Source organism: Sphingomonas sp. GW821-FHT04B01 (assembly GCF_059420425.1).
This window is the reverse complement of sequence record NZ_JBWKTR010000011.1, coordinates 1-55,725: the sequence shown is the minus strand read 5'-3', so window position 1 is coordinate 55,725 and position 55,725 is coordinate 1. Positions and strand designations below refer to the sequence as shown.

Here is a 55,725-nt window from a genome sequence, read left to right as displayed (position 1 = left end):
TAAGCCCATGCGTAGCCGAGCAGCTGATGCGCGCACCAGCGTGTCACATCCCCTCCAGATTGCGACTGTCGCAGCAGGCCCAGGTCTTGGCAGCGTCGGCATCACCTTCTGTCCCGGCAAACAGCAGCCGCACAGCGCGACCGGCGCATGGGCGCGCGATCTTGGCCTCGACGTTGCGGCAGTAGCCGATTGGGGCGCGGCAAGTGTCATCACGCTGGTGGAAGATGACGAACTTGGCGCCCTGGGCGTTGCTGGCTTGGGGCCGGCAGTGAGGGCTGCCGCAATGGCCTGGCACCACCTTCCTATCCGCGATGTGTCCGTGCCGGGCGCCGCGTTCGAAGAGGCATGGAGGCTCAGCGGACCTGGCGTTCGCGATCAGCTGCGCGCAGGGTTCAAGGTGCTGGTGCATTGCAAGGGGGGCCTCGGCCGCGCTGGTATGATCGCCGCTCGCCTGCTCATCGATCTTGGCTGGTCGCCCGAAACGGCGCTCGCGGCTGTTCGCGTGGTACGGCCGGGTGCGGTCGAGACCAAGGCACAGGAGGCTTATGTGCTGGCGCTGACGCCGCTGTCAAAAGAGCGGCAAGATCGCTCGGCTGCCGGCATCCGCGACCGCAGCCTTGGCGCGTTGCTAGGGCTTGCGGTTGGCGATGCGCTCGGGACAACGCTGGAGTTTACCCGGCGTGACAGCGGTACCGTGCTGACCGACATGATTGGCGGCGGCCCCTTCAAACTTCGCCCAGGCGAATGGACCGACGACACTGCCATGGCACTAGCGCTTGCCGACAGCCTCGACGAACGGCCTTGCTTCGACGCCCGCGACCTGATGACCCGCTTTGTCCGCTGGTGGCGGCTGGGTGAGTATAGCTGCACGGGCCGCTGTTTCGACATCGGTGTGACGACACGGCAGGCGCTTGGCCGCTTTGAACGCGATCTCGAACCGTATGCCGGCAGCGATGATCCGATGAGCGCGGGCAATGGATCGTTGATGCGACTGGCCCCGGTTGCAATTCGTCATTGGCAAGATCGTCAGGTCCTTGCCGACATCGCGGCCCGGCAAAGCCGCACCACCCATGCGGCACATGAAGCGGTCGCCGGCTGCGTCGCCTATGCCGAGCTACTGGCCGACGCCATATCCGGCATGGCACGACGCGATGTTCTTGCGGCGCAGCGCAGCAGCGATGCGCCCGCCATTGCCGCCATCGTGGCCGGCAGTTGGCGCGGCAAGTCGCGCTGCGACGTCCGCTCTTCAGGCTATGTCGCACATTCGCTCGAGGCGGCGCTGTGGTGCGTAGGGCGCACCACCAGTTTTGCCGAGGCGGTGTTGCTCGCTGCCAACCTTGGCGACGATGCCGACACCACCGCCGCGATCACCGGACAGCTTGCCGGGGCACTATACGGTGCCAGCACCATCCCTCAGTCATGGCTGCAACGCCTGGCTTGGCGCGACCGGATCCGCCAAGCTGCTGACCGCCTTATCGCAGTGAGCGAAAGAGCATGAGCAAGACAGCGCCGTTACCACCGCCGTCGACTAACGGCTCATCGAGCAATGCCGCTCGCTGGCAGGCGGTGTTCGGCTGCCCACCGCCTCAGCGGCTGCCGAGCCTGGTGGAGCAGGCAATCGCCTGGCGGGAGCAGGTCTTGCGGCATGGCGATGTTTCTCCTGCCGTTGCGCATGACCTTCAGCTTGCTGCCGAGCACGCCCTGGCGCGACGCGGCGGTAACCCGGTGTCAGGTGATTCGTCGCAGGGCGCTGACGGGGACTTGGCCCGTACGACGACTGCCGATGGTGATCACGCCATAGCGCCCACGACTCGCGCTGCGCCTTCCTCACTCAAGCCGCCCGCACCAACATCTAATGGTCGCACTGCCGCCCTTCCCCCAGCAGCAAGCCAGCTGCTGCCAGGTAGCCAACTCATCAAGGCACATGGCGGCCGCAACCATGTTGTCTTGGTCGAGGAGGCCGGCTTTCGCTATCAAGGCGAGCTGTTCAGCTCGCTGTCGGCCATCGCCAAGCATATCACCGGCACGCACTGGAATGGCTTGCTCTTCTTCGGCTTGAGGAAGCGTCGCACCTATCCGCCAAAGCCCCGCCGCCATGGTTGAGCCGAAGGCGATCCGCTGCGCGATCTATACGCGCAAGTCGAGCGAGGAAGGCCTCGAGCAATCGTTTAATTCGCTGCATGCGCAGCGGGAGGCGTGCGAGGCCTATATCGCAAGCCAGAAGCATGAAGGCTGGCAGCTTGTCTCAACAGCATATGATGACGGCGGCTTTTCCGGAGGCAGCATGGAGCGACCAGGGCTCAAGGCACTGCTTGCCGACGTCGAAGCCGGGCTCATTGACACCGTCGTCGTCTACAAGGTCGACCGGCTGACCCGGGCGCTGTCAGACTTTGCCCGCATGGTCGATCGCTTCGATGCACGAAAAGTCTCATTCGTCAGCGTGACCCAGGCCTTCAATACCACCACCAGCATGGGCCGCCTGACCCTCAACGTGCTGTTGAGCTTCGCACAGTTCGAACGCGAGGTGACAGGTAAGCGCATCCGCGACAAGATTGCCGCTTCAAAGGCAAAGGGCATGTGGATGGGTGGTGCCGTGCCGCTTGGCTATGATGTTGTCGACCGCCTGCTCATCATCAACGCCCCCGAAGCAGAGCAGGTGCGTGCTCTCTTTCGACTGTACCTCAAACACCGCAACGTCGACGCCGTCGTCGAGGCTGCCGACAAGGCCGGCATCCGCTCCAAATGCCGCACCTCCGCCCATGGCAGAACCACGGGGGGCACCAAGCTCGGTCGTGGTTCGCTCTACAGCATCCTTGCCAACCCCATCTATGCCGGCGAAATCGGCCACAAGGGCAAGCGCTTCCCCGGGCAGCATCAGCGGATCGTTGCCGCCAACCTTTTCGACGCTGTCCAGCAGCTACTCGACACCAACCGTCGCAAAGCACGAGGAACACCCTCGGCGGGGTCCGGCCTGATCCTGTCAGGGCTCGTCCACGATGCTGCTGGCCAGCGAATGACCGCGACCCATACCGGCAAGGCCAACCGGCGCTATTGCTACTATGCCTCCGCCATGACCCGGGTCCCGTCGACTGACCTCGACAGCCTTGTCCTTGGTGAGCTGCGCGATACGCTTGCCTCCCCTGCCCGGCTTGCCACTGCGCTGCCCAGCCTGGACCGTGTGTCGCCAAAGCTTTTCGCTAAGGGCGCAACGCTGGCTGCGACGCTAGATCGCAACGACCGTGAGTCGACCGATCCACTGGTGCGCGAGCTTGTCGCCCGGATCGATGTCACCGAAGCTGGCGTTACAACCACCTTACATTTGGCGGCGCTGGGTATCCCGGAGGCGAATGGCTGCATCATTACGCCCGCGACCCTGGGCCGCGCCAAGGCACGACTGAGCCTGGTCGTTCCAGGCCATAGCAACCCGAAGCCCGATAACAGCCTCATCGCCCTTGTCGCGCAAGCCCGCGGCTGGCTGGCCGAGCTGACCAGCGGACGGCAGACGTCCATCCAAGGTGTCGCGCAGGCCTCTGGGGTGACATCGGCTTATATCAGGCAGCATATCGGTGCTGGTGTCCTTGCGCCTGATCTTGTCACCCGGATCGTCGAAGGCCGCCAACCGCCCTGGCTGACGCTTAACCGTCTCACCGAGATGCTGCCGCTCTCGGCCGATTGGTCCACGCAGCGAGTCTTGTTCGCCGCACAAAACTGACGCTTTTGCGTCGTTTTTGCTTGCGTCTCGACAGACGTCAGACGATCACCGTGCCGCTCCCGAAATACGCGGGAGCGGGGCTTCGAAACCTCTTCAAGGAGTCAGCCGGTCACTTTCGAGGGGCCGGGTGGCATGCGCGCATGTCCAGCCGGCTTGCCGGTAAAGGCGCATGCGCCTGTTGGACTCCTGCAGGTTTCGAACATCCGGCTTCGGCCGTCGCCCCGAGAGGAACATAGGGGCGACCATCGGCGAAGCTGTACGAGGCGCCCCGCAACAGGGGAGTGCCACCATGAATTTACTGAAACTTTTGATACCCGCATGTGGGTTGGCCATGGCAGGTTGCACATCAACGAACGCGATTCTCGCCAAGGATGCCGACGAGGTGTTTCATAGTGCCTCGCCCCCGCAAGAGGTCGCCGCCTGCTTTGAACATGCCAACCACATGCGTGTGATAGAGCGTGCAGACGGCGCACGAGTTGCTCAGTTTCGCAATGGCTATGGCGGGGTTGTGAAATCCTTCTCCATTTATCCCGAAGGCAATGGCAGTCTGATCGAATCGCGCCATAGCGCCCTTGGCGTGCCCGGAATGAAGTGGCGCCGCTGCGTAGGGCTGACCGCACGATGAGCGGCTTTGAACCCGAACCCGGCAGCGAGGCATGGGACCAATATGTAGCAGACCTGGGCCTTGATCAGCCGGGAAGCAAAGCCTGGCATCTCAAGCGCCGTCAAGACCGAGCCACCCGACCATGGTATGCCAAAAAGCGCACCATCATTCCTGCTGGACTGTTCGGCCTGATCTTTCTGATTGGCATGATACCCGCCGCGCCGCCTGCAACAACGGATACGTCGGCCAGCGACGTCTCGCTCAGTTCGGCAGGCCTGGAAACGGCAGATCGCGCGATGAGCTTTGAGGAATGTAATCGTGAGATCCGCACCATTGCCGATCAATTTGGTACCCCGATCAACATCGTCGACAGCGCCGGCATGCGGATTGTGCGGTTTAACGCGACCGATGGTTCAGTCCTGGTGACGTGCTCAGCGCCAGAGGAGAAAATGACCATCGTCAAATCACCGCACCACGGATAGACGGCATTCGCCGTGAGGGCGGAGCCCACGCGTCCTCCTCACGGCATCGACTTCATCATTCCCGCGGCTTGGCGCCCTTGCACCGCGCGATACATGTCTGAATCTAAGACTGTCTGCGGAATGCGAGATACCGTCTTGCTTCGGTGGGTAATGCTCGATGGTACCGCGCCAACGCCTCATGCTGGCGAGCCACCTGGTCTTGCAGCACTGCCAATTGATCATCGATCAGCACCCGCACCACTGGTTCCTCCTCGACCGATCCACGGAACGTGAAGCGGATGACGCTGGCATCCGTGTCGAGGTGCCCCGAGCACGGTGGCAGCGGCTTCCCTATTTCCGAATAGGCAAACAGCAGTCGCTCATCGCCAAGGTACCGCACCTCGACAATGGTCTGGGGCGCCCGCGATACTGCCGCTTCTTCGACAAACTCCTCCACTTCAGCGAGCACCAGTGGACGCAACCCCGCCGATAGCGTGATAGCTCCGGGAAGCAAGTCGCAGTTACTCGACCATAAAGCGTTCGTATCTCTATTAACAACCTCCGCCGCTTTTGCTATAAAGTGCTCATTGAGGAACAATATCAGACGCTTTTGGAATAACTGATTTTTTGTATGCAGAGCTTCTTGGGGCGCATCCCCCATCCCCTTACTCTTCGATTGACTGGCAACATGAGCAGTTATCACTCTTTCAAAACGACTATCCGCATGAAGCGCGTCGTCGCCAAGTCGCTCCCGACACTCGGCAAGCTGCGCCTGCAAACGTTGATATGTAGCGTTGTGCATCCCTCTGGGGCGTCCGCGACCAACCTCGGCCTCTAACCGAGCAACCTTCTCAGTAAGCCTTGCATTGTAGCGGATAAGGCTGGTGCGATTGACGAGACCATGACAACTCCGGCACCGCCATCGCTCCGCTTTTGCGATCAAGTGCTTCACGGGCCGATCGCAGCCCGAGCAGATCGCATAAGGCTCCTGGCGGTGCATCCCAGCACGCTTCCAGATAAAGTGGATTGCCTCTTCCCCGCTGAAAGGTTCCTCGACGTTCGGCTCGGAAATCTGGAACGCGACGCGCAGGACATCATCGAATCTCGACCTGACCTCCGCCCCACCAATGACGCGACCTGCTTCGTCCCGCCAAATGATCGTGCCGGCGCCGGAGTCATATGCCCGGTGCAACGCCGCGATCGGAATGCGGCAGAAACCCTCGCTGTAGCGCACGCTGCTAGCTCCCGAGGGCATCGCATATGGCAGCCCTTTTTTATGCTCCGTCAATTTAAGACGCCGAGCCGTACAAATCACCTGTGAAATGCGTAAAACGGGCGCCGAGACGCCGATACAGGGCAATCGGCAGACACCCGCTGATAGCGCGTCTATAGACGCACAACAGCAAGCCTAAGACCCTGCTAAATCAACAAAAATTTAAGGTATGAACGTCCCGGCTAGGACGACTTGGCGGAGACGGAGGGATTCGAACCCTCGGTACGGTTTCCCGTACGACGCTTTAGCAAAGCGTTGGTTTCAGCCACTCACCCACGTCTCCGGATGCGGCAGAGTGGGCGCTATAGCGGCGGTGGGCGGGCGGATCAACCGCGCTTGGTCGTGCGATCCGACGGAATTTCGCGGCATCCCGCCATTCGTTCATTGCCCGGCAAGCGCGACGATGGTTAACCTCGCGCGCATCGGGTTGTCCGAGGGGGTTGGCATGCGTGTGTTCGGGTTTTCCATGGCGGCGGCGAGCCTGCTGGCGGCGAGTGCGCCGGCGCAGATGACGACGATCGATCCCAATCGTGCGATCGACGGCGACCTCGCCACTTCCGCCCCTGCGCGTACGCCCGCCCAATCGGCGCCGCGACGCGCCGATCCGCCGGCCGCGCGGGACGACACCCCGCAGCCGGGCTTCGCCCCGTCCGCCCCGCCGGCCGCCGCGGTGCCGGAGGAGGCAAGGGTCGAAGCGGTCAATCGCGCCGCCGACACCTATCAGCGCGACGACCTGCTCGCCGCGGGCGAAGGCGTGTTCGGCAAGGGCGCGGCGGGGCTCGCCGGTCTGCTGGAGAAGGTGCTGAAGGAACAGGGCCAGCCCAACGCCTATATCGCCGGGCGCGAGGCGGCGGGCGCGTTCGTGGTAGGCTTACGCTACGGCTCGGGGATCATGAGCCACAAGGTCGAGGGCCAGCAGCCGGTCTATTGGACCGGCCCGTCGATCGGCTTCGACGCCGGCGGCGATGCCAACAAGGTGTTCGTGCTGGTCTACAATCTCTATGACACCGCGGATCTGTTCCACCGCTTTCCCGCGGCCGAGGGGCGGCTGTATTTCGTCGGTGGTTTCGCCGCGACCTATCTGCGCCGCGGCAATATCGTATTGATCCCGATCCGGCTCGGCGTCGGTTATCGCGCCGGTGTCAACGTCGGCTATATGAAGATCACGCGCAAGGCACGCTGGATGCCCTTCTGATCGGGCGGCGGCCGGCGGCTCAGACGTCCAGCCGCCAGCCGATCGTCTCGCCGGCCATGAACGGCACGACCGCGGTCTCCCCGGTGCCGATCCGATCGGGGACGGTGACGGGCGCGCGGACCAGCGTCACCGTACCGCTGTTGAGCGGCAGGCCATAGAAGCGCGCACCATGTTCGGCGGCGAAGCCTTCGAACCGGTCGAGCGCGCCCTCTTCGTCGAAGACGCGCAGATAGGCCTCCAGCGCATAAGGCGCGTTGAAGATGCCGGCGCAGCCGCATCCCGATTCCTTCGCGCCGACGACATGCGGCGCGCTGTCGGTGCCGAGGAAGAAGCGCGGGCTGCCCGAGACCGCCGCACGCCGCACCGCCAGCCGGTGCGATTCGCGCTTGGCGACGGGGAGGCAATAAGCGTGCGGGCGCAGGCCGCCGTCGAAGATCGCGTTGCGGTTGATCAGCAGATGCTGCGGCGTGATCGTCGCCGCGATCGGATGCGCCGCCTCGGCGACGAACGCCGCCGCCTCGGCAGTGGTGATATGTTCGAGCACGATCTTGAGCGCGGGATAGTCGCGGGTCAGCGGTGTCAGCACGCGCTCGACGAACACCGCCTCGCGATCGAAGATATCGATGCTGCGATCGGTGACCTCGCCGTGGATCAACAGCGGCATGCCGATCCGCTGCAGCGTCTCGAGCACGGTCGTCAGCCGGCGGATGTCGGTGACGCCGTGGGCGGAATTGGTCGTCGCATGCGCAGGGTATAATTTGCACGCCGCGAACAGGCCGGCGGCATAGCCCTCCGCGATCATCCCGGCATCGGCGCCGTCCGTGAGATAGCAGGTCATCAGTGGCGTGAAGTCCGCCCCCTCGCCCAGCGCCGCCATGATCCGCTCGCGATACGCCGCCGCCGCCGCCAGATCGGTCACCGGCGGGGTCAGATTGGGCATGACGATCGCGCGCGCGAACTGGCGCGCGGTGTGCTGCGCGACCGCGGTCAGCATCGCGCCGTCGCGCAGATGGACGTGCCAGTCGTCGGGGCGGCGGATGGTCAGGCGATCGGTCATGCCCCTCCCTATCGGCGACGGGCCGACGCCGCCAGCTTGATGACGCCCGATCGGACACTAGGTAAGACGGATGAACACCACCCTTTCCGATCGCGCGCTCGTCCGCCTCAGCGGGGACGACGTCCGCGGCTTTCTCCAGGGGCTGGTCACCAACGACGTGATCGGCGCGCTGCCGGTCTGGACCGCGCTCCTCACCCCGCAGGGCAAGGCGCTGTTCGACTTCATCGTCTGGGCGGATGGCGACGACCTGTTGCTCGACGCCGAAGCCGGGCAGGTCGACGCGTTGGTCCGGCGCCTCGGCCTCTACCGGCTACGCCGGGCGATCACGATCGCGCGCGACGATGGCCTCGCGGTCCATTGGTCGCGCGAACCCGGCCGGGGCGTTCCCGATCCGCGCCTCGCGCACCTCGGCTGGCGCTGGATCGCGCCCGCCACCGCGGCGGCGACCGGCTGGCAGGCGTACCGTCTGTCGCTCGGCGTCGTCGAGGGCGTCGGCGAGCTCGGCAGCGGCGAGACCCTGTGGCTCGAATGCAACGCCCGCGAACTCAACGGCGTCAGCTTCACCAAGGGCTGCTATATCGGCCAGGAGAATACCGCGCGGATGCACCATCGCGCCAAGGTCAACCGCCGCCTGGTCGTCGCCCCGCTCGGTGAAGCGGGTGATCGCACCCGCGCGACCTATCCCGATCTCGGCCTGATGATCGAGCATCGCCGGGTCGAGGCGATCGGCGATGCGCTGCGCCCCGACTGGCTGGCCGCAGCGCTCGCCGAGGATCAGCGCCCGACCGCGGTATAGGCGAACCCCGCCCCTTCGACATCGTCGCGACGATAGACGTTGCGCAGGTCGACCAGCACCGGCGCAGTCATGATCGACGCGAGCTTGGGCAGATCGAGCGCGCGGAACGCATCCCATTCGGTCACGATCACCACCGCATCCGCGCCGGCCGCCGCCTCATAGGCGTCCTTGCAATAGGTCAGCTCGGGCATCATCCGCCGCGCCGGCTCGATCCCCTCGGGATCATAGGCGCGTACCGTCACGCCGGCGTCGCGCAGCGCCTGTGCGATTGCGATCGACGGCGCGTCGCGCATGTCGTCGGTATTGGGTTTGAACGTCAGGCCGAGCAAGGCGACCGTCTTGCCCTTCGGACCGTCGCCCAGCGCGTGCAGCACCTTGCGCCCCATCGCCCGCTTGCGGCTGTCGTTCACCTTGACCACCGCCTCGACGATATGGACCGGGCTTTCGAAATCCTCGGCGGTCTTGAGCAGCGCGAGCGTGTCCTTGGGGAAGCACGACCCGCCATAGCCGGGACCGGCATGGAGGAACTTGGCGCCGATGCGATTGTCGAGACCGATGCCGCGGCTGACGTCCTGGACGTTCGCGCCCACCGCCTCGCAGAGGTCGGCGATCTCGTTGATGAAGGTGATCTTGGTCGCAAGGAACGCATTCGCCGCATATTTGATCAGCTCGGACGTTCGCCGCCCGGTGAACAGGATCGGCGACTCGTTGAGATACAGCGGCCGATATACGCCGCGCATCACCTTGCGTGCCGCCTCGTCGTCGGTGCCGATGACGATCCGGTCGGGGCGCTTGAAGTCGCCGATCGCGGCGCCTTCGCGCAGGAATTCGGGATTGGAGACGACGGCGACCGCGACGTCGGGCCGCTTCTCGCGCAGGATCGCCTCGACCTTGTCGCCGGTGCCGACCGGCACGGTCGACTTGGTCACGACGACCGTTGGACCGGTCACCGCCGCGGCGATCTCCTCGGTGGCCGCGAAGACATAGCTGAGATCGGCATGGCCGTCGCCGCGACGCGACGGCGTCCCCACCGCGATGAAGATCGCATCCGCACCGGCCACCGAGGCGGCGAGATCGGTGGTGAAGGTCAACCGGCCGGCCGCGACGTTGGTCGCCACCAAGGCCTCCAGCCCCGGTTCGTAGATCGGCATCCGCCCCGCCTCGAGCGCGGCGATCTTGCCTTCGTCCTTGTCGACGCAGATCACGTCATGGCCGAAATCGGCGAAACAGGCCCCGGACACCAGGCCGACATAGCCCGAACCGATCATCGTGATGCGCATCGATTACCCTCTTGGCGGATGGGATGAACCCCGCCGCTCTCTAGCCGAACGCCCGCCGATTGCCAGTCTTCCCGCTGCTACGAACAGTCGTCCGCGCGCAACCGTGAAGCAACGGCGTCGCGGTCGCCGCATCGCCGACATACAAAAAGGGAGGCCGGCTCGCGCCGACCTCCCGATTTGCATTCCTGCGGTAGGAGCTGGTCTTACTGACCGGCGCCCGGGCCGTAGGTGACTTCCACGCGACGGTTCTGCACTTCGCGAACACCATCGGCGGTGTCGACGCGCGGACGGCTCTCACCGAACGCTTCCGTCGAGATGACACCGGCGGGGATGGCGTGCGACGTGAGATACGCCTTCACCGAGTCCGCGCGGCGCTGCGACAGGCCGACGTTGTACTTGGCCGAACCCGACTTATCGGCGTGGCCGGCCAGCATGACCTGCGCGTTACCGCAGCTCTGGTACTGGCTGACGGCGTTGTCGAGGATCGACGCGGCCTCAGGCGTAACGTCCGACTTGTCCCATTCGAAGAACACGATGAACGGACCAGGCGAGCAGACCGGAGCCTCTGCAACCGGCGCCGGGGGCGGCGGGGGCGGGGGCGGCGGCGGCGGCGGGGGCGGCGGCGGCGGCGGGGTCGGCGAACCGAAGTTGTACGTCACGCCACCGAGGATGCTGTGCGAACGGAAACGGCCGTCGAACTGACGGTTCGTCGCATCGACCAGCTTGACGTTGTCGGCGTTGAAGAAACGATACTTCAGCGTCGCGTCGATATGGTCGGTCAGCGGAGCGCGGACGCCGGCGAGACCCTGCCATGCGAACACGGTGTCGGAGTCGTCGACGAAGTTGCCGCGGTTGTTCAGGCCGTAGTTCGCCTTGACGCGAGCCACACCGACACCGCCGCCGACGAAGCCCTGGATGCCGTCGTCGTCGCCGAAGTCGAGCAGGCCGTTCAGCATGAAGCTGAGCGCCGAGGTCTTGCCACCGGCATAGTCATAGGTGCCCTGCGGAACCGAGACCAGCGCGCCGGTCGAGGTGTACGCCGGGGTGGTCAGCGTCGAGCTGTAGCCGTCGACGGTCGCCGAACGGTAGCCGACTTCGGTTTCGACGCGGAACCCGCCGAAATCGTAGCCGATGACGCCATCGACGTCATAGCCGTAATTGTGGTCGACCGTAGCCGCCTTGGAGGTTGCACCGATGTCATAATCGATGTCTTCGACGATCATCGCGCCGCCTTCGACGCCAACGTACCACGACTTGTCGCGGGCGAGGGCGGGAGTGGCGAGCGCGGTGGATGCCAGTGCCAGTACGACGGCAAGCTTCCGCATAGGAGTCCCCTTTCTTGAGTGTCACTACGGACAGGGCAAACTCACTATCCGACGGTTGGTTTCCACGCAAGAATGCAAAAGGTCGGACCTGTTGCAAGGATGCCACACCCAATTTCATCCCGCGATCAGACCATGTTGGCGCAAAGCATTGAGAATCCCTGTCAAAGTTTTTCGCGCCACGGCGTCCACCACGGTGCCGCCATCGGGATCGGCGAGCGCGCCGCCGCGCGGACCGACGACGGCGACGCCGCCGATGACGATCCGGCCGGCGACCACCTCGCCGTCGCGCCAGCGCCCGTCGCGATAGACGACCGGCTGCCCCGCGGCGGCGTTCCACACCGCGAAGCCCTCGGCGGGAACGACGAATCGCCAGCCGCCGCCGCTCCAGCCGGCCAGCGCATCGCCATGCCCGGCCCAAGCATCGGTCGGCGTTGTGCCGACGATCCAGCATTGCCCCGGCTGCGGCGCTTGCGGCGGCGTGTTGCCGCCGATGCCGATCACCGCCGGCTGCACCAGCATGTCGAGCCGGGTCAGCGCCTCGTTGTGCGTCAGTTCCTTGCCGGCCTGCCCCGCGGCGAGCAACGGCAGCGCCAGCCGCGCGCTCATCTGATCGGTCATCGTCCTGCTCCTTCCACAAAGAGAATGCGTGTCGGCTGCGATGCGGCCAGCGCGCCCTGCTGGACGATCGCGATCGTCGTCCCCGCCGGCGGCCGCTCGCTTGCGGCGAGGCGCAGATACGGTGCCGCCGTCTCGATCACCCGCCGCATGCCGTCCGCGGTGGTGAGCGTCAGCCGATAGGCCTCCGCCTCTTCGACCAGCGGCGCGTCGACACCGTCGGACCAGATCCAGCCGCCACGGCTGCGCCGCGTCCAGCGGATCGCCAGCCCGCCATCGCCCAGCGTCTCGGTGACGGCATGGACCGGCGCGGGCGGCGCGACGGAGGCGCCGGTGATCGCCACCGCCGCCTCGGCCGGCGCATCGAGATCGCCTACCCCGCTGGCGAGCAGCCGCAGCCGTCGTCCGATCGCCGCCAGCGGCAGGTCGATCGTCGCGACCGCGTCCGGCTCGATCAGGGCGAACCGATCGCCGGCGGCCTGCGTGCCGATCGCCGCCTCGGTGCCGCGCAATCCGCGATACAGGCCGGTCAGCGCCCAGCGCCCGCCACCCAACGGCTCCGCCTGCGCGAACTGGATGAGCTCGTCGCCGAGCAGCGCGAGATTGCCGCCCCGCGCCAGGCTCGCCGCATCGGCGTCGCCCAGCGTCATGTCGTCTCGCCGCAGCGCCACCACCGGCCGGCTGCGCCGATCGCCCAGCAGCGCCGACGCCGCCGCGGGCAGCGTCTCGATCCGGCCGATCGTCGCCGGCGCCGCGGTCGCGCCCGCCGCGGTCCAGCTCGCCCCGTCGTCGAGGCTGTAGAGCAGCGCCACCTGCCGCCAGCCCGCCCCCTCGCCAGCCGCGATCACGCTCACCCGCGGCGCGCTCAGCGGCCGGTCGCCGAGTCCGGGCAGCTCTGCCGCGATCAGCCATGTCCGCCCGACCGTCCGGTCCGGTGCGGCTACCACCCGCCCGCTGCTCGCCCCGGTCGCCACCGCCGGCGCGCCGACCGGTACGAGGGTCAGCGTCGTCATCGTCCCCGACACGCTGCTGGCCGCCACCCGCCAGCGGCCCGGCTCGTCGGCGAGCGCGACGATCGCCCCCGGCGCGATGGCCAGCCCCTCGACGCCGAGCGCCACTTGCCGCCGCGTCCGCTCGATCTCGCCGCGCGCGACCAGCGCCGCCGCAATGCCCTTCGCGGTCGCCGCCTCGACCACCGCGGGCAGCTCGACCCGGTCGATCCGCTCGCCGGCCCCGGGCCGGCGGACGCGCTGCACGCCGATCTGATAGTCGCGCGCCGGATCGTGATGCGCCACCGCCACCTCGCGCGGCACGCTCGCCAGCGCCGCCACCGTCCGCCGCCGCCGCGCCATCCGCCCGCTCGCCGCCATGCCCGCATCCGCGATCCCCAGCGCCGCGCCGGTATCGCTCTGCCGCACCAGCCGCGCCCCCGCGGTCCGCCACCAGCCGCCATCGAGCATGGCGAGCGTATCGAGCACCCCGCGCACGCTCGCCCCCGACGCGGCGAAGCCGCCGAGCGGCAGTCCGCCGGCCGCCGCCACCTCGGGCGCGAGCGCCGCGGCGATGTCGCCGCATCCCACCGCCGCGGCATCGGCGACCACCTCGAAGGTCAGCGACGGTATACGATTGCCGAAATCGGCGAGTTGCATCCCCTCGAACACCGCATAGGCGAGCCCGCGATAGGCGGGCGTCGTTCCCATCGCGGAGGCGATCAGCGGATCGACCGGCTGATCCTCGCCCCCCAGGTGGAGGCGGAATCCGGTGTGGCTCTTCCAGTCCCCCGCCGCGCCGCGCAGCAGCTTGCCCTCCGCCCAGATCCGCCGCACCGCCAGGATCGGCCGCGCCGACAGCGCCACCGCGAAGCTCGCGGCGTAACTGTAGCTGTTGGTCCCCGGCTGCCCCTTGCCGCCGCGCTGGCTGCTGCGCGTCTCGATCAGGTCGGTCGACCAGATCACCGTGCCGGCGACCCGCATCGTTCCGAACACCTTGGGCAGCGCCGTGCCATAGCTCGACGTCTGCACCGCCAATTCGGTCAGCCGCGGGCCCTCGCGGGCCGCGCCGCGGAACAGCCGCCCGTCGATCGCCTGCCCGACGATCGCCCCGACCGCACCGCCGATCGGCCCGCCGACCATCTGCCCGACCGTGCTCAGCACCAGCGTCGCCATCAGCCCCTCCCCTCGTACCGCCAGGCGCCCAGCCGCGGCCAGTCCGGCACCCCGGGCCGCGCGACCACCCGCCGCAGGCCCGCATCGGCATGGACGATCCCGGCGCCTGTCCGCACCGCGCCATGGATCTGCCCCGGCCCGACGCGGAACAGCAGCACATCACCCGCGGCACGACCGTCACCCCGCGCCAGCACCGCATCGAACCGTGCGATCACCGCGGCGGGATCGCCGCCCCGCAACGCATAGCCGCTCGGCACCTCGCCCACCCACCCGGCGCCGCGCAGCGCCGCCGCGATCACCCCGATACAGTCGAGCCCGCCCGCCGCGTCGCGCCCGTGCAGCCGGAACGGCGCGCCGACCAGCGCCAGCGCCGCCACCGCGACCCGCTCACCCACCGGGGTAGCGGGTCAGCAGGTCGACCCCCGGCAGATGCGGCTCGCCGCGGAAGTTCGCGGCATTGCCGAACCGCGCCGCGCAGGTGGCGAAGCTCTTGTCACACCCCTCGATCAGCTCGACGAGCGCCCCCGTCGCCACCACGAAGGCCGGTGCGGCGCGCAGCGTCACGGTCGCCCCCGCCGACGCGTCGATCGCCTGCACCAGCCCGCCGTTCGCGCCGCCGAACCAGCGCAGCAAGCCGCCGGCATCGGCCCCCGCGACCGGCTCGGCGGCCTCCAGCGTCACCACCCGGTCCGCCACCGCCGCCACGCGCACGAACCGCTGCCGCCCCGCCATCGCCACGCGGCAGCGCCGATCGCCCAGTTCGGCGCGACATTCCGCCGACGTCTCCTCGACCACCGGCCGGTCGAGCGAGGCGCTCGCCCCCGCCAGCTCGGCGGTGAAACCGTCCTCACCCAGTTCGATCGCGCCGATCCGCCCCTCGCCCAGCTCGGCGACCAAGGCCCCCGTCTCCCAGTCGACCGCGAACACGCGCACCCGCGCCCCGTCCCAGCGCCCGGCGAGCAGGTCCGCCTCGCCGATCGCCGCGCTGGTCAGCGCGCCCCGTACGTCCATCGTATCGGCCTCGAGCCCCGCCGAGCGCTCGATCGCCGAAGGTGTCATCCCCGGCGCGGCACGATGCACCAGCCCGTCGACGACGAGATCGCGGTCGTGCGTGGTCAGCCCGATCGCCACCCCGTCGCGCCGCTCGATCCGCCAGCAGAAGGCGACGCACGACAGCGCGCTCATGGCCGCACCTCGATCAGCGGCACCGACACCGCCTCGCCGGCGAGGAAGGTCGCGCGGCTCACCCGCAACCGGTCCTCGGCGAAGCGGACGACGACTTCGAAGGCGAAGCTCGCGCGCACCACCGCCCCCGCCGCCGGTGCGCTGTCGAGCAGCACGACGCCCCCCGCCTCGACGCCGAAGCCCTGCGTCGCGACGCCGTCCACCGCGACGCGCACGCTGTCCGCCACCGGCCGCACGATCCGCCGCGTCGCCGCATCCTAATGTTTCACCAGCGCGAACCGCCGCCGCACGCCGTCGCCGCTGCCGAGCGGTTCGTCGGCACCGGCCGCATCGAACGGGTCGCGCAGCCGGAACGCGCGCGCCGGCCCCATCCGCGCACGGAAGAAGGCGAGCAGCGTCGCGATATCCGCCTCGCTGCGCACCCCCGGCCCGACATCGTAGCTGGTGCGCGCCTCCGCCCAGCCGGCGTTCCGCTGCTCGGCGCCGCCCGCGGCGGTCAGGATCGTCGTCGCGAAGCCGGGGATCACCGCCGCCTCGCGCCCCAGTGCAATCGGGAACAGCACGTCGTCGTAATCCTGCACGTCATCCTCCCCCTCGAAATGGACGAAGCCGTCGCGCATCACCTGCGGCAGCGCCCACAGCACCACCGCCGCGACGCCGCGCGCCCGCGCCGCCAGCGCCGCCGCCTCGATCCGCGGCCAATGCGCCGCCGCCTAGTCGCCGCGCAGCACGAAGCCGGCGAGATACTGCTGCCGTGCCGGCGGATAGCCGAGCCGTGCCTGCACCGCCGCGACGCCGCGCGCGGTCGACGCGGCGTCGCCCGCGGTGACCCAGTCGTAATCCTCGAGCTGCAGCACATCGAACGCCGGCGAGGCCCAGCCGAGCGGCAGATTGGCCCGCGCCAGTTCCGGCGCCGCGGCATCGAGCACCGTCGGCAGATAGGTGAGCAGATGGCTGCGACACCCGGGAAACGCCGTCTTCACCGCATCGACCAGCGCCGCGGTCGAGCGGGCCAGCGCCGCGCCCGCGCGATCCAGCGTCGCCCGCTGCGCCTCGCTCAGCGCACCACGGACCGAGGGGATCGCCACCGGCGCGAACGCCGCCACCGCCGCCGCGTCGTAGAGGCACGGCCGCCCGTCCGCCATCGTCCACCACCACGGCTCGCCGACTTGGACCATCGGCGCCAGCCCCGCGCCGACGCCGATACCGACGAACGCCGCCGCGACCTGCCGCAGATAGGCCATCGCCCCGTCGTGCGACGGCGACAGCAGCGTCGAGGGCGGCTCCCACCCCGTCCGCGCCGGCGCGCCATCGGCGGCCCGCTGCTTCCAGTCGTTCCAGCAATGCGCGTCGAACAGCTCGTAGCTCAGCGACCAGATGACGCCGTAGCCGAACGCCCCGGCGCGGGCGGCGAAGTCGCGATGCCACGCCGCGCAGGCGACGTTGAGCACGCCGCCAAGCAGGCTCGCGTAGAAGCCGCCGTCGAGCGCCTCGAGCCGAAAATAATGGCTCATCCCGACGTAATGCGTGATCGCGCCGCGATAGCCGAGCTGGAGCGCGTTGCGCAGCAGCCGCGCCGGGGTGAGATTGTAGCTGTCGTCATAGCCGCTCGCGATCGCGAAGCCGTGTTCGGGCAGCACCGCATCGCCGATCGCCAGCACCGCCCCCGGCCCCTCGCAGACGACGCCGGTCAGTTCGACCCAGCCCTCGCATGCCGCCGGCAGGGCCGCGGCGCTGCCATCGTAATCGGGCGCGACCAGCGACACGAACAGCCGGTCGACATCCCCCGCCCACACCGGCTGCGCGTCGTCGGGCAGCCGGAACCCGCCCGACAGATGCGCGAAATCGAGCGTGACAACCGCATCCTCGGGCGTGCCCACCGCATAATTCCACAGCCTGACGTACCAGGCCCGCGCCACCCCCGCGGCATCGCGTCCCTCGATCGTCAACGTCGGCCCGTTGACCGCATCCAGCGCCTTGATCCCCGCCGAGCGCCAGCGGAACCGCAACCGGCAGCCGCGGAAATCGCGGTCGGGGTCATAGCGCAGTAACGGATGATCGAACCGGTCCTCCGCCTCCCAGATCAGCCCGGCAAGGTCGGCCCGCGTCTGGAAGACCGCATCGACCCGCATCGCATCCGCCGCGGGAGTGGTCACCGCCGCCATCATCGGCCGCGGGAAATTGACCGTCCAGAACCGCGGATCGAACCGTGACACGACCCCCTCCACCTGCTGCTCGCGCCGCGAGCACAGCCAATATCCCATATCGGATCTCCATCGAATCGACGACGCGACCACGCCCCCTTCGTCATCCCGGCGAACGCCGGGACCCATGGACCCGCAACGCCCAAATCAGCGCGCCACCGCCCCCGTCCCGCAACCATGGGTCCCGGCCTGCGCCGGGATGACGAAGGGGGATAGGTGGCGCGCCCGAACGACCGTCCTCTTCGCGTCTTCGTGTCTTGGCGTCTTCGCGAGAACACACTCCTCACGCCCCCGCCACCGTCGATCACTCCTCCAGCGCCGCGCGCACTGCCCGCGCGACCTGCCGGCTCGACCGTTCCATCGCCGCCGGCGCCACCCCCGCCCCGGCCTGCACCTGGATCGTCACCCGCACGTCGCGCGCGCCCGCCGCGGGTGCCGCCTCGACCCGCCCGCTCGCGGTCGGCACGAACAGCTCCGGCCCGCGCTCGCCGACGACATAGCCGCGCCCCGGTGCCACCGGCCCGCCGGTCGCCCGGCCGGGCAGTCCCAGCCCGAGCAACAGGTCGGACAAGGCGATCGGCACCCCGGTTCCGAAACAGCCGCCGCCGGACGTCGGCGAACCCTCGCGCAGCCCGCCGCCCCGCGCTCCCCCCAGCACCGCCCCGACCCCGGCATGCAGCGCCGCCTTGGCGATCTGCGCCAGCGCCGCCAGCGCGACGCCCTTCAGCTCCTCGAAGCCGAACTTGCCGCTCCGCACCGCCCGCAGCAGCGCGCCCTCGATCGACCGCCCCGCCCGCTCCGCGCCGGCGCCGAGCGCCCCTTCCAGCGTCCCGCGCATCGCCTCGACCTCGCGCGCGAACCCTGCCGTGTCGGCGTGAACGCCGACCACCATCCGCTCCACCTCATCCATCCGGAAACGCCTCCCGCATCGCCGCCAGCGTCGCGGCGTCGGGCGGCGTCGCCACCGCACCGCCGCCGCGCGCCGCCGCCACCACCGCCGCCAGTTCGGCCGGCGTCGCCCGCCAGAAGGCGTCGGGGCTCCACCCCAGCACCGCCCCGGCAGACCCCGCCAGCCGCACCGCTCCGGCCGCGAAGTCGCTCACCGCCCCGCCAGTATCTGGTGGAGCAGGTCGCGCAGCACCGGCGTCAGCTTGGCCAGCCCGACCCCGATCAGCGCCTCGCCCAGCGTCTCGCGCGTCATCCCCTCGGGCAGTTCGCGCAGGCAGTGCCAGAACAACGCCACCAGCTCGCCGATACGCAGCTTGCCGTCGGTCGCGCGCACGACGAGGTCGAACAGCGAGCCCAGCTCCTGCTCCGCCGCGACCAACGCCTGGAACGACGGCCGCAGCACCAGCGCGCAGCCGTCGACGCGCAGCGCGCATTCGCCGCGCGCCGGGTTCGCCGCGGCGCTCACGACGCCACCACCGGGCCGGAACTCTCCAGGCTCAGCGTATAGGATCGTTCGCCGTTGAAATCGCCGGCATAGTCCAGCTTGGTCACCAGGAAGCGCCCGGTCATCGCGTCGCCGCTCTCGAAGCTCAGCCGGTAATCGTCGATCGTCCCCGCGAGCGCGCTCGCCTTGATCCGCGCCTCGGCGGCGGAGCCGGTGAACACCCCCGCGCCCGACACGCTGACGCTGCGCACCCCGGCGCCCGACAGCAATTGCCGCCAGCCGCCCGAATCCTTGTTGGTCACCACCACCGCTTCGCCGTTGACGCTCAATTGCGTCGTACGCAGCCCCGCCACCGTCGCGAACGTCGGCACCGCCGCGCCGTCGCCGACCTTGAGCAGGAACGCACTGCCCCATTCCACCGCCATCGCCCGTCTCCTTCAGTTGATCCGAAACATCCGCACCGCGAACGTGCTGGTGCCGATCCAATGCTCGGCCTTGCCGCGCACCAGCCGGCTGCGCGCCAGCCGCAGCCCGGCAAGCCGCCACCCCTCCGCGCCGAGGTCGGCAGGCATCGTCTCCATCGCCGTCTCGACCGCGACGACCAGCGCGCGCAGCCGCTCGGGCTGCTCGCCGACGTCGGTATAGGTCACCGCGATCGTCCCCACGCGGCCGCTGACGCCGCTCGCATCCGCCGCGCCCAGCACCGGATCGTCCAGCGTCACCCGCGGCATCGCCGCCCGCAGCGGCGGCGCCGCGAACACCCGCGTCCGCCGCCGCAAATGCGCGAGCGTCGCCGCGTACAGCACGGCCCCCGCGCTCATGGCCGCGCCTCCGCCGCCAGCCGTATCCGCCGATACGGCCGCCACAGCGCCGCCACCGCGGCGGGCGGCTCGGCCCGCCCGTCGCGATGCTCGAACAGATGCGCGGCGAGCAGCACGACCCCCTGTTGCAGCGGCGCGGCGAGCAAGTCCCAGTTCGCCGCCAGCCCCGCGGAATATGCGACCGTCACCGCCGCCCCGGTCCGCACCCAGCCGATGCCGTGGCCGTCGATGTCGATCGCCGCCCCCGCTGCCGGTGCGGTGATCGCCCGCACCGGCAGCTCCGCGAGCCGCTGCCAGCCGGGCGCGGCGACGAGCGTCTGCTCGAAGCCGCGCACGATCAGCCGCTGCCCGCAGAACGCCTCGGCCAGCGCCAGCGCGGTCGCCGCCGCGCGGACGAGCACCGCCTCCGCCTCCCCCAGCCGCAGATAGTCCGCCGCGGCCGCCGCCGCGGCCGGTATCGCCCCCTCCATATGCTCCCCCTTTCCCCGCGCGCTCAGGCCGCGGCGAATTTCAACAGCTTGATCGCCTCGCTATCGGCGACGCAGCCGCCGATCCGCCGCGTCGCGTAGAAGCTGACGAACGGCTTGTTGGTGTAGGGATCGCGCAGGATCGCGGTCTCGGCGCGCTCGGCGATCAGATAGCCCGCGGCGAAATTGCCGAAGGCGATGCTGAGCGCATTGGCGGCGATGTCGGGCATGTCCTCCGCCTCGACGACGGGATAGCCGAGCAGCCGCGCCGGCTGCCCCTCGGCGAGCCCCGGTTGCCACAGCGGATGGCCGTCGCTGCCCTTCAGCTTGCGGATGCGCGCCAGCGTATTGGCGTTCATTACCCAGCTCGCCCCCTGCCGGTAGGGCGCGCGCAGGCTCTGCATCAGGTCGACCAGCCGCTCGTCGGGCGCGCCGCCGAAGTCGCTCGCCGCACCCGAGGGCAGATATTGCAGCGTCCCCAGCGGTCGCGCGCCGTCCTTCGCGGTCGACAGCGCCTGGGTCAGGAACCCCTTGGGCCGGTTGACGCCGTTGCCGTTGACGAACGCCGCGCCCTCCGCCTTCGCGAATTCCGCCGCGATCTCGTCGGCGAGCCATTGCTCGACGTCGAACGCCGCATCGTCGAGCATCGCCTGGCTCGCCGAGGGGTTGGCGTACAGCTCGCCCATCGGCGGCACCAATTCGGTGAACACCGGCGTCGCGGTCTCCGGCCGCGGCCCGGTCTCGCTCGCCCAGCCCGACGGCGTGCCGCCGGTGGTGATCAGCTTGCGATAGCCCGCCGAGCCGACCTGCACGACATTGGCGATGGCGCGGATCGGCGAGGCGCCGGTCAGTACCCGCGCGATCGCCGCATCGATCTCGCGCGGCACCGCATAGCCGCCCGCATCGCCGCTCACCCCGGTGAACGCCTTCATCTCCAGCGTCGCGCCCTGCCGCACGAAGCCCTCGAAGGCTCCGTCCGCCTGCACCACGCGCGCGCCGTCCAACGCCGGCCGATCGACCACGTCCATGCTCATTCTCCTTGGTTGAAAACTCTTGGCCCCCGACTCAGTCGACCCGGTCGATCCGCGCCCCCGGCTGCATCGGCACCGCGACGAGGCTCACCTCGGCGAGCGCCACGCGCAGCAATTCGCGCCGCGCGCCCTGCGCCACGCGCAGCGGCCGGTAGCCGACCGACAGCCCGTCGATCGCGCCTTGGCGAACCAGCGCCGCGACGCGCGGATCGTCTACCTCGCCCGCGACGCGCAACCCGCGCGCATCCTCGTCGATCGCGACGATCCGCCCCACCGGCCGCCCGCGATGCTGCCACAGCAGCGGCACCGCGCCGGTATCGGCGAAGGCGCCCGCGCGCATCACGTCGCCCGCGCGATCGGCGCGGTCGAACAGCGCCGCATAGCCCGCGAAACGCACCGGCGCGGTCACTCCAGCCATGCGCGGAACCCCAGCTTCACCGCCAGCCCGGTGAGTAGCAGCGCACCCGCGATCCGCAGCAGCCACCCCGCCGCCGCCTTCCACGCCGAGCGCTTGGCGTCGCGCCACGCGCCGAGCAGCTCGCGCAGCGCGGCGAGGTCGCCCTGCGCCTCCTCGTCGCCCAGCCCGAGCCGCTTGAGCGCGCGCATCGCCGACAGCTCGCCCGCCTCCTCGGCGATCGCGCGCATCGTCGCGATGTTGCTGCCCTCGCGCGCAGCCTGCGCCATCAGTTGCGCCAGAACCTCGCTCATCGTCCTACTCCCACCATGGTTCGTTTCTCCTCGACCGACAGGAAGTCGGCCGCCGCGACGCTCGCCCACAATCGCTCGCGATCCTCGCTCAGCGCCGCCACCCGATCGAGATCGACCGTCAGCGTCGCGTCCTCGAACCAGCCGCTCAGCCCCTGCGCCAGCCCGGCGAGGATCGTCCCCGCCAGCGGCAGCACGGTCAGCCGCCACAGCGCCCGATTGGCCTCGCGGTAATTGGCGTAGGTCGCGTCGCCGGGCAGCCCGAGCAGCATCGGCGGCACGCCGAAGGCGAGCGCGATCTCGCGCGCCGCCGCCGCCTTCAGCCCGACGAAATCCATGTCGGCGGGGCTCAGCGACAGCGGCTGCCAGCGCAGGCCGCCCTCCAGCAGCATCGGCCGCCCGGCATTGCCGGCGCCGGCGAAGCCCGCCTCCGTCTCCGCCTTCAGCCGCTCGAATTGGTCGGGCGCCAGCGCGCCGCCGTCGCCGGGATCGTAGACCAGCGCGCCCGACGGCCGCGCCGCATTGTCGAGCAGCGCCTTGTTCCAGCGCGCCGCCGCATTGTGCACCGCGACCGCTCCCGCCGCCGCGCCGAGGCAGCCCATGCCGTAATGGTCGTCGACCGGGTTGAAGCTGCGGATATGGACCACGTCGGGCCGCGCCCCCTCGGCATCGAGCCGCGTCCGCCGCTCGCCGACCCGATAGACGTAGGCGGTCGGCCAGCCGCCCGCATCCAGCTCGACGGTGACCCGCTCGGGTCGCAGCGCATAGAGCGCCGCCACGCCGCCGGTCTCGCCGGCCCCGTCGCGCAGCAACTGGACGTAAGCGTTGCCGTGCAGCAGCAGCTGCGCCGCCGCACTCTCCAGCAGCGCCTGCCCGCCCGACCGCGTTGCGACCAGCGTCGCCAGCGCCGGCGCGCTCGCCGCGATCGGCGCCGCCGCGACGCTTTCCGCCACCAGCTTCACCGCGCGCTGCGCGATCGCATTGCCAGCGAAGGCGTCGCGCACCTGCGCCTCATACGACCGCGGCCACTCGCCGAGCGCCACCCCCGTCCCCGTACGCGACAAAGCCGGCCGCGCGGCCTCGCGCGCGGACTTCCACCCGAACAACCGCATGATGATCTCCCATGATGTATAGGCTGGCCCTAGTCCTCCCTAGCTTCAGCGGAGGGGGGGACCGCCGGCCGCAGGCCGGTGGTGGAGGGGGCGTTTCCACATGCGGCGAACGTGCCGTATCCTCCCCCTCCGTCAGCGCTTTGCGCTGCCACCTCCCCCTGGCGGGGGAGGACTTAGGGACCCTCCCCGAGCGCGACGTCTTCGCGCGAACACCCTCCCTTCGGCGCCCCGCCCCCCTACAACCCCCGCACCCCCGCCCGCGCGCGCCGCCCGAGCATCAGCTCGCTCAGCGCCCACACCAGAGCGTCCGCCCGGTCCGGCGACCGCCCCGGCCCGTGATAGACGCCCCCCGCGACCAGCCCGCACATCTCGTCCTCCAGCGCCGCGAACCGGCCGCAATGCCGCACCCGGTCGCGCTCGTAGAGCGTCGCCACCGGCTCGGCGCGCGCCACCTTGCCGCGGCTCGCATGCACCAGTGTCACCGGCAGCGCGACGTCCGCGGCGAGCAGGACCGATCGCACCATCGTCCCGCCCTGATTGGCCTCCGCCACCACCCGGTCGGCACGATGCCGCGCCGCGCAATCCGCCACCGCGCGCGCCCAGCCCTCCGGCGATGCCGCCGCGACGCTCGCATCCTCCAGCACGTAGGCGAGGCCATCGCCGTCGCGCCCGACCGCGACGATCCCGCAGGCGTCGCCCGCGCCGGCGTCGCTGCCCGCCGGCGGATCGACGCCGACCACGACACGCACCAGCCCCTCGGGCGCAACGCCGCGACTCGCCTCGATTCGCGCCCGCGACCACAAGGCACCGGCGAGGTCCTCGATCATCTCGCCGTCCAGCTCCTGCCGGCCCAGCCGCGTGCCGCCATAGGCCTCCTCGACGTGATCGACGAAGACCGCGGGCAGGAACGGATTGTCGCGCGTCGCCCCGCGCGTCTCGACCAGCCCGCGCGTGCGCAGCAGCCGCTTCATCAGCGCGGTCGGCCGCGGCGTCGTCGTCACCACCACCCGCGGCTGCACGCCGCGCCGCAGCCCCATCAGCAGATTGTCCCAGGCGGCATCGCCGCGCCGCCATTTCGCCAGCTCGTCGCACCAGGCGGCGCTGTGTTCGGGACCGCGCAGCTGGTCGGGTGCGTCCGCCAAATAGACCCGTGCCATCGCGCCATTGGGCCAGTGGATCTCGCCCCGCGACACCGTATAGCGCGGCGTCTGTCCGGTCTTGGCGACGGCGCGCAGCCCACTTGGCCCCTCGATCATCACCCGGCGCACGTCCGCCGCGGTCGCGCCGACCAGCGCGATCTGCGCCGCGCCGTCGGCACCGGCGACCGCGGTCACCCATTCCGCTCCGGCGCGCGTCTTGCCGAAGCCGCGCCCGGCGCGGATCAGCCAGATCCGCCAATCGCCCGCCGCCGGCGGCGCCTGTCCGTCCTGCGCCCAGCCGCCCACCCAGCGCTCCGCAAGTTCGCGTCGCACCGGCCGCGGCAGCGAGCGGACCAGCCAGGTGCGCTCCCCTTCGGACAGTCCGGCGAGCGTCGCGATGATATCGCTCGTCGCCTCGCTCATGCCGCCGTCTCGTCCTGCTTGCGCTTGGCGAGCACGGCGAGCCGCCGGAGGATCAGCGCGTCGCTTTCCTCGCGCTTCGTCACCTGCCGCGGCGGTTTGCCGCGCTGCTCGCGCCCGGCCCGCCGCTGGTCGTGCCAGACGAGCAGCCGCAGCCCATGCTCCCAGTCGAAGCGGCCCGTGCCGGTGTCTGCCGCCGCCGCTTCGCCCCCCGACAGGACATAGGCCATCGCCTGCGTCTCGATCGTCAGATAGCCCGCGTCGAGCGCCGCGCGCCAGGCGGCGCGGAAGGCGGCGTTGGTCCGCTGCCGGTAATAGGCCTGCGCCGGATCGATCCCGATCCGGCGCGCCGCCGCGCTGATGTTCCCGGTGCGCGTCAGGTGATCCATGAACGCGCCGGTCAGCGCCGCGGTCCACCGCAGGCGTCGCCCGCGTTCGGGCAGTACGATCGTGATCGTCTCCCGCCGATCGCACGTCGCCCCGCCTTGGTCTGCCGCGATACGCCCCGTCATCGTCCGCCCCCCGTTCGCCGAAACGCGATCGGGCCGGCAGCGACGAGGCATCCACCCCGACAGCTCCGGCCCGACCCGCAATTCCTCATCGTTCCCGTTATGTACCCGAAGAGCGTGACGATGTCAAGCCTTTTGTACCAAATAGGATAGTGTAATTTTCATACGTGCTCGTACTTTTGCACTGGTTGAAGCTGAAAGCGGTAACATGCGATAATCACACGCATTCGCGCATCGACCTGTCCAACAAATTGTGTCACAAACGGGTGTATCGCAGCACAGGATGTGTCTGCCGGACCGTCGTCTTGCGCAATTCTGCACCCGCCATGGTTCCCGGCACATCGATCAGGACGGGCCATTCGGCAATGACCAACCATCGTACATCGCTGAATGGAAAAGGCTTTTTATGAGGATGGCATTGGGTCCGGCTGCGCATGGCCTGATCGGCCGCGACCTCACCGTGATCGAGGTCGATTCGGCCTATGAGACGATTCTCGGCCTGCCGCGCGACGCGCTCGTCGGTCGCTCGGTGTTGGACACGCTCGCCGACGGCGACCGCAAAGCCGGCGAGCGGCAATTGCAGCGTATCCTCGACACCGGCGAGGCGCGCTTCTTCACCCAGCGCCACGTCCGTGCCGACGGCAGCGCGCTCTGGGTCAATCTGCACGTCTCGCGCATGGGCGTCGACGACGACCGCCGCCTGGTGGTGACGTGCCAGCCGCTGCGCGAACAGACCACCTCGCCCTCGACCGTCGAATCGCAATGGCGGATGGCGCGGCTGCTGCTCAGCGCGATCCGCAGCGGCAAGCAATCCTTCGGCCAGGCGCTCATCGGCAACCCCGCGACCGAGATCCTGCTCAGCGCCTATGTGGCGGAGGCGGAGGCCAAGGCGATCCTGGGCGGCGAGGTTGCGGAACGGATCGCGGTCGACTGGCAGCTCGCGCGCCGCTGGCTGCTCGCGCTCGGCAACGCCGGCTTCATCGAGCTGGAACGGCCCGGCCCGATCATGGCGGACACGCCGATCCGGCTGAGCCCACAGGCACTGACGATGTTGGAAGCGATCTTCGGCTCGCTCCTCGCCGTCGCCCAGGGCGCGCCCGTCGAAGCCTAGGATCGACGCTCACTCAGTCGAATCTTCGCCTTGGCGGACAAGGCTATCGCATCTGACGTTCTGTGTGAGGGCTTTGTGTTCCAAACCCACCCCGTCACCCCGGACTTGTTCCGGGGTCCACCCTGCGGCGAGGAGAACGGTTTGAGGTGACGCCATTCTCCTGCGGCTCCGTGGCCCCCGGAACGAGTCCGGGGTGACGAATCTGGTGAAGAAACCGATCGAGCCTCATCACCGTAGCCACATGCCATCGCCCTGCCTTGGCAGGGGGAGAATTGACGGAAGCCCGCCGCTCCTGCCCGGTCAGCGCGACCGCATCGCGGCCCGCGACCGCAATGCCAGCCGCGCCCGCGCCAGCCATCCACGCGGCACGGGCACCCGCTGCTGATCGCCGGGCAGCGGCTCGAATTCATGCGGTTCGAACGGCACGTGCGCCAGATCGAGCATCAGGCCGGTGACGTCTTTCGACAGGCTGGCATGGTTGTCGGCATCGAATGTCGCACGCAAAGCCTGACCCAGCGGCTGCAACTTGGCATCCTGCCCGCGCCACCGCTCGTCGTCTTCGTCCTTGCCGATGCCGCTGCCGTCCATGATTGCCGCCCTCGTCCATCATCCCAACGAACGGCGCGGCCACTGGTTCAGTCGCGGGGTGCCGGCCCCTCCGGCGGTTCGCCGGCACCGTCGCCGTTCCCGCCGGATGCATCGCCGTCGGCCACCGCCGCCTCGCCGCCGCCGTAGCAGCGGTCGAGATAATGGTTGGCGATGATGTAATGCGCACGGACCGCTTCGGGGTGGGTGGCGCGCTGCGCCAGTTCCAGTTCGGTCTCCGCCCGTGCATAGAAATAAGTCGTGTCGTCGCGCATGTCCGTGGCTTTCAGGCGATACGTGGATCGCGAAGTCTATAGGGTAGCAGCCGCGCCGCCGATCAATGGCAGCGCCGCTGCGGCAGCGTCGATCCGCCCGATCGGGTCAACGGCTCGCCGCATCGGCGAGCCCCGCCCAGGCGGCGATCTCCGCATCGGCATGGCCGTGGACGACCAGTTCGCCCGCACGCTCCGCCGCCAGGTCGACCGTCACCGTGCCGCGCCATTCCCACGTTGCATTCCCCGACAGGCTGACCATCGCATCGCGCGCCACCTGCGCGCGCACCAGCCCGCCCTTGTTGAAGACGGTGATCGGCGCGTCATACGCCAGTCGCCCGGTCAGGCACGCGGCGAAGGCGGACGCCGCCATCGCGCTGCCGCAGCTGTCGGTCAGGCCGACGCCGCGCTCGAACGTCCGCACGAACAGATCCGCCCCGCGCACCTCGACGAACGATACGTTGGCACGATTGGGCAGCCAGTCCGGCGCCGCCTCGCACACATGGCCCAGCGCGTCCAGCTCCGCCTCGTCGACGCGATCGACGAACGTCACCAGATGCGGATTGGGCATCGCGACCGCGGTGAACAGCCGCTCGCTTCCCAGCGGCGGCACGACCGCCTCGACGATCCGCGCCCCTGCGCCGTGCAGCGGCCAGGCGGCGGCGTCGAGCCCCGCCGGCCCCGCCGTCTCGCGCACCGTATAGACACCCGGTGCCAAATCGGCATCGCGCACCACTGCCGCGCTCGACGTCTTCAGCTTCACCTGCGCCGCCTCGATCCCCAGCGCCTCGAACCCCAGCCGCGCCACGCAGCGCAGCCCGTTGAGGCACGTCTCCGCCTCGCTCCCGTCCGAATTCAGCATCACCATGGAAAACTGATGATTTTCAGCGCCTTGGCCGAGCAAAAGCAGACCGTCACCGCCCACCGGTCCACGGCGGTCGGCGAGCGCCCGTGCCACCGCCGCCCATTCGGCCGCGGACAGATCGAGCGCGCGCGCGTCGATCAACGGAAAATCATTGCCCGAGCCATGGCATTTCACGAAATCGAACTGCACCACATCCATCCCACTGCCGCCCTTATGGGCCGCTTATGTTCTCGTCCGGCGGCGCCGATACACCCGCGGTGCCGGTCACGGCAAACGATAATGATCCGCCAGCCGGTCGAGCGCCAGCGTCAGCACCAGCCGTCCGGCGCGCGCCGGCCAGCCCAGCGCCTTCTCCGCGGCGGGCAGCCCCTCGCCGGCGCAGATCACCCGCCACGCGACATCGGCGAGGCCCTTGCCCGCCGCGGCGAGCGCGGCGTCGAACCGCCGCTTGGCGGCGATCTGCGCGGTGGTCGGGTCGAGCCCCGAGCCGCCACCGCCGTCGACGCGCGCCGCCCAGCGCATCGTCACCCGCGGCCCGAGCGCCGCCGTCTCGTAATCGCCGCGCAACCGCTCCCCCGCCTCGAACTGGCGCGCATCGACCAGCCCGCGCGCGCGCAACCAGCCCAAGGGCGATTCGGCGAGGTTCACCGTCACGCTGCGCCTCGTGCCTGCCATCCGTTCGACCAATTCCCGCATCGTCGCCTCCATCCGAGTCGCAAACCGGCTTGCCACAACGTCAGCTTTGTAGGACAGAGAAATAACCGCAGCGGTTAGGACGCAGAGATGATCACGGCCATTCGAGAGGTGCGTAGAGCGAAGAATCTGACCCTTGAGGAGGTCGCCCGCCGTTGCGTCCCGCCGACGACCGCGCAAACCATCGGCCGGCTCGAGACCGGCACGCGCACCGTCTCGGTGGCGTGGCTCAACCGCATCGCCGCCGCACTGGAGGTCGCGCCTGCCGATCTCGTCACGCTCCCCGACCGCGCGACTCTGCCCATCGCCGCGACGCTCGACGCCGAGGGCGCGCACGCCCCGCGCCAGCCGCTCACCCTCGTCCCGCCCGAGCCCGCCGCCGGCGGCGTCGCGATCAGCGTCACCGGCAGCATCGGCGACTATCGCGCAGGCGACGCCCTGTGGTGCGATCTGCGCCCACCCGAACAATTCGGTCAGGCGCTCAACCGCGACGTCCTCGTCCCCCTCCCCGCCGGCCGCTTCCTCTTCGCCCGCCTGATCGGCCGCGACGGCGACGCGCTGCTGCTCCTCCCGCTAACCCCCAACGCACGCCCGACGTCGATCACGTCACCAGCGTGGTTGGCACAAGCCTCGCGACTGATCCGCACGCTGTGATTCACGCGAAGTAATAGCCGGTTACCGTACCCCCAGAAAAAGAGCCGTTCGCCTTGAGCCTGTCGAAGGGCAGGTGAGACTGAGGCCCTTCGACAAGCTCAGGGCAAGCGGGGATGGCGGCCGACAAGGCTGACAGGGCGCGATTGCGCCTCTGCAAAATCTTGCTTCTCCTTCGCGTCTTCGCGTCTTCGCGCGAACCAGACCTTCTGGAACAGCGACCCGCTTTAGCTGCACCGCAACATCTGCTACAGGCGCGCCTATGCTCAACCTCAACGGCATCACCGTGCGCCTCGGCGGCCGCACGATCCTCGACGGCGCGACCGCGGCACTGCCGCCCGGCGGGCGGATCGGGCTGATCGGCCGCAACGGCGCCGGCAAGTCGACGCTCGTCCGCGTCATCGCCGGCATGCTCGAACCCGACGACGGCTCGGCCGACATGCCGAAAGGCGCGCGCCTCGGCTATATCGCGCAGGAGGCGCCCTCGGGCACCGCGACGCCGTTCGAGACGGTGCTCGCCGCCGACAAGGAGCGCGCCGCGCTGATGATCGAATCGGAGACGAGCGAGGACCCCGACCGACTCGGCGACGTCTACGAGCGCCTCATCGCGATCGACGCCTATACCGCGCCGATGCGCGCCGCGCAGATCCTGCTCGGCCTCGGCTTCGACGAGGACATGCAGCAGCGCCCGCTCGACAGTTTCTCGGGCGGCTGGAAGATGCGCGTCGCGCTCGCCGCCTTGCTCTTCTCGCAGCCCGACCTGCTGCTGCTCGACGAGCCCTCCAACCACCTCGATCTCGAGGCGGTGATGTGGCTCGAGGACTTCCTCGTCAACTACAAGGCGACGATCGTCGTCGTCAGCCACGAGCGCGACTTCCTCAACAACGTGGTGGACAACATCCTCCACCTCCAGAACGGCAAGATCACGCTCTACGCCGGCGGCTACGACAGTTTCGAGCGGCAGCGCGCCGAGCGGATGGCGCAGCTCGCCGCCGCCAAGGCCAACCAGGACGCGCAGCGCGCCAAGCTGCAGGATTACGTCGCGCGCAATTCGGCGCGCGCCTCGACCGCCAAACAGGCGCAGAGCCGACAGAAGATGCTCGCCAAGATGCAGCCGATCGCCGAGCTCGCCAACGATCCGTCGCTGTCGTTCGACTTCCCCGATCCCAGCGAATTGCGCCCGCCGCTCATCACGCTCGACATGGCGAGCGTCGGCTATGCCGAGACGCCGATCCTCAAGCGGCTCAACATGCGGCTCGATCCCGACGATCGCGTCGCGCTGCTCGGCCGCAACGGCAACGGCAAGACCACGCTCGCCCGCCTGCTCGCCGCGCAGCTCGCGCCGATGGACGGCGAGATGAACGCCTCGGGCAAGATGAAGGTCGGCTATTTCACCCAATATCAGGTGGAGGAACTCGACGCCGACGACACGCCGCTCGAACATATGACCCGCATCATGCGCGGCGCCAGCCCCGCCGCGGTGCGCGCGCAGCTCGGCCGCTTCGGCTTCTCGGGCGACAAGGCGGTTGGCAAGGTCGGCAAGATGTCGGGCGGCGAGAAGGCGCGGCTCGCGCTGGCGCTCATCACCCGCGACGCGCCGCATATGCTGATTTTGGACGAGCCGACCAACCACCTCGACGTCGACGCGCGCGAGGCGCTGATCCAGGCGCTCAATTCCTACACCGGCGCGGTCGTGCTGGTCAGCCACGATCGCCACATGCTCGAGATGACCGCCGACCGGCTGGTGCTGGTCGACGGCGGCACCGCGAAGGAGTTCGACGGCAGCCTCGACGATTACATCGCCTTCGTGCTCGCGGGCGACAAACAGCCCGAGGCCAAGGGCAAATCGGGGGCGAAGAAGGAGAAGGGCAAGCCGATCGACCGCGACGCCGACAAGGCGCGCCGCAAGACGATCCGCGACTGCGAGGCGGAGATCGCCAAGCTCACCACCGACCGCAACGCAATCGACCGCGCGATGTTCGATCCCAAGACCGCTGAACCGCGCTATGCGAAACTGGCGATGGGCGAGTTGATGAAGCGCCGCGCCGACGTGCAGGCACAGATCGAGGCGGCGGAAGCGACGTGGCTCGAAGCGACCGAGGCGCTGGAGGCGGCTTAAGGGAGCGCCTGCTTCGTAAGGTTGAAGGACGGTCACGACAGCGGCGTGTCATGCGTGCGCTATCCTCCCGTCACCCCGGCCTTGCGCCGGGGGCCCGCTTCTTTCTCATCGGTGACGAAAAGTGGGATGCCGGATCAAGTCCGGCATGACGGACGGATGACGGCGCCTCCGTGACATCGCACGCTACGCATGTTACCCGTCATCTCTGGTCGCCCGCACCGTTTGCCTCGCGCAACATCACGGTTGCACTTAAATCCTTCCAATCATAAGCAACTTCCCGGTTGCGACAGGCGCAGCCGAAAGGTTGCCGATGTCTCCCTCCACGCCGATGCCGAAGCCGGTGCAGGCCGCCCGACTGTTTGCGGCGCTATCGGACCCGACGCGGCTGTCGCTGCTCATCATCCTGCGCAGCGGTCCCGGCCGCTCGATCGCACGGCTGTCTACCAATGCCGGCATGACGCGCCAGGCGATCACCAAGCATCTGCGCGTGCTCGAGGACGCCGGTCTGGTCACCGTCGAACGGCTCGGCCGTGAGACCCATTACCGGAGCAAGCCCGGTGCGCTCGACGCCGCGCGACGCACGCTGGACGCCATCGCCGGCGATTGGGCGGCGCTCCGCCCCCCGCCCGCCGCGGGCTGACGATCCCGGGCAAGAAAAAGGCGCGGGAGTCGCCCCCCGCGCCGTCCGCATGTCCTGAGGCGACGCTCAGCCCTCGACGTCGTCCTCACCAGCGGCATCCGCTGCCGGCCGCTCGAACCATGCCTCGACCTCGCCCGACAGTTTCAGCGTCAGCGGACGCCCGTGGCGGTCGACCTTCTTGCCCAAGGCGACGCGGATCCAGCCGGCGGGGCGGTCATATTCCTCGACGTCGCGGCGTTCGGCGCCCTTGAAGCGGATGCCGATGCCGCGCTCCAGCGCGGCCTGGTCGAAATAGGGGCTCGACGGATCGGTCGACAGGCGATCGGGGGGCGTATCGGTCATGGCGCCGCGCTTAGCGACATCGCCCCGGCCCCGCTACGAAAAAGCGGCGCGGACAAGGATGTCCGCGCCGCCTTCCCGACGAAACTGCCGCAAGCGTCAGTAGCCGTAGCCATATCCGTAGCGCGGGCCGTAATCGTAATAGCGCTCGCGGACCACCACGCGCGGCGGCGGGGGCGGCGGCGCGTAATATTCGTCGCGATAGACCACCCGCGGCGGCGGCGGCGGCGCATCGTAATAATAGCCGCGGTCGTAATAGCGATCGCGGTTGCTGCCCGCGACCGCCGCACCGATGCCGAGCCCGACGATGCCGCCGAGCAACGCACCCGCCGCGACGCTGCCGCCGTTGCCACGGTGGTAATGGCGATAGCCGCCCCAACGCTGCGCATCCGCCGGCGCCGCCGCCGTCAGCGCGGTCGCGGCAAGCGCGATCCCCAGACCTGCTTTCTTCAACATCGCATTCATCACGTCGAACCTCCTCTAACACGACGCTCGGAGTATCTGGTCCAAACGCACAGAGCGGCGAGCGTGTTGCATGTCGTTTAGGCGAGTCGGGCTGAACCCAGCCGGAATGCGGCGTTCATCCGCGGTTTAGCCGCCATGCCGATCGAGGACGGTCCGTCGCTCAGTTCACCCAGCCGCCGTCGATGACATGCACCGCGCCGGTGGTGAACGCCGCCTCGTCGCTCGCCAGATACAAGGCCAGCGCGGCGATCTCCTCGGCCCGGCCAAGCCGCCCCATCGGCTGACGCGCGATGAACGCCGCCTGCGCCGCCGCATAATCGCCGGTGTCGTGCAGCCGCTGCTGCAATGACGGCGTGTCGATCGTGCCGGGGCAGATCGCGTTGCAGCGGATGCCCTGGCCGACGAAATCGGCGGCGACCGCCTTGGTCAGGCCGATGACGCCCGCCTTGGTCGCGCCATAAGCGAAGCGGTTGGGAATGCCCTTCACCGAACTGGCGATCGACGAGACGTTGACGATCGCGCCGCCGCCGCCCGCCAGCATCGCCGGCAGGAAGGCGCGGACGGTGCGATACATCGCGGTCATGTTGATCGCGATCGCCTGATCCCATTCCGCCTCGCTGCAGTCGAGGATCGTGCCGGCGTGGACGATGCCGGCGACGTTGGCGAGCACGTCGATCCGCCCGATCTCCGCCGCCAGCGCGGTCACCGCCGCGCCGTCGGTGACGTCGAGCGCGCGCGTCTCGCAACCGACGATCCCGTCGAGCGCGTCGAGGTCGCGGTCGGTGGCGATCACCCGCGCGCCCTCGGCGGCGAACCGCTCCGCCGTCGCACGGCCGATGCCGCGCGCCGCTGCGGTGACCAAAGCCACCTTCCCGTCCAGTCGTTTACTCATGCTGCAGTCCTGCGTTGGGCGATCGGCAGGCAGGCCGGGCCGATCGGGTCGAAAGCCTTGTAGGTGAGGATGAATTCGCGATGGCCCAGCTCTTCGGAGACGCTGCGCTGCCCGCCCGCGACGGCAAGCACCGCATCGACGATCTCGGTGCCCACCTCGTCCAGTGTCGCCGCGCCTTCCAGGATGCGGCCGGCGTTGATGTCCATGTCGGCGGCGAGGCGCCGCGCGGTCTCGGGATTGGCGCACACCTTGATCACCGGCGCGATCGCCGATCCCACCACGGAGCCGCGCCCGGTGGTGAAGATCGTCAGGTGACAGCCCGACGCGATCATCTCGACGATCTCGGCATTGTCGGAAATATTGGGGAAGCCGAAGCGCGGCTCGCCGTCGGGCACCACGTCGAGCAGATACAGCCCGCCCGCCGGCGGCACGTCGCCGGGCTTGATGATGCCACTGATCGGCGAGGAGCCCGATTTGGAATAGGCCCCCATCGATTTCTCTTCCTGCGTCGTCAGTCCGCCCTCGGCATTGCCGGGGGCGAAGCTGCCGAAGCCCATGATCGTATAGTAACGTTCGGCCTTGGCGACGCTGGCGATCAGCTCCTCGCCCAGTTCGGGGGTGATCGCGCGATCGGCCATGATCCCCTCGCAGCCGACGAGTTCGCCCGTCTCCTCGAAGATGCAGGTCGCGCCGGCCCCGACCAGCGTATCGAAGGCGCGGCCGACCGCCGGATTGGCGGTGATGCCGCTGGTGCCGTCAGAGCCGCCGCAGATCGTGCCGACGACCAGCTCGTCGATCCCCATCGCCACGCGCTCCACGCCGGCGATCTCCGCCTGCACCCGCGCCACCGCGGCGAGGCCGGCGGCGATCGTTGCGGCGGTGCCGCCCGTCTGCTGGATGACGAGCAGTTCGGCCGGGCGTCCGCTCGCCGCGACCAGCGCCTGCAACCGCTCGCGGTCGAAGCTCTCGCAGCCGAGCGAGACGATCACCAGTCCGCCGACGTTGGGATGCGTCGCCACCGCCTCCATCACCTTGGCGGCATAGGCATTGGGATAGCAGCCGGGAAAGCCGATCAGATGGACATCGGGATCGTCCGCCTTGTCGACGATCCGCCGCGCGACGTGATGCGCGCATTCGACCAGATAGGCGACCGCGACGGTGTTGCGGATGCCTTTGCGGCCGTCGGCGCGCGCATAGCCGCGGATCATGCCCGTGCCTCGGTCATCGTCGCGCGCGTGTGGCTGGCGATATAGTCGCTTTTCATATTGTGCATATGGACCCAATCGCCGGTGTCGGCGGCCGCGGTCATCGACCCGATCGGCGCGCCATATTTGATGACCTTGTCGCCCAGCGCGAGGCGATGCCGCGCGATCTTATGGCCGACGGTGATGCCCTCGCGCGCCGGCACGGTGCCGCCGCCGATCGGCAGCACGTCGCCCGCCGCGATCGGCGCGACGCAGATCAGGACGTTGTCGTCGGGGTGGAGCAGGATCAACTGGTTGGTCACGGTAGTCGTCGGCTCCGGTTGCGGGAGGGGATCGAGCAGCGGCCAGGCGGCGGCGGGCACCGGCGTCGCGATCCGCGCCACCATCGCCGCGACCTGATCCTCGCCGACCAGCCCGGCGACGACGCAGGCGACCGCTGGGTGGCGCAGCGGGAAATGCAACGCCGCGGTCGGCAGCGCCACCCCCGCCTGCGCGCAGGCGGCGGCGAGCGCCCGGGTCCGCGCGACGATCGCCGCGTCGGGCGCCGCATAATCGTAATGCAGCCGCTGCGGATCAGCCTCGGCGGGGTCGGCGGCGAGGATGCCGCTATTGTACGGCCCGCCGACGATCACCCGCACGCCGCGCTCGGCGCAGCGATCGAGCAGCCGCGCCGCGCTGCGGTCGAGCAGCGTATAGCGTCCGGCGAGCAGGATGACGTCGAGATCGACGTGGTCGAGCAATTCGTCGCACACCGCGATCTCGTTGACGCCGATGCCGATTCCCCCGACCGCGCCGGCCTGCTTCAGCGCGACCATCGCCGCATGCCCGCCGTCGAGAAAGGCGGCGAGATGGCGGGGATGGTCGTCACCATGCGTCATCCGGCCGAGATCGTGCGCGAACAACAGGTCGACGCGCTCGCGTTGCAGCCGCGCGAGGCTCGCCGCGAACGATGCACGAATGCCGTCCGCGCCGTAATCGAACGCCGGCTCGAACGGATCGGCATCGACGAAGCCGTGCCGGGTGCCCTGCGCCTCGGTCGGTACCAGCAGCCGCCCGACCTTGGTCGAGACCAGCGCCCGCCCCGCCGGGTCGTGCGCGGCGAGCGCCGCCCCCAGCCGCCGCTCGGCGAGGCCGAAGCCATAATGCGGCGCGGTGTCGAAATAAACGATCCCGGCCGCCAGCGCCGCGGCGACCGTCGCCATCGCCTCGTCATCGCTGACGACGCGATAGAGATTACCGATCGCCGCGGTTCCCATGCCGAAACGCGGCAGCGGGGCCACGCTCACGCCGTCACCGCCGTGCCGCGATGCAGTCGCGCGAACAGCGCGACGCCGACGAAACAGGCGGCGGGCACCAGCATCGCGAAGCGGATCGACCCGATGTCGGACACATAGCCCATCACCGCGGTCAGCACCGCGCCACCGATGATCGCCATCACCAGCAGCGACGCGCCCGGCTTGGTCAGCGGTCCGAGCCCGCGCAGCGTCAGCACGAAGATCGTCGGATACATGATCGACATCAGCGCGCTCGACAGCACCAGCGCCGCGACGCCGACCGGTCCGCCGACGAACGCGGCCACCGCGCACAGCAATGCATCGACGGCTGCGAAGATCAGCATCAGCCGCGCGCCCGAGATACGCGCCATCAGCGCCGCGCCGACGAACCGTCCGGCCATGAACAACGCCAGTGACAGCGTCAGCAGCCACGCCGCGCGCTGCGTGCCGAGCGACGGCAGCTCGACCGCGACATAGCGGATGAGGAAACTCCACACCCCGACCTGCGCGCCGACGTAGAGGAACTGCGTGCCCACCCCGGCGAGATAGCGCGGCGACGCCAGCAATTTGCGATAGGCGCCGGGCGTGCGTGCCTCCGGTTCGCTGGGCCGCGTCGCGACCGCGGGAAAGCGCGTGACGACGATCACCGCCGCCCAGGCGAAGACGAGCAAGGCGATGACGAGATACGGCAGCCGCACCGCCGAGGCGGCGGCGACGTCGCCCGCGCGCTCGTCGGCGAGGATGAAGGTCGCGCCGAGCGTCACGCCGGCGATCGAACCCAACGGATTGAATGCCTGCGCGAGGTTGAGCCGCCGCTCCGCGGTCTCCGCGCTGCCGAGCGCGGCGACCATCGGATTGGCCGCGGTTTCGAGGAAGGCGAGGCCGCTGGCGATGACGAACAGCGCGAGCAGGAAGAAGCCGTAGCTCAGCATCAGCGACGCCGGCCAGAACAGCAAGGCACCGATGCCGAACAGCACCAGCCCCTGCACCACCGCGGTCTTGTAGCCGAACCGCTGCATCACGATCGCACCGGGAATCGCGAAGCAGAAATAGCCGAGGTAGAAGGCCGACTGGACGAGGCCCGATTGCAGGTCGCTCAACGTGAACACCGCACGGAAATGTGCGATCAGGATGTCGTTGAGATTGTTGGCCATGCCCCACAGGAAGAACAGGCCGATCGTCAGCAGCAGCGCGCCGCGACCGGCAGGCATTGCGCCATCATCGTTCTGTACGGCGACGCTCGGGTTCATTAAACCTCTCCCACTCTCTCCACGAACGGTCGCGGTTCGCGGGATTTGACCGAGGGTCTATGCCCTCCCGCCGCGATATGAAATGTAAAAATCACTTTCATCTGCGGATTTTCCTTGCCACGCTGCGCACTTACGGGGTGGGATGGCGCAGCGACGGGACGAGGGACACGTCGTCGCCCAATTGCTCCGTCACCTCCCGGTGGCCCCCGGGAACGGGTGACGGGTGGACGGAAGAACGGCGGCAAGCCGCAACGTAAGAACGACGACCCGGGGGAGGGCATATGACGACCAAAGTGCGCTATCAGGCGCCCGCATTGACCAAGGGGCTCGAAATCCTCGAGCTGCTCGCCGCGTCGAGCGTGCCGCTCACCATGTCGGACGTCTCGACCGCGCTCGGCCGCTCGGTCAGCGAGATCTTCCGGATGCTGCAGGTGCTCGAGGCGCATCGCTACATCGCGCGCGGCGACGACGGCTATCGGCTCACCAACCGGCTCTTCGCGCTCAGCATGGGACAGCCGCCGGTGCGCGATCTCGTCTCCACCGCGCTGCCGGTGATGCGGACGCTGGCCCGCCGGACCGGGCAGAGCTGCCACCTCGTCGTCGTCTCGGGCGCGGAGATGGTGGCGATCGCCGGGGTCGAGGCGCCGGGCCTCTCCGGCTTCGCGGTGCGCGTCGGCTATCGCCGGCCGCTCCACCGCTCCGCCTCGGGCCGCATCCTGCTCGCCTTCCAGCCCGAGGACACGCGTGCGGCGATGCTCGACGAGATCCGCGCGACCGGTGACACGATCGACGACGCCGCGCTCGCCACCCAGCTCGCCGCGATCCTCGCCGCAGGCGGCGGCACGTCGCCGAGCCCGCTGCTCAACGGCATCACCGATCTGTCCGTCCCGATCCTGTCGTTCGGCGCCGCCCGCGCCGCGCTCACCGTGCCGTTCGTCGACGGCCCCGGCAGCCTGGTACCGATCGCCCAAACGCAGGACGTGCTGCGCGCCGCCGCCGCGACCATTGCCGAGGCGCTCGATCCGGCGCTCGGCGATCTCGCCGGCACGGCCGAGACCGCATGAACCGCCGGATGGCGGCCATCCCGTTCGCGCTGGCTGCGCTGCTGCTCGCCGGCGGCGCGCAGGGGCGCGACTATCAGAGCGCGCCGCCACGTCGCACTGCAGTCGAGAAGGATTGGGGTCCGTGGCTCGGTCCCTATCGCGCGCGGCTGGTGCCGGTGCTGATGGAGGATTTCGGCGAACGCTATCTCTACGCGCCCGCCAATGCGGCGCTGCCACCGCCGCGCGCCGGTGAGCAGCGCGTCGTCTTCCTCGGCGACTCCATAACCGACCGCTGGGATCTCGCCGCCAGCTTCCCCCGCCAGCCCTATGTCAATCGCGGCATCGGCGGGCAGGTGACCGCGCAATTGCTGCTGCGCTTCCTGCCCGACGTCGTCGCCCTGCGGCCCGCGGCCGTGGTGATCCTCGCCGGCGTCAACGACGTGCAGGGCGTGCTGCAACGCGAGACCCCCGAGCAGATCGAGGACCATTGGCAGGCGATGGCCGATATCGCCGACCGCCACGGTATCGCGGTGGTGTTCGGCGCGCTGCTGCCGGTCAACGATTACACCCCCGCCGCGCGCGACGTGGTGCGCGAGCGCAAGCCCGCCGAACTGCACGCGCTCAACCAATGGCTGCGCGGCTTCTGTCAGCGGCGCGGCTATGCCTTCGCCGATTACGAAACTGCGCTCGCCGACGACAAGGGGCTGATGCGCCGAGACTATACCGTCGACGGCATCCATCCGCTCGCCGCCGGCTATGCCCGCATGGCGCCGGTCGCCCGCGCCGCAATCGCGGCCGCGCTGGCCAGCAAGACGAAGAGGACCCTCTGATGCGCTATCCCAAGCTTCTCGCCGCCGGCCTGTGCCTGACGGCCTCCGCCGTTTCGGCGCAGACCAACGTGCCCGGCGATCCCTATGCCGGCGACCCCGTCGGCATCGTCGCCGATCCCTGTCCCGCGCACCCCAAACCCGCCGACGGCCAGGGCTGGCAGATGTGGAACCTCCACATGCTGACGCGCGACCACGGCCAGCTCTGTCGCTATCGCGCACAGAATGCCGCGCTGACCGAGCCGGCGCGCGTCGTCTTCATGGGCGATTCGATCACCGACAATTGGATCGGCGCCGATCCGTCGCTGTTCACGCACGGCCTCGTCGATCGCGGCATCAGCGGCCAGACCACGCCGCAGATGCTGCTGCGCTTCCGCCAAGACGTGATCGCGCTCCGCCCCAAGGCGGTGCACATCATGGCCGGCACCAACGACATCGCCGGCAACACCGGGGCCGCGACGGTGGAGACGGTGCAGGGCAATATCGAGACGATGGCGGAGCTGGCGCACGCGCACGGCATCAAGGTGATCCTCGCCTCGATCCCGCCCGCCGCCGCCTTTCCGTGGAGCCCGGAGAAGCGCCCGGCGCCGCAGATCCTCGCCTTCAACCGCTGGCTGCGCGGCTATGCCAGGGCGCATGGCTACACCTACGTCGACTATCACGCCGCGCTGACCACGGCGGAGGGCGGGATGAAGCCCGGCCTCGCCAGCGACGGCGTCCATCCGACCCCGGCGGGCTATGCGGTGATGCATCCGCTCGCGCTCGCCGCGGTCGCCAAGACGCTGGGTGGCGGTCGATGAGCGTCGATCGCCGCGGCTTCCTCGCCGGCAGCGCCGCACTCGGCCTCGCCCAGGCGGCACCGGCCATCGCCGCCGCCGCGCCGCCGCACGCGGCGCTGCGCCCGGCCAAGGTCGCGCCGCCGCCACGCTTCACCGCCGACTGGGAGTCGCTCGCCGCCGGCTATTCCGCGCCCGACTGGTTCCGCGACGCCAAGTTCGGCATCTGGGCGCATTGGGCGGCGCCTTCGGTCCCCGGCATCGGTGACGATTGGTACGCGCGCAACATGTACCTTCAGGGCCACCCCACCTACGACCATCATCTGAAGACCTACGGCCACCCCGCCGACGTCGGCTTCATGCAGATCCAGAACCGGTGGCGCGCCGAACATTGGGACCCGGCCGAGCTGCTCGACCTCTACAAGAGCGCAGGCGCGCGCTATTTCATGGCGCTCGCCAATCATCACGACAATCTCGACTGTTTCGCCTCGACGCATCAGCCGTGGAATTCGACGCGCGTCGGCCCGAAGAAGGACATCGTCGGCATCTGGGCGAAGCTTGCGCGCGAGCGCGGGCTGCGCTTCGCCGTCTCCAACCACAGCGCCCACGCCTGGCACTGGAACCAGCCCGCCTATGGCTACGATCCCGTCGGCCCGCGTCGCGGCCAGCGCTACGACGCCGCGACGCTGACCCGCGCGCAGGGGCGCGGCGCATGGTGGGACGGGCTCGACCCGCAACAGCTCTACACGGGCGCGTCGATTGCGATGCCCGACGGCATCGGCTCGCTCGCCGAAGCCGGTGCGTGGCATGCCGCCACCGACGGATTGTGGAACGAGGGCGTGCCGCCCGATCCCGACTATGTCCGCCGCTGGAGCCTGCGCTGCCGCGAGCTGATCGACAGATACGAGCCCGACATGCTCTATTTCGACAATCACGATCTGCCGCTGCAACAGGCCGGGCTCGACATCGCCGCCTATTTCTACAACCGCAACATGGCGCGCCACGGCGGCCGGCTGGAGGGCGTCGTCACTGCCAAGGAGACGCCGCCGCAGCGCCGCATGGGCCTCGTCGACGTCGTCGAGCGAGGGCAGAAGAGCTTCATCGACCCCTATCCGTGGCAGACCGAGACCTGCCTCGGCAATTGGTTCTACGGCGCGCAATATGAGCGCGAGAACCTCTACAAGACCCCCGCCAAGGTGCTGCACACATTGTGCGACGTCGTGTCCAAAAACGGCAACATGATGCTCAGCGTGCCGATCAAGGGCGACGGCACGATCGATGCGCGCGAACGCCAGATCGTCGGGGAGATCGGCGCGTGGATGCGGATCAACGGCGCGGCGATCTATGCCACCCGCCCGTGGCGCATCCATGGTGAGGGGCCGGGCGGCGCCGGCGCGGGCAGCTTCTCGGAGGGCAGCCGGGACACCGGTTATACCGCGCGCGACATCCGCTACGTCACCCGCGGCAAGGCGCTGCACGCGCTGGTGCTCGGCTGGCCCGCGGACGGCGTCGCGCGGCTGACCCTGCTCGGCCGCGACAATCCGGTCGGTCGCGGCGAGGTGCGCCGCGTGTCGTTGCCCGGCAACGGCGCGCCGCTGCCTTTCACCCGCACCGGCGACGCACTGGAGGTACGACTGCCCGCCGCCGCACGCCACGCTATCGGGCTGGCGCTGATCGTCGAGGGGCCCGGCCTGGTCGACTGAGCCCGCCTATTGCGCTGCAGCACGGATCGGTCTAGGCGGCCGGCATTCGCCTGGACCCGGTGCAATTCCGGGTGGCTATTCCGGCCGCCGATCCGCCGGACAACGCAACCGCTCCCGAACATTGACGCGTCGCCGCCGGCGGCGCCGGAGCGGTCATGCGGATTTCTACGTCATGATTAGTCTTTCCCTGTCCCGTTACCGCGCCGAATGGTTTTCGAGCGCCGCCGGCGCGCGCCGCGACGTGCTCGCCGGCATGGTCGGCACCTTCGCGCTGATCCCGGAGGTCATCGCTTTCTCCTTCGTCGCCGGCATCGATCCCGAAGTCGGCCTGTTCGCCTCCTTCGTCATCGGCATCGTCATCGCGATCGCCGGCGGCCGCCCGGCGATGATCTCGGGTGCCGCCGGCTCGGTCGCGCTCGTCGCCGCCGCGCTCGTCCACGCGCACGGCCTCCACTATCTCCTCGCCGCGACCCTGCTTGCCGGCCTGCTCCAGGTCGCGTTCGGGCTCCTCAAGCTCGACGTGCTGATGCGCTTCGTCTCGCGCTCGGTGCGCACCGGTTTCGTCAACGCGCTGGCGATCCTGATCTTCTCGGCGCAGCTGCCGCAGCTGATCGGCGTCGACTGGCACACTTATGCGATGATCGGCCTCGGCCTCGCGATCATCTATCTGGCGCCGCGCGTGACCAATATCGTCCCGTCGCCGCTGATCTGCATCGTCGTGCTGACCGCGATCAGCATCGCGCTGCCGATGCCGCTGCGCACGATCGCCGACCTCGGCCGCCTGCCCGCCTCGCTGCCGCAGTTCGGCTGGCCGTCGGTGCCCCTCGACTGGCAGACGCTAACGATCGTCGCGCCTTATGCGCTGGCGATGGCCGCGGTCGGCCTGCTCGAATCGATGATGACCGCCAGCGTCGTCGACGACCTTACCGAGACGACCAGTTCGAAGGCGCGCGAATGCAGCGGTCTCGGCCTTGCCAATATCGCCGCCGGACTGTTCGGCGGCATCGCCGGCTGCGGCATGGTCGGCCAGACCGTCGGCAACGTCCGCTATGGCGGGCGCGGCCGGCTGTCGACGCTGGTCGCCGGCGTGTTCCTGCTCGTCGTCATGGTGCCGCTGCGCCCCTGGGTCGCGCAGGTGCCGGTCGCGGCGCTAGTCGCGATCATGATCATGGTGTCGATCAGCACCTTCTCCTGGGGATCGCTGCGCGACCTCGTCCGCCATCCCAAGACGTCGGGCGCGGTAATGCTCGCCACCGTCGCGGTGACCGTGACGACACACGACCTGTCGGCGGGGGTGGCGGTCGGCGTGCTGCTGAGCGGCGTCTTCTTCGCCTTCAAGGTCACCCGGCTGATGCAGGTGACGGTCGCCTATGATGCGGCGACGGATACGCGCGACTATCGCGTCGCCGGGCAGATCTTCTTCGCCAGTGCGGAGATCTTCGCTGACCGGTTCGATCTGGCGGATACCGCCCGGCACGTCCGCATCGACCTGACGCAGGCGCATCTCTGGGACGTGACCGCGGTCGGTGCGCTCGAAGAGGTGGTGACCAGAATGCGCCGCCACGGCATCGCCGTGGAGGTGGTCGGCCTCAACGCGGCGAGCGCGGTGCTGGTCGACCGGCACGCGCAGGCGATGCGCGTGCCGGCGACCTGACCCCTGCCGTTATGCGGCGGTCGAGGTCTTGATGTTGCCGTTGACGCCGGCCGGGAAGAAGCCGCCGCTGCTCACCGCACCGGCGTTGAGGTAGGCGACGTTGAGCACGTCGCCCGCCGTCCGGCCGAATACGATGCCGTTGCTGTCCGCGGGCACGATGTTCGATGCCGCGCCGCCGTTGATCGTCGTCGGGCTGATCCCCTGATCGTCGTCGAAGCCGTTGTCGACGGTGTCGCGGGCATTGGAGATCAGGTCTGCGTTGGTGCGCAGCGCCGGCATCGCCAGCCCCTTGCGGTACAGCAACGTGCGCAGCAGGCCCGAATGATAGGCCTCCACCGCAAGGATGCCGGCCGCCGCGTCGAGAATGACCTTGTTCGAGATCAGCGACGCCGATCCCTTATAGGCGGTGACGCCGACGTCGGACAGCAGCATGCCGCCGAGCAGCCAGTTCTCGTCCGACGCATAGGGATTGAACGTCCCCGTCGCGCCGACCACGCCGGCGGCGCGCGCCGCGGCAGTGAATGCGCCATTGGCGCCGCCATCGATGTTGATCGCGGGCATCGCCACCGCCGACGAACCGAGCTGCTGGCGCAGGAACGCGACGTGCTGATTCTCGTCCGCGGCGATCTCGCGGGCATAGGCCGCGACCGATGCATCGGCGAACGGCACTTTGGCGCCACCGGTTACCGTACCCTGAGTGCCGGTTCCGGTCTGTACCGTCGAGTTGATGCCGCTGCCGAACGCCGCGAAGGTATAATAATTCGCTTCGAGATATTCGAGGTTCAGCGCGAAGTTCAGCACGTCGACATCGCCTGCGGGAAGACCCGCGGTCGGCGTCGGCGTGGGCGTCGGCGTGACCGGCGGTGCATATTGGTCGTCATCGTTGCCACAGGCGGCGAGCATCGAAGCTCCGGCGGTCGCGGCGACGGCGGTGCCCGCCATCTTGATAAAGCGGCGGCGTTCGTTCCGCCGGCGCTCGGCGATGTCGAACACTTCGAGAAGCGTTTCACGATCGATCATAGGATATCCCCTTTGAACCCGAGGCTCAGGCGTTGTTGGCGCTGCTGCGGATGGTGCCGTTGACACCGGACGGGAAGAAGCCGCCGGCGGTGACCTGAGCCTTGTTCAGGTAGACGATGTTGAGGACCTGCCCGGTCGTACGCCCGAAAGCGATGCCGTTGCCGTCGGTAGGCGCGATGTTCGAGGTATCGCCGGCACCCGAGCTGACATAGGCGATGCCCTGGTCGAGGTCGCTGGTGCCGTCGAGGCTGTCGCGCGCGTTCGAGACGAGCTCGGTATCGCCACGGATCGTCGATGCCTTCAGCCCGGCGTTGCCGCCGAGTTGATCGATCGTCGTGCGGATCATGCTGGCGTGATAGGCTTCGGCGGCGAGGATGCCCGCCGCGGCATCGAGATAGGTCTTGTTCGTCAGCAGCGACGAGGCGCCCTTATAGGCGGTGACGCCGACGTCCTCGAACAGGAACGCGCCATAGAGGAAGGCGAGATCCGACGCATAGGGATCGAAGACGCCGCCGGCCGGGACGAGCGTCGCCGCCTGTGCCGCGACGCTGAACGCGCTGGTCGCCGAAACGCCGATGTCGATCGCGGGCTGGGCGACCGCGGCCGATCCCAACGCGGTGCGGAGGAAATTGACGTGGGCGAGTTCGTCTTCGGCGATCTCACGCGCCATCTCCGCGAGCAGCGAATCCTGGAAAATGACCTGCTTGCCGCCCGTCGCCGCGACCGGCGTACCGACGCCGGTGATCGATGTCGCGGGGATGCCACGACCGTAGACGGCATAATAATAGAAGTTCGCCTCGAGATATTCGAGGTTCAACGCGAAGTTGAGAATGTCCGCATCGGTCAGGGTCTGCGCCTGCGCGGGATTGCTTACCAAAAAGGCGCCGGCCCCTACGGCCGCCGCCCCTACTGCTGCCTTGAAAAAGGCCCTTCGGTCCTTGCGCTGTTCGGCATGCGCCGCAAGCGCGTCGATCGGACTGACATCGTGACTCACGCTGAGAACTCCCCTTTGTGTTGAGAGCAGCAACATTCAATCGCCGGTTCCGTTCCAGCATTATCGCATCGGCCCCAAACTGTTTGGTCGTATAGATGTCGATCAATATGCCAGCCGCCGTTGTTGCGATGTCGAGCGCAAGCTCAAGAATTATGTCTGTCTCGGACTATATTTTAATCACGATAATTGTGCGGCGCAGCGAAGTACCCAAAGCCGCCTCTGTCATCAAAATGAAATTGGTACTACTTTGGCCTGTAACCTTAGCCACCTAGCGGCGTGGCGAACGGCATAACGCCAGGGGGACTACACATGCTTCGTACTTCGCGCCTGATCGGCGCCACGCTGCCGCTCACGCTTGCGGCGCTGCTCGCCACGCCGGCCGCGCTCGCACAGACCAATCCGGCCAGCACCACCGACGCGCCGACGGGCGATGCGGAGCAGGACGGCGAGATCGTCGTCACCGGCAGCTATGCGCGCAGCATCGCCACCGCCACCGAGGCCAAACGCAAGGCCGCCTACGGCCTTGATTCGATCGCCTCGACCGACATCGGCAAATTCCCGGCGCAGAACGTCGCCGAGGCGTTGCAGGTGGTGCCCGGTGTCGCGATCACCCGGCCACGCGGCGAGGGGCTGTACGTCAGCGTTCGCGGCCTCGGCCCGCAGTTCCAGAACACCCTGGTCAACGGCCGCACCGTCGCGCTCAACGACCTGATCGAGAACGGCGGCGCCAACGGCCGCCAGTTCCGCTTCGAGATGCTGCCCGCCGAGTTCGTCTCGAGCATCGACGTCGTCAAGACGCCGACGCCGGACATGAACGAGGGCGCGCTCGGCGGCAATATCGACGTCAAGACCTTCCACCCGCTCGATATCGGCACGCGCACGACGCTGAATTCGCGCTACACCTTCACCGCACAGACGCACCGCGTCGAACCCAATGCCACGCTGCTGACCAGCTACCGCAGCCCGGACGAGACGGTCGGCATCCTCGCCGGCGCGCAATATTGGGGCAAGCAGGTCCGCAATGACCGCTTCATGAACTTCGGCTGGAACACCAATCTGCTCGGCAGCGCGAGCGGCCTGTACACGCCGACGCGGACGCGTCCGACGATCGAGACGGAGGATCGCAAGCGCCTGTCGGGCATCGTCTCCGCGCAATGGCAGCCGACGCCCGCCCTGCGCACCACGCTCGACGTGATCGCGACGCGGCTCGACGTCGCCTATGACGAATTCGGCATCGACATCTATCCCGACGATTCCGGCGACAAGAAAAATCCGGCCGCCATCGTTCCCGGCTCGACCAAGATCAGCGGCAACACCGTGGTCGGCGCGACGATCAACAACGCGCGCTTCATGGCGTCGCGCGAATACAGCCTCAACCGCCACGACCTGCTCACCGTCGCGCTGCGCCAGAGCTTCGACCAGGGTCGCTGGCACGCCTCGGCCGACGGCAGCTGGTCGACCGCGCACAGCTACCACCCGAGCAATGCCGAGGGCACGGTGCGCAGCCGCGCGCAGTTCATCGCGCCGCTGACCTATGACGCCTCGGGCGGCTACAAGGTGCTGCCGACGCTCACCACGACGCGCGACCTGACCAATCCGGCGAACTATGCCGTCACTACCTTCAACATCGCGCCCAAGAACAGCAAGGATTGGGACGCCTATGGCCGCGCCGACCTCGGCTATGACGTCGGCGACGGCCTGCTCCGCAAGATCGCGGCGGGCGGCGAATATCACTGGCGCAAGCGCGACTATCGCCGCCGCGACTTTCTCATCAACACCGTCACCGGCCAGCCGCTGTCGGTGCTCGGCTCGGGCGCCTATCAGCAACTGCCCTATGACGACTTCCTCGCCGGCGTCACCGGCAACAGCCCGCGCACCTGGCTCGTCCCCGTCACCAAGGCCTATTACGACGCGCTGTTCACCCCGGCGATCGCCAATGCTGAGCTTTTGCCAGCAGACCGGCGGTCGTCGTTCGTCACCAGCGAGAAGATCGCCGCCGCTTATGTCCGCGCCGATTACGGCGTGATGCTCGGTTCGGTCGAGGTGACGGGCAATATCGGCGCGCGCTACGTCCACACCGATCAGCTCGCGAGCGGCACCCTGACCACCGGCGCGACCTTCCAGGCGGTCAGCTATCCCAAGACGTTCGACAACATACTGCCGAGCTTCAACCTGCGTGCCGAGCTGACGCCGAAGCTCGTCGCCCGCCTCGCCGCGAGCCGCGTGCTGACCCGCCCCAACATCACCGATTCCGCACCGCGCATCACCGTCTCGACCGATGCGGCGACCGCGAGCGGCGGCAACCCGCAGCTCAATCCGTTCCTCGCGACCCAGTTCGACGGCTCGCTCGAATGGTATTTCAACCGTCGCGGCGCGCTCACCGGCGCCCTCTTCTACAAGAACCTCGACGACTATATCACGGCGCAGAACGTCAATATCGACATTCCCAACCGCGGCACCGTGCTGCTCAGCACCTCGGTCAACGGCGGCAAGGCGAAGGTCTACGGCTTCGAGGCCGCCTATAATCAGGTTTTCACCTTCCTGCCCAAGCCGCTCGACGGCCTCGGCGTCCAGGCGTCCTATACGCACACCTCGGTGGAGGCGAACTACACCGCCGGCAACCGCGTGCTGCGCAACGAGATGCTCGGCCTGTCGAAGCAGAGCTACAATCTCGTCGGCTTCTACGATTACGGTCCGGTGTCCGCCCGCCTGTCCTACGTCTGGCGCGACAAATATCTGTCGGGCACCGGCAGCACCAGCCAGGCGCCGACCTTCACCGCGCCGTTCGGGTCGCTCGACGGCAATCTGTCGCTGCGCGTCACCCCGCAGCTAATGTTCAGCGTCGAGGGCATCAACCTCGCCGGTGCCCGCGCCTATACCTACAATGACGACACGCTGCGCTTCGGCGAGATCAATTATTACGGCCGGACGATCCTGTTCGGCGCGCGTGCGGAGTTCTGATCGATGCGGCTCCGCACCCTCGCTTTGCCGTTGCTGGCGCTCGCCGCGTTCGGCAGCGCCGCCGAACGGCGGCCGCAGGCGATGAACGACATCCAGGTCGTCGGCTCGCACAACAGCTTCAAGGCGCGCATCCCGGCGGCGGTGATGGCCCGGCTGCGCGCCGCCGACCCGAAGCTCGCCGCAGCGCTCGATTATTACCACCTGCCGCTCCCCCGCCAGCTCGACGCGGGCGTGCGCCAGCTCGAGATCGACGTCTTCGCCGATCCGGCGGGCGGCCGCTATGCTGATCCCAAAGGCGAGGGCATCGCCCGCGCCGCGGGTGAGGCGACCGGTTTCGACCGGCCGGCGATGCTCCGCCCGGGCTTCAAGGTCTTCCACATCCCCGACGTCGACTATCTATCGACTTGCGTGACGCTGCGTCGCTGCCTCGGCGAGATCGACGTCTGGTCGCGCGCGCATCCGCGTCACCTGCCGATCATGGTCACGATCAACGCCGCCGACACGCCGGGCAGGGATTCGCGGATCAGCCCGCCGCTGCCGCTCGACGATGCCGGACTACTCGACGCGCTCGACGCCGAAATCCGCGCCGCATTGCCCGGCAAGCGCCTGATCACGCCGGACGAGGTGCGCGGTACCGCCGCCACGCTGCACGCCGCGGTCACCACCCGCGGCTGGCCGTCGCTCGAATCGACGCGCGGCCGCGTCTACGTACTGCTCGACGTCCGTGACGCGGTCTCCGCCGTCTATCGCGCCGGCCACCCCTCGCTCGCCGGTCGCGCAATGTTCGGCTGGTATCGCGACGATCAGCCCGAGGCGGCAATCGAGATCGTGCAGGACCCGCTGGTCGATGGCGCCGCGATCCGCCATTGGGTCGCGCAGGGGCTGATCGTCCGCACCCGCACCGACGCCAACACCGTCGAGGCGCGCGCACACGACCTCGGCAAGGCCGCCGCCGCCGCGGCGAGCGGCGCGCAGGCGGTGAGCACCGATTATTACCCCGGCGCGCCCGATCCCGCCCACCTCGCCTTCCGCGTCACCTTGCCCGGTGGTGCGATGGCCCGCTGCAACCCGGTGCGCGCCGCCGCCTGCCGCCTCGCCCCCTGATCCGCCCGCCACCCCAATCCGCGCCGCAAGATACGGGCAGAACACGGTTTTCCTCTGCGCCACGGTGACTTGACCAAAGCACCGCCAGCGCGAATGATCGCGCTAACAACGATCGAGAGGATTGCTTATGCCCCCGTCACGCCGCGAGCTGCTCGCCGGTGCCGTCGCGACCGCGGCGGTCACTGCCGCCGCGCCGCTCGCCGCCGCCGCGGCCCCCGCCAGCCTGCAGGGCATTGCGGCGCGGCGTGGACTGCGCTTCGGCACGGCGGTGCCGTGGCAGGCGGGCGGGCGCGACGGCGTGCCCGTCGCCGATCCTGCCTATGCGCGGCTGATCGCGGCGCAATGCGGCCTGATCGTCGCCGAGAACGAGATGAAGTGGCAGCATCTCCGCCCGACGCCGACCACCTTCGCCTTCGCGCATTTCGACGCGATCATGGCTTGGGCCGAACGCGAGCATCTCGCGGTGCGCGGCCACAACCTGCTGTGGCACCAGCCGAAATGGTTTCCGCGCTGGCTCAACGATTATGATTTCGGCGCGCAGCCGCATGCCGCCGCCGAAGCGCTGCTGACCACCCATATCCGCACCGTCCTCGACCGCTACGGCCGGCGCATCGCCAGCTACGACGTCGTCAACGAAGCGGTGCGGCCGGAAGACGGCAAGCTCTACGACACGAGCCTGTCGAAGGCGCTGGGCGGCCCGGAGGCGACGCTCGATCTCGCCTTCCACACCGCGCGGTCGGCGGCGCCGCAGGCGCAGCTCGTCTACAACGATTATATGAGCTGGGAGCCGGGCAACGCCGCGCATCGCGACGGGGTGCTGCGCCTGCTCGAAGGCTTCCGGCGGCGGGGCGTGCCGGTCGACGCGCTCGGCGTCCAGTCGCACCTCGTCACCCAGGGGATCGATACCGGCGCCGCGGTCGCGCGGCTGGAGGGCGACTGGCGACGCTTCCTCGATGCGGTGACGGCGATGGGCTATGGCCTGCTGATCACCGAACTCGACGTCCGCGACAACCATCTGCCCGCCGCAATTCCCTCGCGCGACCGCGCGGTCGCGGACTTCACCCGCGCCTATCTCGACATCACTTTGTCCTATCCCAAGCTGCGCGACATATTGTGCTGGGGATTGAGCGACGCGCACAGCTGGATCGAAGGCTTCGAACCGCGCCCGGACGGCGTCAAGCGCCGCCCGACCCCCTATGACGTCGCACTCCACCCCAAACCGATGCGCGCCGCGATCGCCGCGGCACTGGCGGCCGCACCGATGCGGTGACCCCGCGCCCACACCGATCAGCGCCCATCGGCGCCGCGACCGCGACACATCCGGCCGTTACCCGGACTTGATCCGGGTGACGTTGGGGCGGATCGACCTTCAGGGTTTGGCTCAACTCCTTCCGCCGAGGGAGCGCAATCGCATGTCGCGAGTCATGAGGTTCGATCGGTTTCCTCATCGGATCCGTCACCCCGGACTGGTTCCGGGGTCCACCGGGCCGCGGGAGAACGGTGTCGCATCAAGCCTTTCCCTCGCCGCGGGGTGGATCACGGCGGATCCACAACAAAGCTCATATGGGTTAGCCCTGTCCATCAAAGGGAGAATCCGACGGAATCTCGACCCCTCCTAGCCCGCCACTTCGATCCCCTCGATCACCACTTGCGGGTCGACCAGCCAGACATGCAGCACGTGCCGCCCCGCACGCGTCACCGGCAGCGTCGCGCCGGCGACGCGGCGATTGTCGGCGACCGCCTTGCCCCAGCGCGCCTCGGTTTCGTCGGCGAGCAGGTCGACGATCACCGGCACACCGCCGTCCAGCGAGAGCGCCACCCGATGACGCCCGGTGCCCCGCACGTCGAGCCCCGGCGCGGCGACCACGTCGAAGCGGCGTGCCCCCGCCGGCAGGTCGATCGCATAGGCGAGCTGCGGCCCCGCCCCGCCCGGCCGCTCGATCGCCGGCGCGGTCGCCGGCATCGCGATCATCGCCGCGCCCGCGGCGGTGAAGCCCGCCACGCGCTGCCAGCGGACGCCGGCGCCGTCGATCGCCCGGCCCGCATCCGCGGCGATGCTCCGCAGTGGCGGCGTGGCCATCGCCGGCACCGGCAGCGGCGCCGCCACCGTCGCCAGCGCCGGCATCACGTCCACGTCGGGCTGCTGCCAGCCGGTATAGCCGATATGCGTCTGCGCCATCATCTCCGGCCATTTGCCGCCGGCCAGGCCTTCGTAGCGGCGGCGCAGCGCGGCATCCTCGGCGAAATAGCCGCGCGCCGCCGTCGCCCAGCGCGTTGTCGCCGCGGCATCGCCGGCCTGCGCCGCACGGCGATTGGCGGCGACCGCGGCGTAAAGCCGATGCAGGTTGGTCATCGCATCGATCCGGTGCAGCACCAGTTCGTCATAGGCATCGCGCCGCTCCGTCGGGATCGCCGCAGCCAGCCGCCCCGCGCGCGCCGCCAGCGCAGTCCATTCGCCGAGCACGCGCGCCCAGCCGCCCGCGGTCTCGGCATAGGTATCGGCATCGATCAGCTCGGGCTTGCGGCGGCTGGCGAGCCGGCCGTATTCGACGATCAGCGCGCCGATCGCCGGTCCCTGCGCCGCACCGAATTGCTGCGCCGCCCAGCGCGCCGGATAGGCCTGCATCGCCGCCTCGGTCATCCGATCCGGGTCCCACGCCATCGCCAGGAAGAAGCTGGTCGCATATTCCATCGGCTTGAGATCACCGACGTTGACGATCCACAGGCGGTCGGCGCCGAACTGGTGCGCCATCGCCATCTGCTGCCAGACCCGCGGCACCGCATTGGTGTCGAGCCATTTGTAGTTGCGCGGGCCGCCGACGTAATCGAAATGATAATAGACGCCGGCCCCGCCCGCGCGCTGCTCGCCGGGCGCCGGCAGCCGGCGGATGTTGCCCCAATTGTCGTCGGCAAACAGCAGGGTGACGTCGTCGGGAACGCGCATCCCCTGATCGTAATAATCCTGCACTTCCTTGTAGAGCGCCCAGACCTGCGGCGTGGCGGCGGCGGGCTTGCCGGTCACCTCGGCGATGGTACGGCGCTGGTCGGCGATGATCCGCTGCAACAGGCCGATCGCGGTACCCTGCGTCATCGGCTCGTCGCCGTCGCCGCGCATGCCGATCGTCACCGGGTCCTCCGACACGCCGCGCCGCGCGATCCCCGCCCGCCAGAAGGCGCGCAGCCGCTCGCCGTTGCGGGTATAATCCCATGGGCCGCCACCCTGCCGCTGCCATTCGATATTGGCGCGCTCCATCGGTTCGTGATGCGAGGTGCCGAGGATCACGCCCATTTCGCGCGCGCGCGGCGCCGAGGCGGGATCGTCCTGCCACAGCGACTTGCCCCACATCGCCGGCCACAGGAAATTGGCCTTGGCGCGCAGCAGCAGCGTGAACAGTTTCTCATAGGCGAGATGATTGACCCCGCCGAACCGTGCGCGCGCCCAGCCGCCGAACGCCGGCTCCTCGTCGTTGATGAAGATGCCGCGATATTTGACCACCGGATGGTCGGCGACGCGGCCGGCGGTGAGATAGAGCGTCGGATGCCGTTGCGCGGGCACGTCGGCCCACCAGGTCCACGGGCTGACGCCCGCCTTGGCGCTGATGTCGTAGAGGCCGAAGATCGTGCCGCGCCGATCGGCACCGACGATCACCAGCGCGCGATCGACACCCGGCAGCGGCCGCTCGACCACCTGCTCGACATAGCCCTCCCATTGCCCGTCGAGACCGCGGACGTCGATCTTACCGGCGCGGATCAGCGCTCCGACCAGCGGGCTGCCGAGCGTCCCGGCGATGACCGTGGTGCCGGCGTCCGCCTTGCCCACCAGCCGCACGGTGCCGCCACCGACCGCGACGAGATCGCCGACCAGGTCATCCGCCGCGCGCCGCACCCCGGCATCCTCGCCGGCATCGACCGCGATCAGCGTCGGCCGCCCCGGCGCGAGCAGCGCGACCGCACCCGGTGCCGCGCGCATGCACGCCGTCACTGGCGCTGCACAATCCGGCGTCGCCGCGGCGGCCGCAGCCGGACTGGCCGCGGCGAGCATCGCCATCATGATCCGCTGCAGCTGCATATCCTCTCCCCGTCCGCCGGTTGTCGCGGTACGTCACTTGGTGATAACGCTAACACGAAGCCTCGGACAAGAGGATGGCGATCAGGAGCGGCGAATGACGAAACGGTGGCGCTTTGCGACGATGACGATCGTCCTGGCTGGACTGGCAACCGGCGGATCGTCGCAGTCGCTCCATCCGAGGCCCGCAGCGCGCGCGGTGCCGTCGTTACGCTGGGTCCCCGCCTGGGGGTCGGCACAGATGCTGGCCACCGCGGCGGATGCCGAGCGGATCGCGGCGCTCGGTCCGGTGACGATCCGCCAGACCGTCCATCTCTCCGCCGGCGGCACGATGGTCCGCGTCCGCCTCTCCAACGTGATGGGCGACACGCCGCTGCGGATTGGTGCGGCATGGCTGGCGCGGGGCGTACCGGGCCAGCCGCAGGTCACCGGCAATCGCGCGCTGACCTTCAGCGGCGCCACCGCGACCACCATCCCCGCTGGCGCGGAAATCTATTCGGATCCGGTGCTGCTGGCGACGCAGGCCGGTGATGATCTGGCGATCAGCCTGTTCCTGCCCAAGCCGGCTACGCGTCATACCGGCCACCCCGGCGCGCGCGCGACGACCTTCCTCGTGCGCGGCGACCAGAGTGCGGCCGCGATGCTGCCGGCGCCCGAAAAGATCGGCGGCTGGTGGGATCTCGCCGACGTCGAGGTCGCCGGCGGCGGCACGGCAGGCGCGATCGTCGCGATCGGCGATTCGATCACCGACGGCCGCGGCGTTCGCGACGACGGTAACGCGCGCTGGACTGACGTCTTCGCCCGCCGCCTCGCTGCGAACCCGGGGACGGCGGGCCTCTCCGTGGTCAATGCCGGGATCGGCGGCACCCGCATCCTGCTCGACGGCAATGGCCCCAGCCTCATGGCGCGCTTCGATCGTGACGTCATCGCGCGGCCGAACGTCCGCTATGCGATCGTGCTGGAGGGCGTGAACGACCTCGGCGTCCTGACCCGCGACGCCCCCGCAAACGCCGCCACGCAGCGTGCCTTGATCGCCGAAATCACCGCATCCCACCACGAACTCGCCGCCCGCACGCGCTCACATGGCATCCGGTTGATCGGCGCGACAATAACCCCGCTCGTCGGCAACGATTATTACCACGCCTCGGCGCAAACCGAAGCCACCCGACAGGCGATCAACGCGATGATCCGCCGGTCGGCTGTGTTCGACGCAGTCATCGACTTCGACGCGGCGATCCGCGACCCTGCGCATCCGGATCGGCTGTTGCCTGCCTATGACAGCGGCGATCACCTTCATCCCAACGAGGCGGGCTATCGGGCGATGGCAGAAGCAGTCCCGCTGCGCCTGTTCGGCGCGAGCGCCGTACGAGTCCGTCGGCGGAGATGACCACTGTGATGGGCCCAAAATGCAGAAAGCGCCGGCTTCATGGGCCGGAGCTAGAAGACTCCAGCGTCCCACCCGGCGGATGAAGGAACAGATTGATGCGGAGCGCCGGTATCCCAACGCATAGTGCCTGAGACTTCGGTGCCCACAAGAGCAGACACTCGTGCCGGTTGCGACGGCGGAGAGCGGCACCATGCGGGATGCAACGGCGGCGCACTACCGCTCGCCGGCAGGCACAAAAAAACCGCCTCGGGTTTCCCTGAGACGGTCTGGCTATCGGTAACGGTGGTTGCGGGGACAGGATTTGAACCTGTGACCTTCAGGTTATGAGCCTGACGAGCTACCGGGCTGCTCCACCCCGCG

At 69.0% G+C, this 55,725-nt stretch carries 54 protein-coding genes, 2 tRNA genes, 1 pseudogene and 1 other annotated feature (2 of these 58 cut by a window edge); of the genes and pseudogenes, 21 read left to right on the top strand and 36 right to left on the bottom strand.

What is annotated here, in order from left to right; all coding sequences use genetic code 11:
- Positions 1-3, top strand: the 3' portion of a protein-coding gene (locus AC07UH_RS19475) for an NUDIX hydrolase (protein WP_495181843.1). Its footprint begins 705 nt before the window's first position; only the last 3 of its 708 coding nucleotides appear in the window; its start codon lies off the left edge, out of view; its stop codon occupies positions 1-3.
- A protein-coding gene (locus AC07UH_RS19470; RefSeq protein WP_495181842.1) for an ADP-ribosylglycohydrolase family protein crosses the window boundary here: on the top strand, positions 1-1,498 show its 3' portion. The gene continues 11 nt to the left of window position 1, outside the view; only the last 1,498 of its 1,509 coding nucleotides appear in the window; the start codon falls outside the window, past its left edge; the stop codon is at positions 1,496-1,498. Before AC07UH_RS19475 ends, AC07UH_RS19470 begins: the two co-directional genes overlap by 14 nt.
- On the top strand, positions 1,495-2,103 hold the full coding sequence (locus AC07UH_RS19465) for a DUF2924 domain-containing protein (protein ID WP_495181841.1): 609 nt from the start codon (positions 1,495-1,497) through the stop codon (positions 2,101-2,103). The genes AC07UH_RS19470 and AC07UH_RS19465 overlap by 4 nt, the downstream gene beginning before the upstream one ends.
- Complete coding sequence (locus tag AC07UH_RS19460; protein ID WP_495181840.1) at positions 2,096-3,712, top strand: recombinase family protein; 1,617 nt, start codon at positions 2,096-2,098, stop codon at positions 3,710-3,712. Before AC07UH_RS19465 ends, AC07UH_RS19460 begins: the two co-directional genes overlap by 8 nt.
- Before the next feature lie 289 nt (positions 3,713-4,001).
- Positions 4,002-4,337 carry a hypothetical protein gene (locus tag AC07UH_RS19455; RefSeq protein WP_495181839.1) on the top strand — a complete coding sequence of 112 codons (336 nt, stop codon included), beginning with the start codon at positions 4,002-4,004 and terminating at the stop codon, positions 4,335-4,337.
- On the top strand, positions 4,334-4,798 hold the full coding sequence (locus AC07UH_RS19450; protein ID WP_495181838.1) for a hypothetical protein: 465 nt from the start codon (positions 4,334-4,336) through the stop codon (positions 4,796-4,798). Before AC07UH_RS19455 ends, AC07UH_RS19450 begins: the two co-directional genes overlap by 4 nt.
- A gap of 103 nt (positions 4,799-4,901) precedes the next feature.
- Here AC07UH_RS19450 and AC07UH_RS19445 read toward each other — a convergent pair whose 3' ends face one another.
- Together AC07UH_RS19445 and AC07UH_RS19440 are read right to left on the bottom strand one after the other, a co-directional pair.
- A complete protein-coding gene (locus tag AC07UH_RS19445) occupies positions 4,902-6,011 on the bottom strand; it encodes a hypothetical protein (protein ID WP_495181837.1) in 1,110 nt (369 codons plus the stop codon).
- A gap of 232 nt (positions 6,012-6,243) precedes the next feature.
- A tRNA-Ser gene (locus AC07UH_RS19440) sits at positions 6,244-6,333 on the bottom strand.
- 162 nt (positions 6,334-6,495) lie between these two features.
- Between AC07UH_RS19440 and AC07UH_RS19435 the strand changes: the two genes are divergently transcribed.
- Positions 6,496-7,245, top strand: coding sequence for a DUF1134 domain-containing protein (locus AC07UH_RS19435; protein ID WP_038665227.1), 750 nt, complete (start codon positions 6,496-6,498; stop codon positions 7,243-7,245).
- A 19-nt stretch (positions 7,246-7,264) separates the two neighbouring features.
- Here AC07UH_RS19435 and pyrC read toward each other — a convergent pair whose 3' ends face one another.
- A complete protein-coding gene (gene pyrC / locus AC07UH_RS19430; protein ID WP_495181836.1) occupies positions 7,265-8,302 on the bottom strand; it encodes a dihydroorotase in 1,038 nt (345 codons plus the stop codon).
- Between the two features lie 70 nt (positions 8,303-8,372).
- On the opposite strand from pyrC, the gene ygfZ reads away from it, so the two are divergent.
- The gene (gene ygfZ, locus AC07UH_RS19425) at positions 8,373-9,098 is read left to right on the top strand and encodes a CAF17-like 4Fe-4S cluster assembly/insertion protein YgfZ (protein WP_495181835.1); all 726 of its coding nucleotides are present in this window, start codon (positions 8,373-8,375) and stop codon (positions 9,096-9,098) included.
- Here ygfZ and AC07UH_RS19420 read toward each other — a convergent pair.
- The 19 genes and pseudogenes from AC07UH_RS19420 to AC07UH_RS19330 all read right to left on the bottom strand — a co-directional run bounded on the left by AC07UH_RS19420 (position 9,077) and on the right by AC07UH_RS19330 (position 25,472).
- On the bottom strand, positions 9,077-10,378 hold the full coding sequence (locus AC07UH_RS19420; RefSeq protein ID WP_495181834.1) for a UDP-glucose dehydrogenase family protein: 1,302 nt from the start codon (positions 10,376-10,378) through the stop codon (positions 9,077-9,079). The genes ygfZ and AC07UH_RS19420 overlap by 22 nt on opposite strands.
- A 203-nt stretch (positions 10,379-10,581) precedes the next feature.
- Positions 10,582-11,703 (bottom strand): OmpA family protein, encoded by a 1,122-nt coding sequence (locus tag AC07UH_RS19415; RefSeq protein ID WP_495181833.1) that lies wholly within the window; start codon positions 11,701-11,703, stop codon positions 10,582-10,584.
- Positions 11,704-11,817: 114 nt separating this feature from the next.
- On the bottom strand, positions 11,818-12,321 hold the full coding sequence (locus tag AC07UH_RS19410; protein ID WP_495181832.1) for a DUF2793 domain-containing protein: 504 nt from the start codon (positions 12,319-12,321) through the stop codon (positions 11,818-11,820).
- Complete coding sequence (locus AC07UH_RS19405) at positions 12,318-14,483, bottom strand: phage tail protein (RefSeq protein WP_495181831.1); 2,166 nt, start codon at positions 14,481-14,483, stop codon at positions 12,318-12,320. Before AC07UH_RS19405 ends, AC07UH_RS19410 begins: the two co-directional genes overlap by 4 nt.
- Positions 14,483-14,878 (bottom strand): peptidoglycan endopeptidase, encoded by a 396-nt coding sequence (locus tag AC07UH_RS19400; RefSeq protein WP_495181830.1) that lies wholly within the window; start codon positions 14,876-14,878, stop codon positions 14,483-14,485. Before AC07UH_RS19400 ends, AC07UH_RS19405 begins: the two co-directional genes overlap by 1 nt.
- Complete coding sequence (locus tag AC07UH_RS19395; RefSeq protein ID WP_495181829.1) at positions 14,871-15,668, bottom strand: phage/gene transfer agent baseplate hub protein; 798 nt, start codon at positions 15,666-15,668, stop codon at positions 14,871-14,873. The genes AC07UH_RS19400 and AC07UH_RS19395 overlap by 8 nt, the downstream gene beginning before the upstream one ends.
- Positions 15,665-17,932, bottom strand: a pseudogene (locus AC07UH_RS19390) (DUF2460 domain-containing protein). The gene AC07UH_RS19395 and the pseudogene AC07UH_RS19390 overlap by 4 nt, the downstream one beginning before the upstream one ends.
- Before the next feature lie 244 nt (positions 17,933-18,176).
- The gene (locus AC07UH_RS19385; protein WP_495181828.1) at positions 18,177-18,782 is read right to left on the bottom strand and encodes a tail tape measure protein; all 606 of its coding nucleotides are present in this window, start codon (positions 18,780-18,782) and stop codon (positions 18,177-18,179) included.
- On the bottom strand, positions 18,775-18,975 hold the full coding sequence (locus AC07UH_RS19380; RefSeq protein WP_495181827.1) for a phage tail assembly chaperone: 201 nt from the start codon (positions 18,973-18,975) through the stop codon (positions 18,775-18,777). Before AC07UH_RS19380 ends, AC07UH_RS19385 begins: the two co-directional genes overlap by 8 nt.
- Positions 18,972-19,286 carry a gene transfer agent family protein gene (locus tag AC07UH_RS19375; RefSeq protein WP_495181826.1) on the bottom strand — a complete coding sequence of 105 codons (315 nt, stop codon included), beginning with the start codon at positions 19,284-19,286 and terminating at the stop codon, positions 18,972-18,974. Before AC07UH_RS19375 ends, AC07UH_RS19380 begins: the two co-directional genes overlap by 4 nt.
- Positions 19,283-19,690 (bottom strand): phage major tail protein, TP901-1 family, encoded by a 408-nt coding sequence (locus tag AC07UH_RS19370; RefSeq protein WP_495181825.1) that lies wholly within the window; start codon positions 19,688-19,690, stop codon positions 19,283-19,285. Before AC07UH_RS19370 ends, AC07UH_RS19375 begins: the two co-directional genes overlap by 4 nt.
- Positions 19,691-19,702: 12 nt before the next feature.
- On the bottom strand, positions 19,703-20,086 hold the full coding sequence (locus AC07UH_RS19365; RefSeq protein ID WP_495181824.1) for a gp17 family tail completion protein: 384 nt from the start codon (positions 20,084-20,086) through the stop codon (positions 19,703-19,705).
- Positions 20,083-20,556 carry a hypothetical protein gene (locus AC07UH_RS19360; protein WP_495181823.1) on the bottom strand — a complete coding sequence of 158 codons (474 nt, stop codon included), beginning with the start codon at positions 20,554-20,556 and terminating at the stop codon, positions 20,083-20,085. The genes AC07UH_RS19365 and AC07UH_RS19360 overlap by 4 nt, the downstream gene beginning before the upstream one ends.
- 23 nt (positions 20,557-20,579) lie before the next feature.
- Complete coding sequence (locus AC07UH_RS19355) at positions 20,580-21,581, bottom strand: phage major capsid protein (protein ID WP_495181822.1); 1,002 nt, start codon at positions 21,579-21,581, stop codon at positions 20,580-20,582.
- 37 nt (positions 21,582-21,618) lie between these two features.
- Positions 21,619-22,002 (bottom strand): HK97 family phage prohead protease, encoded by a 384-nt coding sequence (locus AC07UH_RS19350; protein WP_495181821.1) that lies wholly within the window; start codon positions 22,000-22,002, stop codon positions 21,619-21,621.
- Entirely contained in the window at positions 21,990-22,292 is a 303-nt protein-coding gene (locus tag AC07UH_RS19345) for a DUF6127 family protein (protein WP_495181820.1), read from the bottom strand. The genes AC07UH_RS19350 and AC07UH_RS19345 overlap by 13 nt, the downstream gene beginning before the upstream one ends.
- Positions 22,289-23,401 carry a phage portal protein gene (locus AC07UH_RS19340; protein WP_495181819.1) on the bottom strand — a complete coding sequence of 371 codons (1,113 nt, stop codon included), beginning with the start codon at positions 23,399-23,401 and terminating at the stop codon, positions 22,289-22,291. The genes AC07UH_RS19345 and AC07UH_RS19340 overlap by 4 nt, the downstream gene beginning before the upstream one ends.
- Before the next feature lie 236 nt (positions 23,402-23,637).
- A complete protein-coding gene (locus tag AC07UH_RS19335) occupies positions 23,638-24,963 on the bottom strand; it encodes a DNA-packaging protein (RefSeq protein ID WP_495181818.1) in 1,326 nt (441 codons plus the stop codon).
- Positions 24,960-25,472, bottom strand: coding sequence for a hypothetical protein (locus AC07UH_RS19330; RefSeq protein WP_495181817.1), 513 nt, complete (start codon positions 25,470-25,472; stop codon positions 24,960-24,962). The genes AC07UH_RS19335 and AC07UH_RS19330 overlap by 4 nt, the downstream gene beginning before the upstream one ends.
- 403 nt (positions 25,473-25,875) lie before the next feature.
- Here AC07UH_RS19330 and AC07UH_RS19325 point away from each other — a divergent pair, with 403 nt between their 5' ends.
- Positions 25,876-26,580: a PAS domain S-box protein gene (locus tag AC07UH_RS19325; protein WP_495189945.1), complete on the top strand. Its 705-nt coding sequence runs from the start codon at positions 25,876-25,878 to the stop codon at positions 26,578-26,580.
- Between the two features lie 300 nt (positions 26,581-26,880).
- Here AC07UH_RS19325 and AC07UH_RS19320 read toward each other — a convergent pair whose 3' ends face one another.
- The 4 genes from AC07UH_RS19320 to AC07UH_RS19305 all read right to left on the bottom strand — a co-directional run bounded on the left by AC07UH_RS19320 (position 26,881) and on the right by AC07UH_RS19305 (position 28,998).
- On the bottom strand, positions 26,881-27,168 hold the full coding sequence (locus AC07UH_RS19320) for a hypothetical protein (protein WP_052075708.1): 288 nt from the start codon (positions 27,166-27,168) through the stop codon (positions 26,881-26,883).
- Between the two features lie 47 nt (positions 27,169-27,215).
- A complete protein-coding gene (locus AC07UH_RS19315) occupies positions 27,216-27,440 on the bottom strand; it encodes a hypothetical protein (RefSeq protein WP_495181815.1) in 225 nt (74 codons plus the stop codon).
- 106 nt (positions 27,441-27,546) lie between these two features.
- Positions 27,547-28,500, bottom strand: a complete 954-nt coding sequence (dapF, locus tag AC07UH_RS19310) for a diaminopimelate epimerase (RefSeq protein ID WP_495181814.1) — start codon at positions 28,498-28,500, stop codon at positions 27,547-27,549.
- 66 nt (positions 28,501-28,566) lie between these two features.
- Positions 28,567-28,998, bottom strand: coding sequence for a DUF6456 domain-containing protein (locus AC07UH_RS19305; RefSeq protein ID WP_495181813.1), 432 nt, complete (start codon positions 28,996-28,998; stop codon positions 28,567-28,569).
- Between the two features lie 87 nt (positions 28,999-29,085).
- On the opposite strand from AC07UH_RS19305, the gene AC07UH_RS19300 reads away from it, so the two are divergent.
- The 3 genes from AC07UH_RS19300 (at position 29,086) to AC07UH_RS19290 (ending at position 32,405) form a co-directional block, all read left to right on the top strand.
- Positions 29,086-29,649: a helix-turn-helix domain-containing protein gene (locus AC07UH_RS19300; protein ID WP_495181812.1), complete on the top strand. Its 564-nt coding sequence runs from the start codon at positions 29,086-29,088 to the stop codon at positions 29,647-29,649.
- A 259-nt stretch (positions 29,650-29,908) separates the two neighbouring features.
- The gene (locus tag AC07UH_RS19295; protein ID WP_495181811.1) at positions 29,909-31,765 is read left to right on the top strand and encodes an ABC-F family ATP-binding cassette domain-containing protein; all 1,857 of its coding nucleotides are present in this window, start codon (positions 29,909-29,911) and stop codon (positions 31,763-31,765) included.
- A gap of 310 nt (positions 31,766-32,075) precedes the next feature.
- Positions 32,076-32,405 (top strand): ArsR/SmtB family transcription factor, encoded by a 330-nt coding sequence (locus tag AC07UH_RS19290; protein ID WP_495181810.1) that lies wholly within the window; start codon positions 32,076-32,078, stop codon positions 32,403-32,405.
- A gap of 66 nt (positions 32,406-32,471) precedes the next feature.
- Here AC07UH_RS19290 and AC07UH_RS19285 read toward each other — a convergent pair whose 3' ends face one another.
- From AC07UH_RS19285 to fucP, 6 genes are all read right to left on the bottom strand, one after another.
- On the bottom strand, positions 32,472-32,747 hold the full coding sequence (locus AC07UH_RS19285; RefSeq protein WP_137899334.1) for a DUF3297 family protein: 276 nt from the start codon (positions 32,745-32,747) through the stop codon (positions 32,472-32,474).
- Positions 32,748-32,843: 96 nt separating this feature from the next.
- Positions 32,844-33,200: a hypothetical protein gene (locus AC07UH_RS19280; protein WP_495189946.1), complete on the bottom strand. Its 357-nt coding sequence runs from the start codon at positions 33,198-33,200 to the stop codon at positions 32,844-32,846.
- Between the two features lie 169 nt (positions 33,201-33,369).
- Positions 33,370-34,101 (bottom strand): SDR family oxidoreductase, encoded by a 732-nt coding sequence (locus AC07UH_RS19275; RefSeq protein ID WP_137899333.1) that lies wholly within the window; start codon positions 34,099-34,101, stop codon positions 33,370-33,372.
- Positions 34,098-35,309, bottom strand: a complete 1,212-nt coding sequence (locus AC07UH_RS19270) for a UxaA family hydrolase (protein ID WP_495181809.1) — start codon at positions 35,307-35,309, stop codon at positions 34,098-34,100. Before AC07UH_RS19270 ends, AC07UH_RS19275 begins: the two co-directional genes overlap by 4 nt.
- On the bottom strand, positions 35,306-36,592 hold the full coding sequence (locus AC07UH_RS19265; RefSeq protein ID WP_495181808.1) for an aldo/keto reductase: 1,287 nt from the start codon (positions 36,590-36,592) through the stop codon (positions 35,306-35,308). Before AC07UH_RS19265 ends, AC07UH_RS19270 begins: the two co-directional genes overlap by 4 nt.
- Complete coding sequence (gene fucP, locus AC07UH_RS19260; RefSeq protein ID WP_137899344.1) at positions 36,589-37,791, bottom strand: L-fucose:H+ symporter permease; 1,203 nt, start codon at positions 37,789-37,791, stop codon at positions 36,589-36,591. Before fucP ends, AC07UH_RS19265 begins: the two co-directional genes overlap by 4 nt.
- Before the next feature lie 320 nt (positions 37,792-38,111).
- On the opposite strand from fucP, the gene AC07UH_RS19255 reads away from it, so the two are divergent.
- The 5 genes from AC07UH_RS19255 (at position 38,112) to AC07UH_RS19235 (ending at position 43,833) form a co-directional block, all read left to right on the top strand.
- The gene (locus AC07UH_RS19255) at positions 38,112-38,894 is read left to right on the top strand and encodes an IclR family transcriptional regulator (protein ID WP_495181806.1); all 783 of its coding nucleotides are present in this window, start codon (positions 38,112-38,114) and stop codon (positions 38,892-38,894) included.
- Between the two features lie 8 nt (positions 38,895-38,902).
- A complete protein-coding gene (locus AC07UH_RS19250) occupies positions 38,903-39,703 on the top strand; it encodes a GDSL-type esterase/lipase family protein (RefSeq protein ID WP_495181805.1) in 801 nt (266 codons plus the stop codon).
- Positions 39,703-40,500: an SGNH/GDSL hydrolase family protein gene (locus AC07UH_RS19245; protein ID WP_495181804.1), complete on the top strand. Its 798-nt coding sequence runs from the start codon at positions 39,703-39,705 to the stop codon at positions 40,498-40,500. The genes AC07UH_RS19250 and AC07UH_RS19245 overlap by 1 nt, the downstream gene beginning before the upstream one ends.
- A complete protein-coding gene (locus tag AC07UH_RS19240) occupies positions 40,497-42,179 on the top strand; it encodes an alpha-L-fucosidase (protein ID WP_495181803.1) in 1,683 nt (560 codons plus the stop codon). Before AC07UH_RS19245 ends, AC07UH_RS19240 begins: the two co-directional genes overlap by 4 nt.
- 49 nt (positions 42,180-42,228) lie before the next feature.
- Positions 42,229-42,284, top strand: a sequence feature (sul1 is cis-regulatory element that is thought to sense ions involved in sulfur or methionine metabolism; They are found in Alphaproteobacteria).
- Positions 42,285-42,354: 70 nt separating this feature from the next.
- Entirely contained in the window at positions 42,355-43,833 is a 1,479-nt protein-coding gene (locus AC07UH_RS19235) for a SulP family inorganic anion transporter (RefSeq protein ID WP_495181856.1), read from the top strand.
- 9 nt (positions 43,834-43,842) lie between these two features.
- Here the strand turns inward: AC07UH_RS19235 and AC07UH_RS19230 are convergent, their stop codons facing one another.
- Both AC07UH_RS19230 and AC07UH_RS19225 read right to left on the bottom strand, forming a co-directional pair.
- The gene (locus AC07UH_RS19230) at positions 43,843-44,853 is read right to left on the bottom strand and encodes a ferritin-like domain-containing protein (protein ID WP_495181802.1); all 1,011 of its coding nucleotides are present in this window, start codon (positions 44,851-44,853) and stop codon (positions 43,843-43,845) included.
- 25 nt (positions 44,854-44,878) lie between these two features.
- Positions 44,879-45,847, bottom strand: a complete 969-nt coding sequence (locus tag AC07UH_RS19225) for a ferritin-like domain-containing protein (protein WP_052075705.1) — start codon at positions 45,845-45,847, stop codon at positions 44,879-44,881.
- A 309-nt stretch (positions 45,848-46,156) separates the two neighbouring features.
- Between AC07UH_RS19225 and AC07UH_RS19220 the strand changes: the two genes are divergently transcribed.
- The 3 genes from AC07UH_RS19220 (at position 46,157) to AC07UH_RS19210 (ending at position 51,182) form a co-directional block, all read left to right on the top strand.
- Positions 46,157-48,808, top strand: a complete 2,652-nt coding sequence (locus tag AC07UH_RS19220) for a TonB-dependent receptor (protein WP_495181801.1) — start codon at positions 46,157-46,159, stop codon at positions 48,806-48,808.
- A 3-nt stretch (positions 48,809-48,811) separates the two neighbouring features.
- Positions 48,812-49,912 (top strand): Ca2+-dependent phosphoinositide-specific phospholipase C, encoded by a 1,101-nt coding sequence (locus AC07UH_RS19215; RefSeq protein ID WP_495181800.1) that lies wholly within the window; start codon positions 48,812-48,814, stop codon positions 49,910-49,912.
- A gap of 127 nt (positions 49,913-50,039) precedes the next feature.
- Positions 50,040-51,182 (top strand): endo-1,4-beta-xylanase, encoded by a 1,143-nt coding sequence (locus tag AC07UH_RS19210; protein WP_495181799.1) that lies wholly within the window; start codon positions 50,040-50,042, stop codon positions 51,180-51,182.
- 345 nt (positions 51,183-51,527) lie between these two features.
- Here AC07UH_RS19210 and AC07UH_RS19205 read toward each other — a convergent pair whose 3' ends face one another.
- On the bottom strand, positions 51,528-53,981 hold the full coding sequence (locus AC07UH_RS19205; RefSeq protein WP_495181798.1) for a glycosyl hydrolase 115 family protein: 2,454 nt from the start codon (positions 53,979-53,981) through the stop codon (positions 51,528-51,530).
- A gap of 94 nt (positions 53,982-54,075) precedes the next feature.
- Here AC07UH_RS19205 and AC07UH_RS19200 point away from each other — a divergent pair, with 94 nt between their 5' ends.
- Entirely contained in the window at positions 54,076-55,365 is a 1,290-nt protein-coding gene (locus tag AC07UH_RS19200; protein ID WP_495181797.1) for an SGNH/GDSL hydrolase family protein, read from the top strand.
- A 283-nt stretch (positions 55,366-55,648) separates the two neighbouring features.
- On the opposite strand, the gene AC07UH_RS19195 is transcribed toward AC07UH_RS19200, so the two are convergent.
- Positions 55,649-55,725: transfer RNA gene (locus AC07UH_RS19195), tRNA-Met, on the bottom strand.

Bases quoted from the DNA above. Each gene is read 5' to 3' on its own strand.
- AC07UH_RS19465 (WP_495181841.1), top strand. From the start codon at position 1,495: ATGAGCAAGACAGCGCCGTTACCACCGCCGTCGACTAACGGCTCATCG.
- AC07UH_RS19460 (WP_495181840.1), top strand. From the start codon at position 2,096: ATGGTTGAGCCGAAGGCGATCCGCTGCGCGATCTATACGCGCAAGTCG.
- AC07UH_RS19455 (WP_495181839.1), top strand. From the start codon at position 4,002: ATGAATTTACTGAAACTTTTGATACCCGCATGTGGGTTGGCCATGGCA.
- AC07UH_RS19450 (WP_495181838.1), top strand. From the start codon at position 4,334: ATGAGCGGCTTTGAACCCGAACCCGGCAGCGAGGCATGGGACCAATAT.
- AC07UH_RS19435 (WP_038665227.1), top strand. From the start codon at position 6,496: ATGCGTGTGTTCGGGTTTTCCATGGCGGCGGCGAGCCTGCTGGCGGCG.
- pyrC (WP_495181836.1), bottom strand. From the start codon at position 8,302: ATGACCGATCGCCTGACCATCCGCCGCCCCGACGACTGGCACGTCCAT.
- ygfZ (WP_495181835.1), top strand. From the start codon at position 8,373: ATGAACACCACCCTTTCCGATCGCGCGCTCGTCCGCCTCAGCGGGGAC.
- AC07UH_RS19420 (WP_495181834.1), bottom strand. From the start codon at position 10,378: ATGCGCATCACGATGATCGGTTCGGGCTATGTCGGCCTGGTGTCCGGG.
- AC07UH_RS19415 (WP_495181833.1), bottom strand. From the start codon at position 11,703: ATGCGGAAGCTTGCCGTCGTACTGGCACTGGCATCCACCGCGCTCGCC.
- AC07UH_RS19410 (WP_495181832.1), bottom strand. From the start codon at position 12,321: ATGACCGATCAGATGAGCGCGCGGCTGGCGCTGCCGTTGCTCGCCGCG.
- AC07UH_RS19405 (WP_495181831.1), bottom strand. From the start codon at position 14,483: ATGGCGACGCTGGTGCTGAGCACGGTCGGGCAGATGGTCGGCGGGCCG.
- AC07UH_RS19395 (WP_495181829.1), bottom strand. From the start codon at position 15,668: ATGAGCGCGCTGTCGTGCGTCGCCTTCTGCTGGCGGATCGAGCGGCGC.
- AC07UH_RS19385 (WP_495181828.1), bottom strand. From the start codon at position 18,782: ATGGATGAGGTGGAGCGGATGGTGGTCGGCGTTCACGCCGACACGGCA.
- AC07UH_RS19370 (WP_495181825.1), bottom strand. From the start codon at position 19,690: ATGGCGGTGGAATGGGGCAGTGCGTTCCTGCTCAAGGTCGGCGACGGC.
- AC07UH_RS19365 (WP_495181824.1), bottom strand. From the start codon at position 20,086: ATGAGCGCGGGGGCCGTGCTGTACGCGGCGACGCTCGCGCATTTGCGG.
- AC07UH_RS19360 (WP_495181823.1), bottom strand. From the start codon at position 20,556: ATGGAGGGGGCGATACCGGCCGCGGCGGCGGCCGCGGCGGACTATCTG.
- AC07UH_RS19355 (WP_495181822.1), bottom strand. From the start codon at position 21,581: ATGGACGTGGTCGATCGGCCGGCGTTGGACGGCGCGCGCGTGGTGCAG.
- AC07UH_RS19350 (WP_495181821.1), bottom strand. From the start codon at position 22,002: ATGGCTGGAGTGACCGCGCCGGTGCGTTTCGCGGGCTATGCGGCGCTG.
- AC07UH_RS19345 (WP_495181820.1), bottom strand. From the start codon at position 22,292: ATGAGCGAGGTTCTGGCGCAACTGATGGCGCAGGCTGCGCGCGAGGGC.
- AC07UH_RS19340 (WP_495181819.1), bottom strand. From the start codon at position 23,401: ATGCGGTTGTTCGGGTGGAAGTCCGCGCGCGAGGCCGCGCGGCCGGCT.
- AC07UH_RS19335 (WP_495181818.1), bottom strand. From the start codon at position 24,963: ATGAGCGAGGCGACGAGCGATATCATCGCGACGCTCGCCGGACTGTCC.
- AC07UH_RS19330 (WP_495181817.1), bottom strand. From the start codon at position 25,472: ATGACGGGGCGTATCGCGGCAGACCAAGGCGGGGCGACGTGCGATCGG.
- AC07UH_RS19325 (WP_495189945.1), top strand. From the start codon at position 25,876: ATGAGGATGGCATTGGGTCCGGCTGCGCATGGCCTGATCGGCCGCGAC.
- AC07UH_RS19320 (WP_052075708.1), bottom strand. From the start codon at position 27,168: ATGGACGGCAGCGGCATCGGCAAGGACGAAGACGACGAGCGGTGGCGC.
- AC07UH_RS19315 (WP_495181815.1), bottom strand. From the start codon at position 27,440: ATGCGCGACGACACGACTTATTTCTATGCACGGGCGGAGACCGAACTG.
- dapF (WP_495181814.1), bottom strand. From the start codon at position 28,500: ATGGATGTGGTGCAGTTCGATTTCGTGAAATGCCATGGCTCGGGCAAT.
- AC07UH_RS19305 (WP_495181813.1), bottom strand. From the start codon at position 28,998: ATGCGGGAATTGGTCGAACGGATGGCAGGCACGAGGCGCAGCGTGACG.
- AC07UH_RS19300 (WP_495181812.1), top strand. From the start codon at position 29,086: ATGATCACGGCCATTCGAGAGGTGCGTAGAGCGAAGAATCTGACCCTT.
- AC07UH_RS19295 (WP_495181811.1), top strand. From the start codon at position 29,909: ATGCTCAACCTCAACGGCATCACCGTGCGCCTCGGCGGCCGCACGATC.
- AC07UH_RS19290 (WP_495181810.1), top strand. From the start codon at position 32,076: ATGTCTCCCTCCACGCCGATGCCGAAGCCGGTGCAGGCCGCCCGACTG.
- AC07UH_RS19285 (WP_137899334.1), bottom strand. From the start codon at position 32,747: ATGACCGATACGCCCCCCGATCGCCTGTCGACCGATCCGTCGAGCCCC.
- AC07UH_RS19280 (WP_495189946.1), bottom strand. From the start codon at position 33,200: ATGTTGAAGAAAGCAGGTCTGGGGATCGCGCTTGCCGCGACCGCGCTG.
- AC07UH_RS19275 (WP_137899333.1), bottom strand. From the start codon at position 34,101: ATGAGTAAACGACTGGACGGGAAGGTGGCTTTGGTCACCGCAGCGGCG.
- AC07UH_RS19270 (WP_495181809.1), bottom strand. From the start codon at position 35,309: ATGATCCGCGGCTATGCGCGCGCCGACGGCCGCAAAGGCATCCGCAAC.
- fucP (WP_137899344.1), bottom strand. From the start codon at position 37,791: ATGCCTGCCGGTCGCGGCGCGCTGCTGCTGACGATCGGCCTGTTCTTC.
- AC07UH_RS19255 (WP_495181806.1), top strand. From the start codon at position 38,112: ATGACGACCAAAGTGCGCTATCAGGCGCCCGCATTGACCAAGGGGCTC.
- AC07UH_RS19250 (WP_495181805.1), top strand. From the start codon at position 38,903: ATGGCGGCCATCCCGTTCGCGCTGGCTGCGCTGCTGCTCGCCGGCGGC.
- AC07UH_RS19245 (WP_495181804.1), top strand. From the start codon at position 39,703: ATGCGCTATCCCAAGCTTCTCGCCGCCGGCCTGTGCCTGACGGCCTCC.
- AC07UH_RS19240 (WP_495181803.1), top strand. From the start codon at position 40,497: ATGAGCGTCGATCGCCGCGGCTTCCTCGCCGGCAGCGCCGCACTCGGC.
- AC07UH_RS19230 (WP_495181802.1), bottom strand. From the start codon at position 44,853: ATGATCGATCGTGAAACGCTTCTCGAAGTGTTCGACATCGCCGAGCGC.
- AC07UH_RS19220 (WP_495181801.1), top strand. From the start codon at position 46,157: ATGCTTCGTACTTCGCGCCTGATCGGCGCCACGCTGCCGCTCACGCTT.
- AC07UH_RS19215 (WP_495181800.1), top strand. From the start codon at position 48,812: ATGCGGCTCCGCACCCTCGCTTTGCCGTTGCTGGCGCTCGCCGCGTTC.
- AC07UH_RS19210 (WP_495181799.1), top strand. From the start codon at position 50,040: ATGCCCCCGTCACGCCGCGAGCTGCTCGCCGGTGCCGTCGCGACCGCG.
- AC07UH_RS19205 (WP_495181798.1), bottom strand. From the start codon at position 53,981: ATGCAGCTGCAGCGGATCATGATGGCGATGCTCGCCGCGGCCAGTCCG.
- AC07UH_RS19200 (WP_495181797.1), top strand. From the start codon at position 54,076: ATGACGAAACGGTGGCGCTTTGCGACGATGACGATCGTCCTGGCTGGA.